This is a genomic window from Amycolatopsis sp. NPDC004747 (assembly GCF_053601335.1).
On sequence record NZ_JBSGBQ010000031.1, the window covers coordinates 1 to 56,694 of the forward strand.

The 56,694-nt window shown below is 72.1% G+C and carries 53 protein-coding genes and 1 pseudogene (1 of these 54 only partly in view); 38 read left to right on the forward strand and 16 right to left on the reverse strand.

The genetic code is table 11. The features are described 5' to 3' along the window. Positions 1-197 (forward strand): hypothetical protein (locus ACWEGE_RS36415; RefSeq protein ID WP_449665030.1); only part of this gene is annotated, 197 nt, incomplete at its 5' end. Here the strand turns inward: ACWEGE_RS36415 and ACWEGE_RS36420 are convergent. Further along, positions 154-1,119 carry a helix-turn-helix domain-containing protein gene (locus tag ACWEGE_RS36420; protein WP_449665031.1) on the reverse strand — a complete coding sequence of 322 codons (966 nt, stop codon included), beginning with the start codon at positions 1,117-1,119 and terminating at the stop codon, positions 154-156. The genes ACWEGE_RS36415 and ACWEGE_RS36420 overlap by 44 nt on opposite strands. A gap of 52 nt (positions 1,120-1,171) precedes the next feature. Here ACWEGE_RS36420 and ACWEGE_RS36425 point away from each other — a divergent pair, with 52 nt between their 5' ends. From ACWEGE_RS36425 to ACWEGE_RS36460, 8 genes are all read left to right on the forward strand, one after another. After that, positions 1,172-1,552 (forward strand): cupin domain-containing protein, encoded by a 381-nt coding sequence (locus ACWEGE_RS36425; RefSeq protein WP_449665032.1) that lies wholly within the window; start codon positions 1,172-1,174, stop codon positions 1,550-1,552. Between the two features lie 9 nt (positions 1,553-1,561). Continuing rightward, positions 1,562-2,137: a GNAT family N-acetyltransferase gene (locus ACWEGE_RS36430; RefSeq protein WP_449665033.1), complete on the forward strand. Its 576-nt coding sequence runs from the start codon at positions 1,562-1,564 to the stop codon at positions 2,135-2,137. A 32-nt stretch (positions 2,138-2,169) separates the two neighbouring features. After that, positions 2,170-2,673: a winged helix-turn-helix transcriptional regulator gene (locus ACWEGE_RS36435; RefSeq protein WP_449665034.1), complete on the forward strand. Its 504-nt coding sequence runs from the start codon at positions 2,170-2,172 to the stop codon at positions 2,671-2,673. A 61-nt stretch (positions 2,674-2,734) separates the two neighbouring features. Further along, the gene (locus tag ACWEGE_RS36440) at positions 2,735-3,226 is read left to right on the forward strand and encodes an SRPBCC family protein (RefSeq protein ID WP_449665035.1); all 492 of its coding nucleotides are present in this window, start codon (positions 2,735-2,737) and stop codon (positions 3,224-3,226) included. After that, a complete protein-coding gene (locus ACWEGE_RS36445; protein WP_449665036.1) occupies positions 3,223-4,248 on the forward strand; it encodes an LLM class flavin-dependent oxidoreductase in 1,026 nt (341 codons plus the stop codon). Before ACWEGE_RS36440 ends, ACWEGE_RS36445 begins: the two co-directional genes overlap by 4 nt. Then, the gene (locus ACWEGE_RS36450) at positions 4,245-6,566 is read left to right on the forward strand and encodes a molybdopterin-dependent oxidoreductase (protein WP_449665037.1); all 2,322 of its coding nucleotides are present in this window, start codon (positions 4,245-4,247) and stop codon (positions 6,564-6,566) included. The genes ACWEGE_RS36445 and ACWEGE_RS36450 overlap by 4 nt, the downstream gene beginning before the upstream one ends. A 7-nt stretch (positions 6,567-6,573) precedes the next feature. Further along, positions 6,574-7,119 carry a dihydrofolate reductase family protein gene (locus tag ACWEGE_RS36455; protein WP_449665038.1) on the forward strand — a complete coding sequence of 182 codons (546 nt, stop codon included), beginning with the start codon at positions 6,574-6,576 and terminating at the stop codon, positions 7,117-7,119. Further along, on the forward strand, positions 7,116-8,222 hold the full coding sequence (locus tag ACWEGE_RS36460; protein WP_449665039.1) for an epoxide hydrolase family protein: 1,107 nt from the start codon (positions 7,116-7,118) through the stop codon (positions 8,220-8,222). Before ACWEGE_RS36455 ends, ACWEGE_RS36460 begins: the two co-directional genes overlap by 4 nt. On the opposite strand, the gene ACWEGE_RS36465 is transcribed toward ACWEGE_RS36460, so the two are convergent. Next, complete coding sequence (locus tag ACWEGE_RS36465; protein WP_449665040.1) at positions 8,219-9,742, reverse strand: AMP-binding protein; 1,524 nt, start codon at positions 9,740-9,742, stop codon at positions 8,219-8,221. The genes ACWEGE_RS36460 and ACWEGE_RS36465 overlap by 4 nt on opposite strands. Before the next feature lie 61 nt (positions 9,743-9,803). Between ACWEGE_RS36465 and ACWEGE_RS36470 the strand changes: the two genes are divergently transcribed. Next, positions 9,804-10,631 (forward strand): hypothetical protein, encoded by an 828-nt coding sequence (locus ACWEGE_RS36470; protein WP_449665041.1) that lies wholly within the window; start codon positions 9,804-9,806, stop codon positions 10,629-10,631. A gap of 200 nt (positions 10,632-10,831) precedes the next feature. After that, complete coding sequence (locus ACWEGE_RS36475; RefSeq protein ID WP_449665042.1) at positions 10,832-11,560, forward strand: nitroreductase/quinone reductase family protein; 729 nt, start codon at positions 10,832-10,834, stop codon at positions 11,558-11,560. On the opposite strand, the gene ACWEGE_RS36480 is transcribed toward ACWEGE_RS36475, so the two are convergent. Genes ACWEGE_RS36480 through ACWEGE_RS36500 form a run of 5 tightly spaced genes read right to left on the reverse strand, consistent with a single transcriptional unit; the run spans position 11,561 to position 15,178 of the window. After that, positions 11,561-12,409: an LLM class F420-dependent oxidoreductase gene (locus ACWEGE_RS36480; protein ID WP_449665043.1), complete on the reverse strand. Its 849-nt coding sequence runs from the start codon at positions 12,407-12,409 to the stop codon at positions 11,561-11,563. It lies immediately after the preceding gene. Positions 12,410-12,441: 32 nt separating this feature from the next. Continuing rightward, positions 12,442-13,131, reverse strand: coding sequence for a TetR/AcrR family transcriptional regulator (locus tag ACWEGE_RS36485; RefSeq protein WP_449665044.1), 690 nt, complete (start codon positions 13,129-13,131; stop codon positions 12,442-12,444). Positions 13,132-13,160: 29 nt separating this feature from the next. Continuing rightward, positions 13,161-14,087 carry a phosphotransferase enzyme family protein gene (locus ACWEGE_RS36490; RefSeq protein ID WP_449665045.1) on the reverse strand — a complete coding sequence of 309 codons (927 nt, stop codon included), beginning with the start codon at positions 14,085-14,087 and terminating at the stop codon, positions 13,161-13,163. Between the two features lie 11 nt (positions 14,088-14,098). Continuing rightward, positions 14,099-14,239 (reverse strand): hypothetical protein, encoded by a 141-nt coding sequence (locus ACWEGE_RS36495; protein WP_449665046.1) that lies wholly within the window; start codon positions 14,237-14,239, stop codon positions 14,099-14,101. 33 nt (positions 14,240-14,272) lie between these two features. After that, positions 14,273-15,178, reverse strand: a complete 906-nt coding sequence (locus tag ACWEGE_RS36500; RefSeq protein ID WP_449665047.1) for a hypothetical protein — start codon at positions 15,176-15,178, stop codon at positions 14,273-14,275. 211 nt (positions 15,179-15,389) lie between these two features. Here ACWEGE_RS36500 and ACWEGE_RS36505 point away from each other — a divergent pair, with 211 nt between their 5' ends. From ACWEGE_RS36505 to ACWEGE_RS36515, 3 genes are all read left to right on the forward strand, one after another. Further along, a complete protein-coding gene (locus ACWEGE_RS36505; protein WP_310967195.1) occupies positions 15,390-15,689 on the forward strand; it encodes a YciI family protein in 300 nt (99 codons plus the stop codon). Between the two features lie 149 nt (positions 15,690-15,838). After that, a complete protein-coding gene (locus ACWEGE_RS36510; RefSeq protein ID WP_449665048.1) occupies positions 15,839-16,399 on the forward strand; it encodes a dihydropteroate synthase in 561 nt (186 codons plus the stop codon). Continuing rightward, positions 16,396-17,136 (forward strand): dihydrofolate reductase family protein, encoded by a 741-nt coding sequence (locus ACWEGE_RS36515; protein WP_449665118.1) that lies wholly within the window; start codon positions 16,396-16,398, stop codon positions 17,134-17,136. The genes ACWEGE_RS36510 and ACWEGE_RS36515 overlap by 4 nt, the downstream gene beginning before the upstream one ends. 306 nt (positions 17,137-17,442) lie before the next feature. On the opposite strand, the gene ACWEGE_RS36520 is transcribed toward ACWEGE_RS36515, so the two are convergent. The 3 genes from ACWEGE_RS36520 to ACWEGE_RS36530 all read right to left on the reverse strand — a co-directional run bounded on the left by ACWEGE_RS36520 (position 17,443) and on the right by ACWEGE_RS36530 (position 19,972). Then, positions 17,443-17,844, reverse strand: coding sequence for an NUDIX hydrolase (locus ACWEGE_RS36520; protein WP_449665049.1), 402 nt, complete (start codon positions 17,842-17,844; stop codon positions 17,443-17,445). 15 nt (positions 17,845-17,859) lie between these two features. Next, entirely contained in the window at positions 17,860-19,530 is a 1,671-nt protein-coding gene (locus ACWEGE_RS36525) for a hypothetical protein (protein WP_449665050.1), read from the reverse strand. A gap of 76 nt (positions 19,531-19,606) precedes the next feature. After that, entirely contained in the window at positions 19,607-19,972 is a 366-nt protein-coding gene (locus ACWEGE_RS36530; RefSeq protein WP_360179219.1) for a VOC family protein, read from the reverse strand. 251 nt (positions 19,973-20,223) lie between these two features. On the opposite strand from ACWEGE_RS36530, the pseudogene ACWEGE_RS36535 reads away from it, so the two are divergent. The 4 genes and pseudogenes from ACWEGE_RS36535 to ACWEGE_RS36550 form a co-directional block, all read left to right on the forward strand. Beyond that, positions 20,224-21,270, forward strand: a pseudogene (locus tag ACWEGE_RS36535) (IS110 family transposase); the annotation flags it as partial. A 287-nt stretch (positions 21,271-21,557) separates the two neighbouring features. Beyond that, complete coding sequence (locus tag ACWEGE_RS36540; protein ID WP_449665051.1) at positions 21,558-22,694, forward strand: serine hydrolase domain-containing protein; 1,137 nt, start codon at positions 21,558-21,560, stop codon at positions 22,692-22,694. A gap of 328 nt (positions 22,695-23,022) precedes the next feature. Then, on the forward strand, positions 23,023-23,208 hold the full coding sequence (locus tag ACWEGE_RS36545) for a hypothetical protein (protein WP_449665052.1): 186 nt from the start codon (positions 23,023-23,025) through the stop codon (positions 23,206-23,208). 92 nt (positions 23,209-23,300) lie between these two features. Then, positions 23,301-25,910, forward strand: coding sequence for a CHAT domain-containing protein (locus ACWEGE_RS36550; protein WP_449665053.1), 2,610 nt, complete (start codon positions 23,301-23,303; stop codon positions 25,908-25,910). On the opposite strand, the gene ACWEGE_RS36555 is transcribed toward ACWEGE_RS36550, so the two are convergent. Then, positions 25,907-26,875 carry an aldo/keto reductase gene (locus ACWEGE_RS36555; RefSeq protein WP_449665054.1) on the reverse strand — a complete coding sequence of 323 codons (969 nt, stop codon included), beginning with the start codon at positions 26,873-26,875 and terminating at the stop codon, positions 25,907-25,909. The two genes, ACWEGE_RS36550 and ACWEGE_RS36555, sit on opposite strands and share 4 nt — an antisense overlap. Before the next feature lies 1 nt (position 26,876). Continuing rightward, positions 26,877-27,662, reverse strand: coding sequence for an SDR family oxidoreductase (locus ACWEGE_RS36560; protein ID WP_449665055.1), 786 nt, complete (start codon positions 27,660-27,662; stop codon positions 26,877-26,879). Positions 27,663-27,867: 205 nt separating this feature from the next. On the opposite strand from ACWEGE_RS36560, the gene ACWEGE_RS36565 reads away from it, so the two are divergent. Genes ACWEGE_RS36565 through ACWEGE_RS36585 form a run of 5 tightly spaced genes read left to right on the forward strand, consistent with a single transcriptional unit; the run spans position 27,868 to position 39,917 of the window. Then, positions 27,868-33,951, forward strand: coding sequence for a beta-ketoacyl synthase N-terminal-like domain-containing protein (locus ACWEGE_RS36565; RefSeq protein WP_449665056.1), 6,084 nt, complete (start codon positions 27,868-27,870; stop codon positions 33,949-33,951). After that, positions 33,945-37,763 (forward strand): beta-ketoacyl synthase N-terminal-like domain-containing protein, encoded by a 3,819-nt coding sequence (locus tag ACWEGE_RS36570; protein WP_449665057.1) that lies wholly within the window; start codon positions 33,945-33,947, stop codon positions 37,761-37,763. Before ACWEGE_RS36565 ends, ACWEGE_RS36570 begins: the two co-directional genes overlap by 7 nt. Further along, entirely contained in the window at positions 37,760-38,050 is a 291-nt protein-coding gene (locus ACWEGE_RS36575; protein WP_449665058.1) for an acyl carrier protein, read from the forward strand. Before ACWEGE_RS36570 ends, ACWEGE_RS36575 begins: the two co-directional genes overlap by 4 nt. Beyond that, complete coding sequence (locus ACWEGE_RS36580) at positions 38,038-38,814, forward strand: alpha/beta fold hydrolase (protein WP_449665059.1); 777 nt, start codon at positions 38,038-38,040, stop codon at positions 38,812-38,814. The genes ACWEGE_RS36575 and ACWEGE_RS36580 overlap by 13 nt, the downstream gene beginning before the upstream one ends. Next, entirely contained in the window at positions 38,811-39,917 is a 1,107-nt protein-coding gene (locus ACWEGE_RS36585) for a glycosyltransferase (RefSeq protein ID WP_449665060.1), read from the forward strand. Before ACWEGE_RS36580 ends, ACWEGE_RS36585 begins: the two co-directional genes overlap by 4 nt. Before the next feature lie 161 nt (positions 39,918-40,078). Here the strand turns inward: ACWEGE_RS36585 and ACWEGE_RS36590 are convergent, their stop codons facing one another. Next, positions 40,079-40,819: a response regulator transcription factor gene (locus ACWEGE_RS36590; protein ID WP_449665061.1), complete on the reverse strand. Its 741-nt coding sequence runs from the start codon at positions 40,817-40,819 to the stop codon at positions 40,079-40,081. Positions 40,820-41,084: 265 nt separating this feature from the next. Here ACWEGE_RS36590 and ACWEGE_RS36595 point away from each other — a divergent pair, with 265 nt between their 5' ends. Together ACWEGE_RS36595 and ACWEGE_RS36600 are read left to right on the forward strand one after the other, a co-directional pair. Continuing rightward, complete coding sequence (locus tag ACWEGE_RS36595; protein WP_449665062.1) at positions 41,085-41,354, forward strand: hypothetical protein; 270 nt, start codon at positions 41,085-41,087, stop codon at positions 41,352-41,354. Beyond that, the gene (locus ACWEGE_RS36600) at positions 41,347-41,727 is read left to right on the forward strand and encodes a hypothetical protein (protein ID WP_449665063.1); all 381 of its coding nucleotides are present in this window, start codon (positions 41,347-41,349) and stop codon (positions 41,725-41,727) included. Before ACWEGE_RS36595 ends, ACWEGE_RS36600 begins: the two co-directional genes overlap by 8 nt. Here ACWEGE_RS36600 and ACWEGE_RS36605 read toward each other — a convergent pair. Both ACWEGE_RS36605 and ACWEGE_RS36610 read right to left on the reverse strand, forming a co-directional pair. Further along, positions 41,724-42,557, reverse strand: coding sequence for an ABC transporter permease (locus tag ACWEGE_RS36605; protein WP_449665064.1), 834 nt, complete (start codon positions 42,555-42,557; stop codon positions 41,724-41,726). The genes ACWEGE_RS36600 and ACWEGE_RS36605 overlap by 4 nt on opposite strands. After that, positions 42,554-43,483 carry an ATP-binding cassette domain-containing protein gene (locus tag ACWEGE_RS36610; RefSeq protein ID WP_449665065.1) on the reverse strand — a complete coding sequence of 310 codons (930 nt, stop codon included), beginning with the start codon at positions 43,481-43,483 and terminating at the stop codon, positions 42,554-42,556. Before ACWEGE_RS36610 ends, ACWEGE_RS36605 begins: the two co-directional genes overlap by 4 nt. 251 nt (positions 43,484-43,734) lie before the next feature. Here ACWEGE_RS36610 and ACWEGE_RS36615 point away from each other — a divergent pair, with 251 nt between their 5' ends. Genes ACWEGE_RS36615 through ACWEGE_RS36675 form a run of 13 tightly spaced genes read left to right on the forward strand, consistent with a single transcriptional unit; the run spans position 43,735 to position 56,134 of the window. Then, positions 43,735-45,300, forward strand: coding sequence for a DUF6801 domain-containing protein (locus ACWEGE_RS36615; RefSeq protein ID WP_449665066.1), 1,566 nt, complete (start codon positions 43,735-43,737; stop codon positions 45,298-45,300). Positions 45,301-45,305: 5 nt separating this feature from the next. Further along, positions 45,306-46,028 (forward strand): hypothetical protein, encoded by a 723-nt coding sequence (locus ACWEGE_RS36620; protein WP_449665067.1) that lies wholly within the window; start codon positions 45,306-45,308, stop codon positions 46,026-46,028. Continuing rightward, entirely contained in the window at positions 46,025-46,819 is a 795-nt protein-coding gene (locus ACWEGE_RS36625; protein ID WP_176175339.1) for an MlaE family ABC transporter permease, read from the forward strand. The genes ACWEGE_RS36620 and ACWEGE_RS36625 overlap by 4 nt, the downstream gene beginning before the upstream one ends. Then, positions 46,820-47,635 (forward strand): MlaE family ABC transporter permease, encoded by an 816-nt coding sequence (locus ACWEGE_RS36630; RefSeq protein ID WP_449665068.1) that lies wholly within the window; start codon positions 46,820-46,822, stop codon positions 47,633-47,635. It abuts the gene before it with no gap. Beyond that, positions 47,632-48,828, forward strand: a complete 1,197-nt coding sequence (locus tag ACWEGE_RS36635) for an MCE family protein (protein ID WP_449665069.1) — start codon at positions 47,632-47,634, stop codon at positions 48,826-48,828. Before ACWEGE_RS36630 ends, ACWEGE_RS36635 begins: the two co-directional genes overlap by 4 nt. Further along, positions 48,825-49,841 carry an MCE family protein gene (locus ACWEGE_RS36640; protein ID WP_449665070.1) on the forward strand — a complete coding sequence of 339 codons (1,017 nt, stop codon included), beginning with the start codon at positions 48,825-48,827 and terminating at the stop codon, positions 49,839-49,841. Before ACWEGE_RS36635 ends, ACWEGE_RS36640 begins: the two co-directional genes overlap by 4 nt. Then, complete coding sequence (locus ACWEGE_RS36645; protein WP_449665071.1) at positions 49,838-50,833, forward strand: MCE family protein; 996 nt, start codon at positions 49,838-49,840, stop codon at positions 50,831-50,833. Before ACWEGE_RS36640 ends, ACWEGE_RS36645 begins: the two co-directional genes overlap by 4 nt. Then, entirely contained in the window at positions 50,833-51,831 is a 999-nt protein-coding gene (locus tag ACWEGE_RS36650) for an MCE family protein (RefSeq protein WP_449665072.1), read from the forward strand. The genes ACWEGE_RS36645 and ACWEGE_RS36650 overlap by 1 nt, the downstream gene beginning before the upstream one ends. Beyond that, positions 51,828-52,799 carry an MCE family protein gene (locus tag ACWEGE_RS36655; protein ID WP_449665073.1) on the forward strand — a complete coding sequence of 324 codons (972 nt, stop codon included), beginning with the start codon at positions 51,828-51,830 and terminating at the stop codon, positions 52,797-52,799. Before ACWEGE_RS36650 ends, ACWEGE_RS36655 begins: the two co-directional genes overlap by 4 nt. Next, a complete protein-coding gene (locus ACWEGE_RS36660) occupies positions 52,799-53,905 on the forward strand; it encodes an MlaD family protein (RefSeq protein ID WP_449665074.1) in 1,107 nt (368 codons plus the stop codon). Before ACWEGE_RS36655 ends, ACWEGE_RS36660 begins: the two co-directional genes overlap by 1 nt. Continuing rightward, positions 53,902-54,399, forward strand: coding sequence for a hypothetical protein (locus tag ACWEGE_RS36665; RefSeq protein ID WP_449665075.1), 498 nt, complete (start codon positions 53,902-53,904; stop codon positions 54,397-54,399). The genes ACWEGE_RS36660 and ACWEGE_RS36665 overlap by 4 nt, the downstream gene beginning before the upstream one ends. Positions 54,400-54,404: 5 nt before the next feature. Continuing rightward, positions 54,405-55,001 (forward strand): hypothetical protein, encoded by a 597-nt coding sequence (locus ACWEGE_RS36670; RefSeq protein WP_449665076.1) that lies wholly within the window; start codon positions 54,405-54,407, stop codon positions 54,999-55,001. After that, positions 55,001-56,134, forward strand: coding sequence for a KR domain-containing protein (locus tag ACWEGE_RS36675; RefSeq protein ID WP_449665077.1), 1,134 nt, complete (start codon positions 55,001-55,003; stop codon positions 56,132-56,134). The genes ACWEGE_RS36670 and ACWEGE_RS36675 overlap by 1 nt, the downstream gene beginning before the upstream one ends. Positions 56,135-56,241: 107 nt before the next feature. Here the strand turns inward: ACWEGE_RS36675 and ACWEGE_RS36680 are convergent, their stop codons facing one another. Beyond that, positions 56,242-56,694, reverse strand: the final stretch of a protein-coding gene (locus ACWEGE_RS36680) for a PucR family transcriptional regulator (protein WP_449665078.1). The gene runs 744 nt beyond the window's last position; the window shows 453 of its 1,197 coding nt (coding positions 745-1,197); its start codon lies beyond the right edge, outside the window; the stop codon is at positions 56,242-56,244.

The following is a 56,694-nucleotide window of genomic DNA, read 5'->3' on the forward strand; positions in this document are numbered from 1 at the left end:
TGCACCGCGGCCACCGGGAAGCCGCCGCGGTCGTCGCGCGGGAGATCGCCCACGACGACCAGGCCCCGCGTCACATCCGCGTCTCCGCCGCCCGGTTGCTGGCCCTCACCAGCGACCTCTGCCGCCCGGAGGCGCGCGAGCTGATCACGCGCCTCAGGCCGCCGGGCCGAAGCGGCGGCGATAAGCACTCGGGCTGAGGCCGGTGTGACGCCGCAACTGGGCCCGCAGGTTCGCCGCCGTTCCGAAGCCGCTCAACGCCGCCACCCGGTCCAGTCGCAGCTCGCCCCGCTCGATCAAGCGGCACGCCAACGTCACGCGTTCCGTTGTCAGCCAAGCCAATGGGGTGGTCCCCAGCTCCGCCCGGAACTTCCGGTGCAGCGTCGCCGGGCTGGTCGCTGCGCGGGTGGCCAGGTCCGGGACCGTTAGCGGCTGGTCCAGGCGCTCCAGCGCCCACGCCAGCACCGGGGCCAGCGACGTCTCCGGCACCGACGGCACCGGGCGCGCGATGAACTGCCGCTGGCCGCCGTCGCGGTGGCCGGTGAAGACCAGCCGGCGGCTGACCGCGTTGACGACTTCGGCGCCGTGGTCGCGGTGGATGATGTGCAGGCCGAGGTCGAGCGAGGCCGCGCTGCCCGCCGCCGTCAGGACGTTGCCCTCGTCGATGAACAGCACGTCCGGTTCCCACCGCACCCTGGGGAACCGTTTGGCCAGCGAAGCCGCCCACTGCCAGTGCGTCGTCGCGCGGCGGCCGTCCAGCACGCCCGCTTCGGCGAGGGCGAACGCTCCCGTGCAGAAGCTCACCAAGCGGGCACCGCGGCCGGCCGCCCGGCGGATCGCCGCGGTGATCGCCGGGTCCGTCGGGACGCCGGTGTTCGGGCGGGCCGGGACGATCAGGGTGTCCGCCGTGTCGGCGGCCTCGAGCCCGGCGACGCCCGAGAGCGTGAACATGCCGAGGTTCATCCGCACCTCCGGCGTCGCCGCGCAGAGCGTGAAGTCGTACCAGGGCCGGTCCAGCTCGGGGCGGCGGAGGCCGAACAGCTCGGTCGCCACGCCCATCTCGAACGGGTTCGACTCCTCGGTGACGATCGCGACGACCCGGTGCGAGAATTCTTGCGGCATGTGCGATTCCTAGCACTCGCGCCGGCGAAACGCCAGGACGAGCATCACCCGCATGAACCCGATCGACCTCAACGAAGTCCTCGCGAGCTTCGACGCCGCCTGGAGCCCGCGGATCGTCACCCGCGTCAACGACTACGACATCCGCCTCGCCCGGTTCGACGGCGAGCACGTCTGGCACGTCCACGAAAACACCGACGAGTTCTTCCTCGTCCTGGACGGCGAGATCGAGATCGGCCTGCGCGATCCGGACGAACGGGTGGTCACGCTCGGGCGCGGGCAGGTCTTCGTGGTCCCGAAGGGCACGTTCCACAAGCCGTCGTCGAAGGCCGGCGCGAGCGTGCTGCTCGTCGAGCCTGCCGGGACGTTGAGCGTCGGCGACGAACACGACGAAGTGCCCGACCACGTCGACGTGACCACCGGCCACCTCGTCTAACGTCGGGGAATGTTGACTGTCGTACCCGTCGACCAGGTGTCCTGGGAAGACCTGCAGGCGATCTTCGGCGACCGCGGCGATCCCGCCCGCTGCCGGTGCCAGTACTTCAAGGACACGCCCGCCGAGTGGCGGTCGGGCACCGCCGAAGACCGGGCCGAGCGGTTGCGCGCGCAGACAGCCGACCACGCGACCGGGCTCGTCGCCTACCTCGACGGCGAGCCCGCCGGCTGGTGCGCGGTCGAGCCTCGCACGGCTTACCGCCGCCTGCTCAACAGCCGGCTGGTCTGGGCCGGTCGTGACGAGGACAAGGCGGACGACGGCGTCTGGGCCGTCACCTGCTTCGTCACGCGCAAGGGCTTCCGGCGCCAAGGGGTGAGCGCGGCCCTGGCCAAGGCGGCAGCGGACTTCGCCCGCGAGCAGGGCGCGCGGGCGGTCGAGGGCTACCCGCTGGTCGTCAAGCCCGGGGAGAAGCTCGCCTGGCCCGGCGAACTGTTCGTCGGCACGACCGGGATCTTCGCCGACGCGGGCTTCGCCGAAGTCAGCCGTCCGACCGCGCGGCGGGTCGTCATGCGGCTGACCTGCTGAGTCCTTCCTGAGAACGGCGTACCCTCGCCCACATGAAACGGACATCGTTCGCGCAGTGGCCGTGCTCGATCGCGCGCACCATGGACCTGCTCGGCGACTGGTGGACGCCCCTGGTGCTTCGGGACGCCTTCTACGGCGTGCGCCGCTTCGACGAGTTCCAGCAGGCGCTCGGCATCGCGCGCAACACCCTCGCCGACCGGCTCAAGCGGCTGGTCGACGAGGGGCTCCTGGAAAAGGTGCCCTACCAGACCGAGCCCGTCCGCTACGACTACGTGCTCACCGAAAAGGGCCGCGACTTCTACCCGGTGCTGCTCGCGATGACCCGCTGGGGCGACAAGTGGCTCGCGACCGAAGCCGGCCCGCCGATCACCGTGCACCACCTCGCCTGCGGACACGACACGCACGCCGAAACCGTCTGCGCCGAGTGCCGGGAGCCGATGACCCCGGACGACACCCGGATGCGCCGCGGCCCCGGCTTCCCGCCCCGGCTGGCCCGGCGGCCGGACGTCGAGGAGCGCTTCGCCCGGCAGGAGTAGCCGTTGACAGGCTAGGTCTATCTACGCAACTATCGTGGTCAGGCGAGGAGAAGGGACCACGATGGAGTGGACGGGTGCGCGGTACGCCGACCTGCCGACGGCCGAGGTTTCGACCTGGATCGACGCCGCGCCCGAGGTCGTCTGGCCGGTGGTCTCGGACATCTCGCTGATGCCCGAGCTGAGCCCGGAGCTCCAGTCCGTCGAGTGGTGCGAAGAAGGCCGCAAGTTCCGCGGCCGCAGCAAGCACGACGCGTTCGGCGAGTGGGAGACGACGTCGTACGTCGTGGAGTGCGAAGCGCCGCGGGTGTTCGCGTGGGCCGTGCAGGACCCCGAGGAACCCAGCGCCGTCTGGAAGTTCACCCTCGAGCCCGACGCCGGCGGCACGCGCCTGAGCCAGTGGATGCGGATGGGCCCGGGCCGGTCCGGGCTGTCGTTCGCCATCGACCGGATGCCGGAGAAGGAGCAGAAGATCGTCTTCGTCCGGATGCGGGAGTTCGAGACGGCGATGCAGGGCAACCTCGCCGCGATCAAAGCCCGGATCGAAAGCCGATGAAGACCGCGACCACCGTCGAGTTCTCCACGGACACCCGCACGACGCTGGACTTCGTGCTGGAGGCGGAGAAGCTCGGCCTCGACGTCTGCTGGGTGGCCGAGGCCTGGGGCTCGGACGCGCCGTCCGCGCTCGGCTACCTCGCCGCCCGCACCGACCGGATCCGGCTCGGCTCGGGCATCATCCAGCTGGGCACGCGCACGCCGGTCGCCATCGCGCAGGCCGCGCTGACCCTGGCCGACCTCTCCGGCGGCCGGTTCGCGCTCGGGCTCGGCCCGTCCGGTCCGCAGGTGATCGAGGGCCTGCACGGCGTCCCGTTCGCCAAGCCGCTGACGCGCATGCGCGAAACCGTCGAGATCATCCGCCAGGCGTTCGCGGGCGAGAAGATCGCGTTCGAAGGCCGGGCTTTCGAGATTCCGCTGCCCGGCGAAGCGCGCCCGATGCGGCTGTCCACGGCGCCGAACCCGGACATCCCGATCTACCTCGCGACGCTGTCGCCGAAGCTCCTGGAGCTCACCGGCGAGGTCGCGGACGGCTGGCTCGGCACCAGCTTCGTGCCCGAAGGCGCCGACGCGTACTTCGCCCACCTCGACGCCGGACTCGCGAAGGCGGGCCGCAAGCGCGAGGACATCGACGTCTGCCAGGGCGCCGAAGTCGCCTTCGCGGACAACGAAGACGAGCTGCGCACCCTCGTCGGCAGCCGCAAGAAAGAACTCGCCTTCAGCCTCGGCGGGATGGGTTCGGCCACCACGAACTTCTACAACAACGCCTACAGCCGCCAGGGCTGGGCCGAGGTCGCCGCCGAGGTTCGCGAGCGCTGGCAGGCCGGTGACCGCGAGGGCGCAACCGCGCTCGTCACCGACGAAATGGTGCTGGCCACGACGCTGATCGGCACCGAAGAGATGGTCCGCGAACGCCTGCGCGTCTGGCGCGACGCCGGCATCGACACCGTCCGGCTCTACCCGGCCGGCGAAACACTCGAAGCGCGTCTCACGACGCTCGGTCGCGCATTGGAGCTGACATGACCGGCGACTGGCAGCGCACCGCGTGCAGCCTCTGCTACCTCAACTGCGGGCTGGAGGTGCAGCTCGACGGCCGGAAGATCACCCGCGTCCGCGGCGACAAGGCCCACCCGCGCTCGGCGGGCTACCTGTGCCAGAAGGCGCAGCGCCTGACCTGGTACGGCGACCACGAAGACCGCCTGACGACGCCGCTGCGCCGGCGTCCCGACGGCACGCACGAGCCGGTCGATTGGGAGACCGCGCTCACCGAGATCGCCGCGAAGCTGCACACGATCCGGGACGCCGACACCGCGGCCGGGCGGCCCGGCTCGTTCGCCTACGTCGGCGGAGGTGGGCAGGGCAACCACTCCGGCGGCGCGTACGGCACGTCGCTGCTGAAGTGGATGAACTCCACGCGGCACTTCAACGCGCTCTCGCAGGAGAAGACCGGCGACTTCTGGGTCAACGGGCACCTGTTCGGCTCGACGATCGTGCACACCGCTGAGGACGTCGAGCACTGCGACCTGCTGGTCGTGCTCGGCTGCAACCCCTGGCAGGCACACGGCTTCAGCAACGCCCGGCACGCGCTCAACACGCTCAAGAACGACCCGGACCGCCGGATGATCGTGATCGACCCGCGGCGCACCGAGACCGCGGAACTGGCCGATCTGCACCTGCCGCTGCGTCCGGGCACCGACGCCTACCTGCTGGGCGCCATCCTGGCGCTGCTGCTCGAACGGGGTGGCGCCGACGAGCGGTTCCTCGCCGAGCGCACCGAAGGCTTCGACGAGGTGGCCGCCGTGCTGGCGAAGGTGCCGGTGGACGAGTGGATCGCGCACGCCGAAGTGTCCCGTGTGGACGTCGAGCGCGCGGTCGAGCTGATCCTCGCGGCCGAGGCGATGACCGTGCGCGTCGAGCTGGGCATCCAGCAGGGGCGGCATTCGACGCTCAACAGCTACCTCGAGAAGCTGCTGTACCTGCTCACCGGGCACTTCGGCCGGCGCGGCACGAACAACCTGCACTCGTGGCTGCTGCCGCTGTGGGGCGCGACGACGGGGCAGCGCTCGGAGATCACCGGCTTCGAGTACATCGGCGGCCTGCTGCCGGCGAACACCCTCGCCGAGGAGGTCCTCGCCGACCACCCGAACCACGTCCGCGCGGTGTGGGTGGAGTCGTCGAACCCGGCCAACACCTTCGCCGGGACGCGGGACGTCGAACGCGCGCTGGAGGCCGCGGAGCTGACCGTCGTCGTCGACGTCGCCTACACCGAGACGGCCGCGCTGGCCGACTACGTGCTGCCCGCGGCGTCCCAGCACGAGAAGTGGGAGTTCACGCTCTTCACCTTCGAATGGCCGACGAACTACTTCCAGCTGCGGCGGCCGTTGCTGGATCCGCTGCCGGGCACGCTCGTCGAAGCCGAGATCTACGCGCGGCTCTTCGACGCGCTCGGCGTGCTGCCGCCGTCCGACGTCCTCGGCGAGCTGGCCGCGGGGCCGCGGGCGCAGCTGCAGGCGGGTCTCGGCGCGCTGGTCCAGGCGATGCCGGAGCGCGCGGCGATCCTGCCCGTGCTGCTCTACCGCACGTTGGGCGCGTCGCTGCCCGACGGCGCGGCGTCGATCGCGCCGCTGTGGGCGGGCTGCCACCGCGCGGCGAAGACGATGACCGTGCCGGTGCAGCGCGCGCTGGGCAGCTCGGCCACCGGCCCGCGGCTCGGGGAAGAGCTCTTCGAGCGCGTCCTGGCCGGTCCGACGCCGTTTTCCGCGCACGAGCAGGACGAAGTGTGGAGCCTGCTGCGCCGCGAGCGCGTCCGGCTGGCCGTGCCGGAACTGCTCGACTGGCTGGCCGCGCTGGACCCGGCCGCCGAACGGCCCGATCCGGCGTTCCCGTTTTCGCTGCTCAACGGGCAGCGGCGGGCGCACAACGCGAACCAGATCCTGCGCGACCCGCGCTGGCGCCGCACGGATCCGGACGGCGCCCTGCGCGCGCGGCCCGAAGAACTGGCGTCGATCGGCGCCGCGCCGGGCGACTGGGTGGCCGTCGTGACACCGGCGGGCCGGGTGGTCGTCCGCGCCGAGGCCGACCCCGCGTTGCGGCCGGGCCAGCTCGCGCTGCCGCACGGCTACGGCATGGCCTACCCGGCCGCGGACGGCCGCCGGGTGGTCAGCGGCCCGCGGATCAACCTCCTGACCGACGCGCTGGACCGCGACCCGATCGCGGGGACGCCGCACCACAAGGACGTCCCGGCGCGCCTGGAACCGGCGACCGAGCGGGAGCGGGCCCGGGCCGAGGCGGACAGCCGGACCGTCGCGAGTGGACGAACGGGCCCTTCCGCCGGTTTATAGTGGGACCATGCGCAAGATCGTCGCGAACCTGTTCATTTCGCTGGACGGCGTGGTCGAGGCGCCCGACAAGTGGTCGTTGCGGTACTGGAGCGACGAAATCGGCCAGGCGGTCGGCAGCGGGATGGCCGCCGCCGACGCGATGCTGCTCGGGCGCGTCACCTACGAAGGGTTCGCCGATGCGTGGCCCGGCCGGACCGTCGAGGACGACGAGGGCGCCGAGTTCATGAACAACGTGCGCAAGTACGTGCTCTCGTCGACGCTGCGGGAAGTGACCTGGAACAATTCGACGCTGCTGACCGGCGACCCGGTCGAAGCGGTCCGGGCGCTGAAGGCCGAGCCCGGCGGCGACATCATGACCAGCGGCAGCCCGACGGCGGTGCGGTGGCTGCTGGCCGAGGGTCTGGCCGACGAGCTGAACCTGCTGCTGTACCCGGTCGTCGTGGGCCGCGGGAAGCGCCTGTTCCCCGCGGACGGGCCGTCGTTCCCGCTGGAGCTGAAGAAGTCGGCGACGTTCGGCAACGGCGTCGTGCAGCTGACCTACGTGCCCGCGTGATCTCACCGTTCCGGATCGAGGTCCCCGAGGCGGACCTCGAAGACCTGCGCGCGCGGCTGCGGCGGACGCGCTGGCCCGAAGCCGAGGCCGTGGCCGATTGGAGCCAGGGCACGCCGCTGGAGTACCTGCGCTCGCTGTGCGAATACTGGGCCGGTTCCTACGATTGGCGCCGGGTCGAAGCCCGGTTCAACCGGTTTCCGCAGTACCGCACCGAAATCGACGGGCTGGGCATCCACTTCCTGCACGTGCGCGCGCCGGATCCGGACGCCCTGCCGCTGATCCTCACCCACGGCTGGCCCGGCTCGTTCCTCGAGTTCTCGAAGGTCATCGAGCCGCTTTCGGCGGAGTTCCACCTGGTGATCCCGTCGCTGCCGGGTTACGGCTTCAGCGACAAGCCGTCGTCGCCGGGCTGGGGCATCGAGCGGATCGCGGCCGCCTGGGCCTCGCTGATGGCCCGGCTGGGGTACTCGCGCTACGGCGCCCAGGGCGGCGACTGGGGGACATCGGTGACGACGTCGCTGGCCCAGCAGGACGCGGCGCACCTGGCGGGCATCCACCTCAACCCGCCGATCGCGGCGCCGGACCCGGCGACGTTCGACGACCTCACGCCGTCCGAGCGGGCCGCTCTGGAGGCGTTGGAGCACGCGCAGCGCTGGGAAGACGGGTATTCGGTGCTGCAGTCGACCCGCCCGCAGACGATCGGCTACGGCCTGCTCGACTCCCCGGCGGGGCTGTGCGGCTGGCTGGTGGAGAAGTTCCACGCCTGGTCCGACGGCTTCCCGTTCACCCGCGACGAGCTGCTGGACGACGTCACGCTGTACTGGCTCACCGGCACGGCGGCGTCCTCGGCGCGGCTGTACTGGGAGAGCATCCGCAAGGTCCAGAAGTGGTTCTCGGAGGCGACGGACGACACGGTGGACGTGCCGGCGGGCTGTTCGATCTTCCCCGCGGAGATGCCCCGGCCGTCGCGCCGCTGGGCCGAAAAGCGGTACACCGACATCCGGCACTGGAACGAGCTGGACCGCGGCGGCCACTTCGCGGCGTACGAGCAGCCCGAGCTGTTCGCCGACGAGGTGCGGACCTTCTTCCGGCTGGTCCGCTAGTTGACCTGGCGGGACTGCCCCTGCCAGAACGGCTCCCGTAGCTTGAACTTCTGGATCTTCCCGGTGGCCGTCCGGGGCAGCTCGGCCAGGAACTCGATCCGCTTCGGGCACTTGTACCCGGCCAGGTACCCCCGGCAGTGCCGGATGAGCTCCTCGGCCGTGACGTCGCCCTCGACCACGACCAGCGCCGTCACCAGCTCGCCCCACTTCTCGTCCGGGATGCCGATGACCGCGGCCTCGCGGATCGCCGGGTGCGAGTTGAGCGCGTCCTCCACCTCGATCGACGACACGTTCTCACCGCCCGAGATGATGACGTCCTTCTTGCGGTCGGCGATCGTCAGGTAGCCGTCCTCGAACGTGCCGCCGTCGCCCGTGTGGAACCAGCCACCGTCGGTGACCCGGGCGGTCTCAGCCGGGTTCTCCCAGTAGCCGTCGAGGTTGTGGTTCGACTGGGCGAGCACCTCGCCGTCGGTGTCGACGGCGATCCGGACGCCCAGCGCCGGCGTGCCCGCGCGGCCCAGCAGCCGCGCCTGCTCGTGCGGGTCGAGGTCCGCCCACTCGCTGCGCATCCGGTTGACCGTCAGCAGCGGCGCGGTCTCGGTGAGCCCGTAGATCTGGATGAACTCCCAGCCCAGCTCCGCCCGGACGCGCTCGATCGTGCGCGTCGGCGGCGGCGCACCGGCCACGACGATCCGGACGCGGTTACGGCCGGGGATCTCGCCGTCCCACTTCGCCGCGCCGTCCAGCGCCGCCGTGACCACCGCGGGCGCCGCGCAGAGGATGGTGACGCCGTGTTCCTCGATGCGCCGGAGGATTTCGGTGCCGTCGACCTTGCGCAGCACGATGTGCCGCCCGCCCAGGCCGGTCACCGCGTACGGCATGCCCCAGCCGTTGCAGTGGAACATCGGCAGCGTGTGCAGCAGGACGTCGTTGTCGCTCAACGTCGTGTGCAGGCCGAAGACCGCGGCGTTCAGCCAGATGTTGCGGTGGGTGAGCTGCACGCCCTTCGGCCGGGCGGTCGTGCCCGAGGTGTAGTTGATGGTGGCGGTGGCCGACTCGTCGCCGTCCCACGGCCGGGGCGTGCCGTCGCCGCCCCAGATGGCGTCGTCGTCGCGGCCGAGGACGAACACGTGCTTCGCCGTCACCGTGTCGAGCAGGTGCTCGAGCTCCGGGTCGACGATCAGCACCTCCGCCCCGGAGTGCTCCACTATGTACTTGACCTCGGCGGGAGCCAGCCGGAAGTTCACCGGCACCAGGATCCGGCCCCAGCCGGACACGCCGAAGAACGACACGAGCAGCCGGGCGGCGTTGTGCGAGACCATCGCGACGCGCCCGCCGGACGGCACCCCCAGCGCGTCGAGGTTGGCGGCCTGCGCGCGGGCGCGGCGCGCCACCTCGCGGTAGGTGAGCGAACCCCAGCTCGGCGCCGGCTGGTCCGGCTCGTCGACCACCGCGACGCGGTCCGGGTACACCGTTTCCGCGCGGTCGAGGAAGTCCCGGACACCCAGATCGAAGAACATCCCCCGATGATGACCCTTCACCGGGTGCTCGCACCAGTCCGATGTGGTTCGCTGGACCACGATGGACTTCGACACGGTGGCCGGCGAGCTCTACGGGGGCGACCTCGCGGAGTTCGTCAGCGCGCGCAACGCGGCGGCCAAGGAGGCGAAGGCCGGAGGAGACGCCGAGCTCGCGAAGCGGATCCAGCAGCTTCGCAAGCCGACCACGGCCGCGGCGATCGTCAACGGCCTGGCCAGGGACGACTCCGACCAGCTGCGGGAGCTGGCCGAGCTCGGCGCCGAGCTGCGGGACGCGCACACTCGCCTGGCCGGCGACGAGCTGCGCGCGCTGACCCGGCGCCGTGGCGAGCTCGTGCGGCGGATCCTCCACGAGCTGCCGTCGATGAGCGACGCGGTGACCCGCGAGGTGGAGGCGACCCTGGAGGCCGTCGCGGCCGAGCCGGACACCGCCGCGCTGGCGCTCGCCGGCCGGTTGACGTCGGTCGCGCACCAGGACACCGACCAGTGGTTCAGCCTGGCCGCGAGCGCCCCGCCCGCCACCGGGAAGCGCCCGGCGAAGCTGGTGGACAAGGCCGAACCGGCGCGGCCGAAGCGGGACCACCGGCGCGAAGAGCAGGAGCGGGCGCGGGTCCGCGCCGAACGCGAGCGCCTGCGCAAGGAAGCCGCCGAGCGGGACAAGGAGCGCGCGGTGGCCGAGCGTGACCTCGTCCGCACCGAGCGCGCGGCCGAGCAGGCCACCGCCCGCGTCGACGACCTGCGCGAGCGCCTGGCGGAAGCCGAGGAACGCGCCGAGCGGGCGGCGGCGGAGTTCGAGACGGCGAAAGCGGCCTTCGACGAAGCCGACGCGGCCGCCACCGCCGCGCGGAAAGCCGCCGACGCCACCCGCTGAGCTACGCGGTTAAGGGATGGCCGGCCGCCGGTCCGGTTGGTAACGTGCGGTTTGCGCCCCGGATGGGCCGACACACGGAGGTAGTGGCTACTCAAGCCCCCTTGAGATCGACACGTTCTGCCCGGCCTGGGCGGAGCCGTGCCTTTCGTGTCGGCCTCTCGGCCTCCGGTGAACTCCGTCATCGGAAAGGACCACCCAGTTTGATCAAGCTCACCACGACCGGCGCCCGGACGGGCCGGAAGCACCGGGTTCCCTTGGGCGCCTTGGACATCGACGGCAGGCTGGTCGTCGTCGCCTCCGCGATGGGCGCGCCGAAGCACCCGGCCTGGTACCACAACATCCGGCACAACCCGCTCGTCCTGGTGGAAACGGACACCGAAACGTTCGAGGCGATGGCGGCGCTCCCGCCGGACCGCGACAAGCTGTTCGCCGAGGTGATCGAGCGGGCGCCGGGGTTCGCGGACTACCAGGCGCGCACGACCCGGATCCTGCCCGTCGTCGAGCTGCACCGGGTCGACACCGCGCGCCGCATGGGCGACTGGCTGGTCGAGATGCACGACTGGTTGCGCGGCGAGCTGAAGGAAATTCGAGCCGAGCTGGACTGCGGCACCCCACGCGAGCTGCGGCTGCGCTGCGCCGGGTTCTGTACGGCCCTCACCCGGCACCACACCGGGGAGGCCAGGAACATCTTCCCGTTGCTGGCCGAGCGGTTCCCCGCCTTGGCACCCACGTTGGCGAAGCTCGACGAAGAGCACGTCGTCGTCGCGCGGCTGCAGGAGGAGGTCCGGCAGCTCGTCGAGCGGGAAGCCGACCCGGTGCGGCTGCGCGCGGAGTTCGACCGGCTCAAGTCCGAACTGGACAGTCACTTCGCCTACGAGGAGCGCACGCTCGTCGCCGCGCTGAACGCCCTGCTGCCCGCGCCCGGCTGATCAGAGCAGCACTTCGGCCAGCCGCCGCTGGTGCGCCAGCTCCGCCTCGGGTGACGGGCCGAGCACCTGCACCGCCACGTGGTCGGCGCCGGCGTCCACATGGGACAGCAGTCCTTTGGCGATCGTTTCCGGCGTGCCGTGCAGGACGAGGTCGTCGATCAGGCGGTCGCTGCCGCCGCCGGCGACGTCGGCCTCGGTGTACCCGTGGCGCAGCAGGTTGCTCACGTAGTTGCGCAAGCCCAGGTAGGGGATCCGGACGTACGGCCGTCCGATGGCGCGCGCGGCCACCGGGTCGTCGTCCACGACCACCTTGTGCTCCGGCGCCAGCAGCTTGCCCGGGCCGAGGATCGCCCGCGCGTGCCGGGTGTGCGCGGCCGGCACGAGGTACGGGTGGGCGCCCGCGGTGCGCTCGGCGGCCAGCTCCAGCACGCGGTCGCCGAGCGCGGCGAGGATCCGGGCTTCGGCCGGGACGCCGGCCGCGTCGAGGCGGTCGAGGTAGTCGACGATCTTGGCGTACGGGCTGTGGTATCCGGTGACCGACTCGGGGTGGCCGACGCCGACGCCGAGCAGCAAGCGCTTTCCGTACCGGCCCGCGAGCCGGTGGTAGGACGCGGCGAGCGTCTCCGGCTCGTCGACCCACACGTTGACGATCGCCGTCGCCACGGTGATCCGCTCGGTGGCGGCGAGGATGGCTTCGACCAGCGCGAGGTCGCCGACCGAGTGGCGGCCGGTGCCCAGCCAGACCGCGCCGAAGCCCAGGCCGTCCGCCGCGATCGCCTGCTCCTTGCGGACCACGTCGTCGCGGTGCGGGGCCAGGAACACGCCGAACCTGCTCGATACATTTGCCATATCGAGCAATGTAGCAAATGTAGCGAGCGCTGTCAGGAAGCCAGCCGGTGCAGCCACTCCCGCAGCATCAGGCGTTCGGTCGGGGTCAAGGCGCGGTCGTCGTCCTCGAGTGCGGTCGACAAAGCGACAGCGAGGGCGCTCACGGAGGTGCTCCCGGTGGGGCGGTCGGCGAGCAGCCCGGCCAGCACCGACTCCCTGACCTGCGCGGACATCGCCAGGTCCCGGCTCTCCTCGGGCTGGGCGATCAGGCTGAGCGTCACGCCGCTGTTGGCCGCCGCGAACTGCCGCGCGGCCTCCGCCGCCTCGACGCGCAGGCGGCCGTCGCGCGCCAGCGGCGTGAAGAGCTCCAGCAGCATCGCTTCGGCGCTGGAGGTGAGGTTGCACGGCACGCCCGGCTCGATCTGGCCGTAGAGCAGCACGTAGAACGCCGGGTGCGCCAAGCCGTACTCGACGTGCCGGTCCCAGCCCGCGCGGATCCGGTCCACCGGGTCGCCGCCCGGCTCCGGAGCCTGGACGTACTGGGTGAAGCCGTAGTTGACGACCGCGTCGAGCAGCCCCTGCTTGCTGCCGAAGTGGTGGTACAGCGTGGGGGCCTGGACGCCGGCGCGTTCGCAGATCGCCCGGGTCGACACCGGCCCGTCGCCCGCTTCGTGCAGGAGCTGGCCGGCGGCCATGAGCAGGCGGTCGCGGGTGCTGCTGGCGTTGCTCGATCGTCCGGCCATGTAGCAATTGTAACGTCGTTCTGTAGCGGTCAGCGCAGCCGCAGCTGGACCCGCCGGAGCCCGGCGAAGGCGGCCAGCACGCCCGCGTCCGTCGTGGCCGCGTCCGGGCGGACCGACCGGTAGCCGTCCAGGAGCGCCTCTCTCAGCTCTTCGCGCTGGGGCAGGTGCCGGAGTGCGTCGAGCGCCACGGCGAGGTCGTAGGCGTAGTGCCCGTACCCGCAGTCGTCGAAGTCGATCACGCGCACCCGGCCGCGGTGCAGCAGGTAGTTGTCCTGGTGCAGGTCGCCGTGCACCAGGCCGAACGCGTCGGAGCCGTACCCCAGCTCCGTTCGCACCGCGCGGACGCGGGCCACCGCCCCGCGGATCCGCTCGTCGCCGCCGGCCGCCGCGACGGCCCGGTCGACGACCGCGGCGGAGAAGCCGTCCACCTGCGTGCGGCCGAACTCGGTCAGGTCGTCGACGCGGCGGCGGTCGAGGCCGTTCATCCGCGCGCCGTGCAGGTGCAGCCGCGCGGTGACCTCGCCCACCGCGTAGAGCTGCGGCGCGCTGAGCCGCTCGTCGAGGAACCGGCCCTCGACCCAGTGGGCGAGCACGCAGGTGCGCGGTTCGGGCACGGCCGGGTCGGCGACCACGGTGACCAGGTCCCGCGCTCGCGTCGGCACCGGCTGAGGCACCACGAGATCGGTTTCGCGGCACAGCGTGGCCAGCCAGGCCATCTCGGCCCGCACCTGCGCGACGCCGGGGCCGTCCGGCCGCTGCACCCGCAGCGCGTACCGGTGGCCGTCGGCGCCGTCGACCCGGAACACCGTGTTGTGCCCGTTGGCCAGCGGGGTCAGGCGAGCCACCGGCACGGCGTAGGACGTCAACGCCGCTTCTGCGAGCCGGCGCAGGCGGCGGGTCCGCCCGGCGCGGTCGAGCTCGGCGAACGGCCGTGAGTTCGCCTGGAAGTCGGCCATCGCCCAGGTGCTCAGCTGATCGACCGTTCCGGCTCGCGGGCGGCCGGCAGCGTGCGCGCCAGCGCGGGATTCGAGACGTGGCAGCCGAACCGGATCCCGGGCAGCCCGGTCGCGGCGGCGTTGTCCTCTGGGAAAAGGCCTGGTGGGGTCATACCGTGCCGCACGCGTGTTCTCCGTCCGCCGCTTTACCGGCCCCTCGCCTTCCCGTTGAGGACACGTGCGAATCGGACGGCCGGTTCAATGCCGGACACCGCGTGGATTCCGGTGCCCGCCAATACGGCGGCCGGCGCGGACAGGAGCAGCAGCGGCAGCGGGGCGGCCAGCGGGTCGATGCCGGCGAAGGATTCGACGCCGATCACCGCGGTGAGCACGGCGTCGGCGGCGACGGCCGTCTGGACGACGCGCAGCCGGTGCGCTTCGGAATGACCGGTGAACCGCAGGATCCAGGCCAGTGCGGGCAGCACCAGGATCGCGTGCATGGCGACCGCGTGCAGCGGCTTGAGGGCGCCGGCGGTGGTGTAGGCCAGCTGCGGGTCGCCACCACGGGCCGCGACCACCCCGCGCCCGATCATCACCGCCCCGGTGGCCAGCGCGACCAGCAGCACGGCCAGGCCGGCGCGGATCGCCAGCCGCAGGCTCGGCGCGGCCGGGCCGGGCTCGACGAGCGCGGTCGCCGTGAAGCCGATGGTGGTCAGGACGAGCACGCCACCGCCCGCGGCGAGGGTCATCGAGACGAAGGTGTCGAAGGGCGTCTCGAAGTTGAAGTGCGACGGAACCCCGCGCCACACCTGCATGCTGACCAGGACGACTTCGGCGACGCTCGCCACGGTGAACGCGCCGAGCAGGACGCTGCGCAGCCGCGGGCGCATGGTGAGGAACGACGTCGCCCAGGCGACCGAGGCGAGCGTCAGCCCGAACGACAGGCCGAAGGTGACGGCCTTGCGCATGGACAGCGGGCCCAGCCACGAGCCGCCGGTGGCGACGAGCACGAGAGCGTGCGCGACGCCGCTGAGGAACAGGGCCGCGCCGACGGCGTAGGCGATCCGCTCGGCTCGCCGTCCGCCGGTCCAGATCCGGGTCACTGCGTTCATACCGGTGAGTCTCGCGCCGCGGCCGGGCCCCCGCATCGGCCCGGCGGCGACACCGCGACGTACGACGAGGCGCGTACGGCAATCGGCGAGTATGTCGAAAAAGGGCCGGTAAAGGAATTCCGTTGTTCTTGACGGAATATTAACGATAGGGGTGCCGAGGGCCACTCGCCAGGCGGATGCGGTGTGCGGAAAAGCGTCCTATCCTGCAGACATGTACATCGCACTGCTGACCTATACAGCGCCCGAAACAGAAGTCGACTACGCGCTTCCGGACCATTCGGACTGGGTGCGCAAACAATTCACGAAAGGACTGTTCCTGGTTTGCGGAAAGGGTAACGGCTCGGCCGACCACGTGATCCTGGTCCGTTCGGTGCTGCGCGGCAAGCTCGACGCCGTGCTCGCCAGCGACCCGTTCGTGGTCCAGCGGCTCGCCCGGTACGACGTCATCGAGTTCACCGCCACGCGCACCGCCCAGGAGCTGCTGGCGATCAACGAGGCCATCGCCTCCTGACGAACCGCTTTCGGGGTCGCGGAGCCCCGGATGCAACAGCCCGTCGAGTCGGGTGGCCCGGCGACGAAGCCCCGCCACCTGACGGCGAAGAACGCTCGCCCGCTGCGTCTCGCTTATGATCGCGAAGGACGTCCAGCAGGGAGAGTGCGATGAAAACCCCCGACCTCGTGTTCCGGGGCCGCCGGTTGTGCAGTGACCGCGCGCTGGTGCTGGCCGTGGCCGAGTCGCTCCCCGAGGCCCGCTCCGCTGTCGCCGACGGCGCGGATCTCGTGAGCTTTCCCGGATCCGGGCCCCTCGTCGAGGCGGCGCGCGCGGCTTTCCCCGACCTCGTCATCGGGGTGGACACCGCGGACCCCTCCGTCGCCGCGGCCTGCTGCGAAGCGGGCGCCGACCTGATCTTGACGCGCGCAGACCTGGCCGAAGTCGCGGCCCGGTACGACGCGGGCTACGCAGCTCCTGCCTTCGTAGCCGGTTTGTCCGTTGTCGTGGACATCGGGGAGTTCCGGTCCATGCCTTCCGAAGACGTGCCGGTGCTGGCTTCGGTGGCCGGAGACGGCACCCCGGCCGGCTTGGCCCGCGCGGCTCTCGCCGCCTCGGCGGGGGTGGCGATCATCCGCACGAAGCACGTCCGGGGAGTGCGTCACGCGGCGGAGATGGCGGCGAGCATCGCGGGCACCCGCCCGCCGGCGAAGGCGGTCCGATGGGAGTGATCCGCGAGGTCTGGCCGTCCGCGCGCGACCTGGCCGACGACGACCTCGAGCAGCTCTACCGCTACCCGGCGGACCCCCGCTGGCTGGTGGTGAACTTCGTGTCCAGCACGGACGGCGCGATCACGGTCGAGGGCCGTTCGGGCGGCTTGTCGACGCCGGCGGACAGGATCGTCTACCGCCTCGGCAACGACCTCGCGGACGTCGTGCTGGTGGGCGCGGGAACGGCCGTGGCGGAGGGCTTCGAGGGCATGCGCCCCGACGCGGCCACGGCCGAACGCCGCCGCCGGTTCGGCCTGGCCCCGATCGCACCGGTGGCGGTGGTGACGACGGGCCGGTCCCTGCCCGCGGACGCCCCGGTGATCACGAAGGCGGCGGTCCCCACGCTGGTGTTCACCTCCTCGGCGGCACCTGCGGCGTTGCGTTCGGCCTGGGCGGCGAACGGTGCCCGCGTGTTCGTGGTGGGGGAGCTGGAGGTGTCGGCCGAGCGGGTGGTGTCGACGCTGGTGGCGGAGGGCCTTGGCCGCATCGACTGTGAGGGCGGGCCCCGGTTGTTCGGGTCGTTGATCGAGGCGGGGCTGGTCGACGAGTTCCGGTTGACGGTGGCGCCGTTCCTGGTGGCGGGCACCTCCGGCCGCGCGTCCCTCGGCGCGCCGGTCGACCCGGCGGAGCTGGAGCTGGCTTCGGTGCTCACCGACGGGGCGAGTGTGCTGTTGCGGTACCTGGCACCGCGCGGTTGAGGTGCTCGGCACTGTGTGGTTGCGGTGCCTGGTATCGCGCGGTCGAGGTACTTGGTGCCGTGCGGTTGAGCCTGTTCCGCCGAGTGACCGGCCGGGTTTTGTCGGTCCCTTCCGGTAGTGTGGAACTCGGGGGCTCCCTCGCGCGGTACCCGTTGTGCCACAAGGGAAATCGCCGTTCTCACCCCTGCCGCGGTTCACCCGTTCCAGCGATGATGCTCGCACATTTGTTCGGGTACCGTCGAAGACGTGACCACGACCCGAAGACGTCGGCAGCACCGCAATCCGGTGCTGCACAACGGAAAACCCCTACCGATCGAGCAGTCGCCGGAAATGGTCCGGCAGCGGGAGTTCCCGAGCCTCCGCCCGCGTAAGCCACGCGAAGTCGTCGTGCTCCTCGGGATTGAGCACCACCTCACCCGCGCCTTCTTCGTCCACCGTGTAAACGAAAGCGTGGATGCGCAGGGCCCGTCCCGCCACATCCGGCCAGGCATCGCGCGCGAGCTCGCCGGTGACCCGCACCGTCAACCCGGTCTCCTCCGCCGCTTCGCGCGTCGCGGTGTCCTCGAAGCGCTCGCCTGGCTCCGCCGTGCCGCCGGGCAGCTCCCACCGGCCCGCGAGGAACACCCCGGGCCCGCGGCGGAGGAACAGCACCCGGTCGCCGCGGGCGATCCAGCAGTAGGCCAGGTGCTTGTGCGCCAGGTCCGTCATGCGCGCGATTCTCGCTCAGTTGGTCTTCGACGTCGGCAGGTGGGCGCCCAGGTACCCGACGTACACCGTGCCGGTGCGGTCGGTGTCGTCGAGGAAGTGCAGGCGCGGGGCCGGCGACTTGAAGCGCTCCAGGGCGATGTGGGCGCCGAAGTAGTCGCGGCCCGCCGGGTTCGTCCGCGGGTCGACGCGGAACGTGCGGGCCTGGCGGAGCCGCTCGTTCGTGGTCACGGTGTCCGACTCGGCCAGCGCGATGATGTTCGCGCTGATCAGCGAACCCGGCTGGCCGGTGCGGGCGAACGCGAGCACGTCCGACAGCTCCGGGCCCGGGTCCTGGCCCGCGTCGAGCAAGGACGTCCGGGCGCCCGCGTAGGCGTCGAGGGTGCGCAGCGCGTCCCACGCCTTGCGGCGCCAGGCGGCGGCCTTGGGGTGGTGGTCGAGGATCGCGGCCGGCGCCGGTTCGGCCGTGATCACGAGGTGCTTGAGCGAGGCCGAGGCGGCGCCGATCAGTTCGGCGAAGCTGGGGAAGTCCTCCGGCGGGCGTTCGGCGGCGGCCACCTCGTCGTCGGCGTCGTGGTGGCGGGCGAGCCGGCCGGCCAGCAGCCCGTTGACGCGTCTGAGCTCGTCGCGCTCGGTCTCGGTCTCCTCGAACGCCCGCGCGTAGTCGTCCACCTCCGCCTGCAGCCGCGCGAGCTGGTCGCGCAGGCAGGCCACGTCGGTCGCGCACGCGTCCTCGAGGCGGCGGCGCAGCGCCTTCACCTCGCAGGCGTGCCGGTCCCGTTCCTCGGCGTGGGCCTTGGCCTTCTTCCGCAGGATGGTGATCACGCCGCGCGCCTCGGCCAGCTCCCGCTCGGCGCGGGTGAGCTTCTCCACCAGCTCGGCGTCGGGCTCGCGCTCCGGCGAAGCGAAGGGATCTGTCTCGTACCAGGCCCGCACGCTCGGCACGTCGGCCCATTCCTCGGGCAGGGGCGTCCGGCCGCGGGTCTGGATGAGCCGGGTGATCGCACCCTGCAGTGCCTCACCGGACACCGGGCTTTCGCTGACCACGAAATCGGGGAGCTGGTCGCACGGCGGCACGTAGAGCCGCGCGCCCTGCGGCACCGCGCAGCCGAGGGGCAGGTGCCGGTTGAGGGTGTGGCGGAAGCGGTCGTCGACGTCGAAGACGTTGACCAGCCCCGGCCAGCCCTCGACAGGCACCGTCGGCGGCTCGGTCAGCACCAGCACCGCCGAGGAGCGCCACGGCGCCACCAGCGCCTCGCCCAGCAGGTCGGCCAGGTGGTCGCATTCCTTGCGCGACCAGCCGCGCATCGCCAGCACCGGCGTTTCGATCGGGATTTCGTCGCTGCCGCTGGCGCCCAGCTCCTCCAGCCCGATCCGCTGGGCCGGTGCGTCGTGGCAGCTGCGCCACGGCCGCGTGCAGGCCGCGGTCAGCAGCCACGTCACCCGGTCTTCGCCGGCGCGGTAGCACAGCGAAAGCAATACCTGAACGGAGTAGCGGCCTTCGCTGCCCTCGTAGGCGAACTTGAGGTCGCACCGGCGCGAACCACCGTCGTCGGACGAGCCGAGATCGATCACCGTGTAGTCGTCGTGCTGCCTTTCGCGGCTGATCAGCCTGCTGCGCAACGCGTCCAGGGGGCGTTTCCCCTCGGTGGGGACCAGTCCGTGGTGCCAGATCCGGTGCACCCCCACAGGACTCAACTCCGTTCGCCGGGAACAGGACCTCAGCCGAACATAGCGGATCCTGTGACCGTTCGAACGCGGGGCGTCACCCCGTGCGGGTCCAGAGGCAGAACGGGTGCCCGGCCGGATCGAAGCAGACGCGCACGTCGTCCTGCGGCTGGAACTCCGCGACCACCGCACCCGCCGCGGTCGCCGCCGCCGTCGCTTCCTGGAGGTCGTCGACCTCGATGTCGAGGTGCAGCTGCATCTGCTGCGCGCCATCGGCCGGCGGCCACACCGGGGGAACGTGCCCGGTCTCCAGCTGGAACGACAGCCCCGCGCTGCCGTCGTCCGGGCGCAGGGTCACCCACTCCGGTTCGTCGGTGCGGATCGGCCAGCCGAGGAGCTTCGAATAGAACTCGGCGAGCGCGCGGGGTTCCGGCGTACCGAGCACGGTGGAGGTCAGCTTCATGATCGGACTGGTACCCGCGCGGCGGGTTCTCTACCGCGGTCCGGAGGTCCCGTTGCCGAAGTAGGCGCCAGGCTCGGCATGATTCGCGCCCCAGTCGAACCCATGATCCGGGGGTGTCACCGGGTCTGGTGGCATCGACCGACCGCTGAATAGGGACACGGCCACCAGCTTGGTAGGTCTCCTCGTAACGTGGGCGCCGGCGCTCGATGCCTGACCGGTGACCACTCGCGACGAGCGAAACGGCATGGTGGATGAGCAGCAGTTTCAGCGTGTTCCTCGGCCTGGACGTCGGCAAAGACGCCACCACGCCGTCGGCCTGGACTCCGGCGGCAAGCGGCTGCACGACGGGCCGCTGCCCAACACCGAACTCAAGCTGAAGGCCCTGTTCGACAAGCTCGCCGGGCATGGGCCGCTGCTGGTCGTGGTGGTCGACCAGCCGGCCACGATCGGGGCGTTGCCGGTCGCGGTCGCCCGTGCAGCGGGCCATCAGGTGGCGTATTTGCCTGGTCTGGCGATGCGCCGCATCGCCGACCTCTATCCGGAGCGCGCGAAGACCGATGCCCGGGATGCGTTCGTCATCGCCGATGCGGCCCGCTCCCTGCCCCACACCCTGCGGCCGGTGGATGTCGGCGACGAGGTGCTGGCCGAGCTGGAGGTGCTGGTCGGGTTCGACGACGACCTGGCCGGCGAAGCCACCCGCATCACCAAACCGCATCCGTGGGCTGCTCACCGGCATCCACCCCGCCCTCGAACACGCCCTCGGCCCGCGGATCAGCCATCCCGCGGTGCTGGAGATCCTCTCCCGCTGCGGCGGCCCGGCCGGCATCGCCAAAGCCGGCCGCCGCAAACTCACTGCGATCGCCAAGGTCCACGCCCCCCGCATGGGCGAGCGGCTGGTCGAGGCGATCATGACCCGCGCTGGCCGAGCAGACCGTCACCGTCCCCGGCACCGCAGCCGCCGACATCGTCTTGCCACGGCTGGCCGACAGCTTGAAAACCGTGCTCCTGCAGCGGAAACAGGTTGCCGAGCAGGTTGAGGGGATACTTGTGCGCACCCTCTTGCCGGGATCCTGACCTCGATGCCCGGCATCGGGGTCAGGACCGCCGCTCGCATCCTGGTCGAGGTTGGCGACGCCTCCCACTTCGCCAGCTCGGGGCACCTGGCCGCCTACGCCGGCATCGCCCCGGTCACCCGCAGCTCCAGCACCAGCATCAAGGGCGAGTACCCGGCCCGCACCGGCAACCGCCAGCTCAAACGGGCGTTCTTCCTCGCCGCCCTGTCGGATCCGACCAGTCGCGTAGCCCCGCCGCGGCTTGACAACCAGATAGGGCCGCCCGGGAGCAGCCACGCGGAGACGTTGCCCCGACAGTCAGCCAGGCCGCCCAGGTCGTGACCGGCGGTGTGAGGCCGGATGCGGCGGTCGCGATCGCCGGGCCCGCGGCCGGTCCGGGCCGTGGTCGCCTCGGCCTCGAGCTTCCCCCAAGCCGGGAACATCCCGCCGGAGTGGTCGCGGGTTACCGGAATACCTCGGCTTCCCGTGGGTTGGTTCCTGGCGCAGGCGTTGTGATCACTGAGGGAGCTGCCATGTCCGAGCACATCCAGGGAACCGTCGCCGACGGGTTCGAGGCCGTCCGGGAGGAGTTCGCCGCCGTCGCGGCCGGGGAAGGTGGCGACTACGCCGCCCAGCTCGTCGCGCACGTCGACGGGGAGCGGGTCGTCGACCTGTGGACCGGGCCCGCCATCACCGGGGACTCGCTGACCGGTGTGTTCTCCTCGACCAAGGGGGCCGCGCACCTGGTGGTCGCGCTGCTCGTGCAGGACGGCGTGCTCGACCTCGACGAGCGGGTCGCGCACTACTGGCCGGAGTTCGGCGCGGCCGGCAAGGACGGGATCACGCTGCGGGAGCTGCTGGCGCACCGCGCCGGTGTCGTGGGCGCCGACGCCGGGTTCACCGGCGAAGAGCTGGCGGACGACCGCGTCATCGCCGAGCGGCTCGCGCCGCAGCGGCCGTACTGGCGGCCCGGCACCGCGTTCGGCTACCACGCGCTGGTGATCGGCGCGCTGACCGGCGAGGTCGTCCGGCGCGTCACCGGCCGCAGCATCCAGGAACACTACGAGGAGCGCGTCCGGAAGCCGTTCGGCCTGGACTTCTACCTCGGCCTGCCCGAGGAGCTGGAGCCCCGCTTCCTGACCACCCAGCCGATGCTGCCGACGCCGGAGCAGCTGGCCGAGCTGGAGGCGAACGCGACCGGGCCGGACAGCATCACGGGCATCGCCTTCAACCGCAACCACCCGAAGGCCCCCGAGCTCTGGGACCTGCCGAACATCAAGCTCGTCCGGCAGCTGAGCCCGGCCTCGGTGGGTGGCGTCGCGTCGGCGCGGGGGCTGGCCGGCATGTACGCGGCGGCGATCAGCGGCCCGGAGCCGCTCCTGCGCCCGGAGACGGCGGCCGAATTCGCGCAGATCCACTCGATCGGCGACGACCTCGCCACCCGCAACCACAACGCGTTCGGCCTCGGCTTCGCGATCGTCTCGGACGACTACCCGGTGCTGGGCCAGGGGGCGTTCGGGCACAGCGGCGCGGCCGGGTCCCAGGCGTTCGCCGACCCGCGCAGCGGCCTCGCGTACGGCTACAACCGGCGCCGGTTCGCCTTCCCGGGCGGGGCGGCCCCGGAGAACGCCCGCCTGGTCCGCGCGGTCCACGCGGCGGCGACCGCCTGACAGTCCAAAAAGGACGTTTGAGCCCCGGCCGCCGGGCCGGCTGTCACGTTCCGTGCCCGGAGCGACACGTGCCGCCCGGCGGCCTCGGCGGGGCGATCGTGCACGTCCGGAGTGGACGTCGTTACAGAGTTCACTCGTTAGGACGTTCCGATCGAGACATCTACCCTGCTCACGCGCTTCGGACTGACTTTCCGTAGCGAAAACTCTCCCGATCACTGCTCCGATGTGAAACTATTGGGCCGTTCGCGGGGAGAGGGCCCCGCGACATGGGGGACTCACCGTCACGGCCGCGTCCCCGTGAAGATCCCCAGGGGAGAGGAGATCGACCATGTCGACGCCCACGGATGTCAAGCCCGAGGAAGTTCCGGAGCCGATCGAGCAGGCCGGCCCGGTGGTTCCGCACCCGGAGCCCGACAAGTTCGGCTGGGTGCACATCGACCACGAGTACCCGAAGGGCGACGAGCCGGTCGTGACGCCGAACTGCGCGCCGCCCTGCTACCAGAAGGTCAACTGAGCTTGACCAAGCTGTGACCGCCCGCCTGCCGATCTTTGACCGGTAGGCGGGCTCCGTTCTGCTTTCGCCTGTGCTGTCATAGGAGAGTGCCTGTGACAAAGCTGGACCCGTCCGAGACCATCGACAGGGTCCGCAAACTCCAGCAGACCGCTTCGGACGTCTCGTGCTTCGGGCGTTTTCACGAAGGTGTCCGTCTCCTCCGCAAGGGGATGGGCCTGCTGGACGCGATGTATCCGGTCGACCCCGAGCACCACACCGACTGGATGGTCACGCGGATCCGGCTCTCCAGCACGCTCGTGGCACTCACGTCGGAGATCACCGGGGACTTCAAAGCCGGCCTGGCCGGGCTGAACGACGTCCGCCTGCTGATCAACGGGGTGGTCGACCCCGTCGTGCGCGCCGAGCTGAGCGCGGCGCTGGAGCACAACTACGGGGCCCGGCTGATGAGTGTCGGCCGGAACGAGGAAAGCCTCGCGTACTTCGCGGCGTCGATGGAGCACCGGCGCTACTGGCTCGAACACACCTCCGAACCCGAGCCCCGGATGGTCGGCCTGGTCCAGACCCTGGCGGCCACCGGGTGGGTCCACACGAAGCTCGGCAACGTCGCTCAGGCCCGCGAGGACCTGAACCGGGCGATCGAGCTCGCGGAGAAGTTCGAGCTGCGCGCCGACGCGGCGGACGGCCGCCGGTTCCTCGGCACGCTGGCCCTGCGGACCGGTGACGTGCCCGAGGCGCTCCGCCTGTACGAGGTCAGCGAGCGCTCGTACCGGGCGCTCGATCTCGTCGTGCCGTCGCAGCTCAGGCTGGAGCAGGCCGAGGCGCTGCTGGCCGCGGGCCTCGCCGGTGAGGCGGGCGAGCACCTCGACGACCTCATGACGTCGATGCAGTCGCAGCCGAGCGTCACCCGCGAGCTGGCCTACATCGAGCTGCACCGCGCGGAGGCCGCGCTGATGGCCGACGACCTCGGGCTCGCCCGGCAGATGGCGGGGTCGGCCCGGCGCCGGATGCTCAAGGTGGGCTGCCAGACCTGCGTCGCGAACGCGAAGATCATCGGCCTGCAGGCGGACGTCCGGGAAGCCCTGCGGTCCGGGGAGATCCCCGCGGCGTTGCCCCACCGGGCGATCCGGACGGCCGAGACGCTGCCCGTTCCCCGCCTGGCCGAGCAGGCCGCCACCGCCCGCATGCTCGCCGTGCGGCTCGACATCCGGCGCGGGAACCTCAAGCGGGCCGTCGAAACCCTCCAGAAGGTGCCCCGGCCCGGGCAGCTGACCCCCATCGACTACCGGATGCTCCGGCGGCTTTGCCGGGCCGAGCTCGCCGTCGCCCAGGGGGACCGGGCCAAGGCGCTCACCGAGATCCGCTCCGGGCTCACCGAGCTCGACGCCGTTCGCGACCGGATGGGTGGGCTGGACCTCGTCTCCGGCACCGCCCTGCACGGGCAGGAACTCGCCGATCTCGCCGTCAAGCTCGTGCTCGAGCGCAATGACGCCCGGCGCCTCTTCGTCTGGCTCGAACGGACCCGCGCTCAGACCTACCGCTACGAACCCCTCTCCGCCGGGACCGATCCGGAGCTCGCCGCGCGCGTGGCCGAGGTGCGGGGGCTCGGGCAGGCCATCCAGGAAGCCCAGCACGACGGGCACCCCATCGCCGGGCTGCGGGCCAAGTACAACGAACGGCTGCGGGAAGCCCAGCGGCTCGGCTGGCACACCGGGCGGTGGGGGCGGCCCCGGCCGGTGGCCGGGCTCGCGGAGGTCGTCGCGCGGCTCGGTGAACGGGCCATGGTGAGCTTCGCCGCGTCCGGGGACGAGCTCGTCGCCGTCGTCGTCGCCGGAGGTGAGTGCCGGCTCGTGCGGCTCGGGTCCGCCGAGGCCGCCGCCGAGTCCGCGCGCGTGCTCAACGTCGACCTCGACGCCCTGGCGCCCGACAACCTGCCCGAACGGCTCGCCGAGGTCGTCATGGCGTCCGCGCACAAGCAGGCCGACAAGCTCGACACCCAGCTCATCCAGCCACTGGCCGAGGTCATCGGCGACCGCGAGCTGGTCATCGTCCCGACCGGGCCGCTCTACGCCGTGCCGTGGGGCGTGCTGCCCGGCCTGCGGGGGCGCCCCACCGTCGTCGCGCCTTCGGCGACCGCCTGGCTCGCCGCCGAGCTGACGAAGTCGTCGCGCGCCCGCAAGATCGTGCTCGTCCGCGGGCCCGGGCTGGCCGGCGCCCGCGGCGAGCTCGAGAAGCTGACCACGCACTACCGCACCGCGACGACGATGACCGGTGCCAAGGCCACCGTGAAGTCCGTGCTGCGCGCGATGGACGGCGCCAAGCTCGCGCACTTCGCCGCGCACGGTGCCCACGAGCCGGAGAACGCGCTGTTCTCCCGGCTCGAACTCGCCGACGGCGCGCTGTTCGGCCACGAGATGGCCGGGCTGCGGCAACCGCCGCGGCAGGTCGTGTTCGCGGCCTGCGAGCTGGCGATGAACCGGATCCGGCCCGGCGACGAGGCCCTCGGTTTCGCCAGCGCGCTGCTGGCCAGCGGCTCCCGGACGGTGATCGCGCCGCTGTCCCGCGTCGGCGACCTCGCGTCGGCGGCCGCGATGGACGACTACTACCGCGCGCTGGCCGTCCGGGAGAGCCCGGCGCTCGCGCTGGCCGACGCCATCGCGGTCGACCCGTTCCGGCGCCCCTTCGTCTGCCTCGGCGCCGGTTAAGCGGGCAGCTGGGCCGGCGGTGACCACACCAGCCGCGGGTCGGTCTGGACGAAGCTGCCGAGCAGCTGGTCGATCCGGGTCAGCACGTCGAGGTCGAGCCGGACGCCGGCGGCCTTGGCGTTCTCCGTGACCTGCTCCGGCGTGCTCGCGCCGGTCACCGCCGCCGCGACGCTCTCGTGCTGCAACGTCCACGCCAGCGCCAGCTGGGCCATCGTCAGGCCCGCGTCGTCCGCGACGCCGCGCAGCAGCTCCACCCGCTCCAGCAGCTCCGGCATCAGCAACGGCCGGGCGTACGACGGTCCGGTCGCGCGGGACCCCGCCGGGATCCGCCCGCCCCGGTACTTGCCGGTCAGCACGCCCTGGGCGAGTGGCACCGAAGCGAACTGGCCGACGCCGATCCGCGCGCCCACCGGCATCACCTGCGCTTCGGGCACCCGCCACAGCATCGAGTAGTGCGGCTGGTTGGCGATCAGCGGCACGGCGTACCGCACGGCGGCCTCGTGCGCCTGCAGCAGCTGCTCGGCCGTCCACTCCGACGTGCCGACGTACCGGATCTTCCCCTGCCGCACCAGGTCCGAGAGCGCGAGGAACGTCTCGGCGACCGGCGTGCGGTAGTCGAAGCGCAGCAGCTGGTAGACGTCGACGTAGTCGGTGCGCAGCCGCCGCAGCGAGCCCTCCAGCGACGCGATCACGTGCTTGCGGCTCAGGCCGGCGTCGTTCGGGCCCGGGCCCTCCGGCCAGAACACGCCCGTGCACAGCACCAGGTCGTCGCGGCGGACACCGGCGAACGCCGTCCCGAACGCGGCCTCCGCGGTGCCGCCGTCCCAGGCCGCCGCGGTGTGGAACGTCGTGACGCCGGCGTCCAGCGCCGCGGCGACGCAGCCCGGCGAGCCGTGCGTCAGCCAGTTGCCGTAGGCGATCTCGCTGACGGCGAGCCCGCTCGCGCCGACCCTGCGGTACTCCACGTCAGCCTCCCACGGCCATCTCGTCGATCCACGCGTCGACCGCGCCGGCCTTGCGCGCGAACGACTCCCGCACCGATTCGTGCGGCAGGATCAGGAATTCCTCTTCGCCGAGCCCGCGGACGACCGCTTCGGCGACGTCCTCGGGGTCGATCAGCGGGGCCGCCGCGGCGATGGCCAGCGCGGCCGGGTGCCCCGCGGCGATGCCGGGCTCCAGCAGTGCCGTCCGGACGCCGAGCGGGCACAGCGCGCTGACCCGCACCCCACGCGGCCGGTAGGTGATCGCCAGCCACTCGGCGAGGCCGACGGCCGCGTGCTTGGTGACCGAATAGGGCGCGTCGCCGGGGATGCCGAGCAGACCGGCGCCCGACGCCGTGATCAGCAGGTAGCCTTCGCCGCGCGCCAGCATCGCCGGCAGCACGACCTGCGCGGCGTGGACGTGCTGCATGACGTTGATCTCCCACGACTTCTGCCACTGCTCGTCGGCCGCGTGCACACCGGTGCCGAACGCCGCTCCGGCGTTCGCGCAGAACACGTCGAGGCCGCCGAACTCGGTGCGGGCCGCCGCGACCAGCGCCTTCAAGTCCTTTTTGGACGTCGCGTCCGCGGCCACCGCGACGGCCCGGCCGCCCGCCGCCGTGATCTCGGCCGCCACCCGGGCGGCGCCCGCCGCGTCCACGTCGGACACGACGACCCCGGCCGCGCCTTCCGCGGCGAAGCGGCGCGCCATGGCGGCTCCGATTCCGTGTGCCGCGCCGGTCAGCGCGACCACGCGTCCAGTCAGTTCCACGCGAGCTCCAGGTATTTCAGTGTCGAATTGTCACGCGGGTGCGGAAAAGGTAATTCCCGATTGCGATGCGGGTGATAAAAGTGCTGGTCAGTGCCATGATCCTGCCTTGTTCCACGGTTTTGCACGTTAGCACGAGTATTGCGTTTCCGGTGCCTGGTGCGTTATTCCTGAAGATCGCAACGCCCCGCGCACAGGAGGTCCGCCGATGGCCGAGCTCGTCCCGCCGTCGCACGCTCGTCGCCTGCGGTGCCTGGGGGTCGGCGATCCCGACGTGGTCGCGGCGGTCGCGCGCGGCGGCGGCCTCGGCGTCCTCGACGGCGCCGATCCGGCGGACCTGCGGCTCGTCGCGGCCCGGCTCCGGGTGCCGTATGCGGTGCGCACGGACGGTCCATTGCCCGCCGGCGCGGCCTTCGCCGTCCGCACGAGGGCGCCGTGGGCCGGGGCGCTCGCCGAGGTCGCGGACGCGGCCACGGCCGCCGAGGCCGTCCGCGGCGGTGCGCTGGGACTCGTCACCGGCCGCGGCGACCTGAGTGACTTCGTTCTGCTGCAACAGCTTTTGACCGCCTTCGACGTGCCCGTCTGGGGCCGGGTGGCCGGCCCGCGAACGGCCGTGGGTGCGCTCGCCGGCGGTGCGGCGGGCGTCGTCGTCGATTCCACTGTGGACGTGGGCCGGATCGTCGGCGCGCAGGTGCCCACCGCCGGGCTGGGTACCGGGTTGTGCCGGACGCTGGGCAGCCCGCTGCCGGTCGTCCAAGGGCCGATGACGCGGGTGAGCGATCAGCCGGGCTTCGCGGCCGCGGTCGCCGACGCGGGCGGGTTCCCGTTCGTCGCGGTCGCCACGGCGAACGGCGCGCGCACCACCGAACTGCTCGCCCGGACCGCCGAGCGCCTCGGCGACCGGCCGTGGGGCGCGGGCATCCTCGGCTTCGTGCCCGACGACCTGCGCGTCGCCCAGCTCGCCGCGATCCGGGCAGCGCGTCCGCGGTGCGTGCTGGTCGCGGGCGGGAAACCGGGACAGGCCAAGGCATTGGAGGCCGAGGGGATCGCGACGTTCCTGCACGTGCCGTCGCCGGTGCTGCTCCGGCAGTACCTCGACGCCGGGGTCCGCCGGTTCGTGTTCGAGGGCGCCGAGTGCGGTGGGCACGTCGGCCCGCGGGCGAGTTTCGAGCTGTGGGAGGAACAACTGGCCGTCCTCGGCGCCGCGAAGGACGTCGAGGTGCTCTTCGCGGGCGGGATCCACGACGCCCGCTCGGCCGCCGTGGTCGCCGCGATGGCCGATCCGCTCGACGCCGCCGGTGTTCTGATGGGCACCGCGTACCTGTTCACCGAGGAGGCCGTGGCGCACGGCGCGATCACCAGCCTGTTCCAGGAACGCGCGCTCGCCGCGGACGCCACCGTGACCCTCGAAACCGCGCCGGGCCACCGCACACGGTGCCTGCCCAGCCCGTACGCGGCGGAGTTCGCGCAGGTCAAGGCCGGTCTGGCGGACACGCCCGAAGCGTGGCAGCGGTTGGAGGAGCTGAACACCGGACGGCTGCGCGTCGCCAGCAAGGGCGTCCGCCGCGACGGCGAGCCGCTCGACGCCGCCACCCAGCTGGCCGAGGGGATGTTCATGGCCGGCGAGGTGGCCGTGCTGCGGGACCGCCGGACGACGATCGCCGAGCTGCACCGCGAGGTCGCCGCCGGGAAGACCTTCGTCCGCCCGGAAGAACCGGCGGCGGACTCCAGGGACATCGCGATCATCGGCATCGCCTGCACGTTCCCCGGCGCCCGCGACCTGCCGGCGTTCTGGTCGAACATCCTCCGCGGCGAAGACGCCGTCACCGAAGTCCCCCGCGAGCGCTGGGACCCGAACGTCTACTTCGGACAGTCGACGTCGAAGTGGGGCGGGTTCCTGCCCGCGCTCGACGTCGATCCGCTGGAATTCGGTATCCCGCCGTCGGCGATGGGCAGCATCGACCCGGCGCAGCTGGTGTCGCTGGAAACGGCGCGCCGCGCGCTGGCCGACGCCGGGTACGCGAACCGGGACTTCGACCGCGAGCACACGAGCGTCGTGTTCGGCGCGGAGGCGGGCGGCGACCTGGCGAACGCGGGCACGCTGCGGTCCCTGCTCGACGGCTACCTCGACGAAGTGCCGCCCGAACTGCTCGCCCAGCTGCCCGAGCCGACCGAGGACACGTTCCCGGGCACGCTGGCCAACGTCATTTCCGGCCGGATCGCGAACCGGCTCGACCTCGGCGGCGCGAACTACACGGTGGACGCGGCGTGTGGTTCGTCGCTGGCCGCGCTCGACCTCGCGGCGAAGGAACTGCGCGCGAGCACGAGCTCGCTGGTCCTGTGCGGCGCGGTCGACCTGCACAACGGCATCCACGACTACCTGATGTTCACGTCGGCGGGTGCGCTGTCCCCGACGGGCCGCTGCCGCCCGTTCGACGCGGCGGCCGACGGGATCGCGCTGGGTGAGGGCGTGGCGTGCTTGGTGCTCAAGCGCCGGACGGACGCCGAGCGCGACGGCGACCGGATCTACGCCGTGGTCAAGGGAGTCGGCGCGGCCAGCGACGGCAAGGCCCTCGGCTTGACGGCGCCGCGGCCGGAGGGCCAGCGACGCGCGTTGGAACGCGCCTACCGCGACGCCGGGGTGTCGCCGGCGGAGGTGGGGCTGGTCGAGGCCCACGGAACGGGAACGGTGGTGGGCGACGCAACGGAGCTGAGGACGCTGACCGGCTTCTTCGCGGAGGCGGGCGCCGAGGTGGGTTCGTGCGTGCTGGGGTCGGTGAAGAGCCAGATCGGCCACACGAAGTGCGCGGCGGGCTTGGCGGGCCTGATCAAGGCGGCGCTGGCGTTGTGGCACGAGGTCGTCCCGCCGACACTGCACCTGAGCAGCCCGAACGCAGCCTGGGCCGAGACGCCCGGCCCGTTCACGTTCACGACGGCGGCCCGCCCGTGGGCGAACCCGGCCCGGCTGGCGGGGGTGAGCGCGTTCGGCTTCGGCGGGACGAACTTCCACGCGGTGCTGGGAGCGGCCCCGGTGGCTCCGGACCGCAGGCACGGCTTGCGCGACTGGGCGCCCGAGGCGGAAAAGGCGCTGGCCGAGCTGGAACGCACGGTGGCAGCGCGGGGCGGCACGCCGGGCGAGGTTCGCGGGGACGGGCTTGCTGTGGGGGCGGCGGAGGCCGGTTTGGGGAGCGCCGCTGGGTCGGGCGAGGTTCGCGGGGGCGGGCTTGCTGTGGGGGCGGCCGAGGCCAGCTTGGGGAGCGCCGCTGGGCTTGCTGAGGCTCGCGGGGGCGGGCTTGCTGTGGAAGCGGCGGAAGCCGGTTTGGGGAGCGCCGCTGGGTCGGGCGAGGTTCGCGGGGGCGGGCTCGCTGCGCGAGCGGCGGAAGCCGGCGCGGGCGACGCCGGTGCCACTCGGGCCGGCTTGGGTGCGGCTGATCCCAGCGCGCTTGCGCAGCCGACGGCCGCGGCAGCCGGCAGCTCAACCGGGCCCGGCAAGATCGCCTTCCTCTTCCCCGGCCAGGGCAGCCAGCGCACCGGCATGCTCGCCGAGCTCTTCGTGCACTTCCCCGAGCTCGCCGAACTCCTCCGCCTCGCGCCCGACATCGCCGCCACCGCCTTCCCTCCCCAGGCCTTCACCGCCGAGGCCGTCGAGGCGCAGGAACAAGCCCTCACCGACACCCGGGTCGCGCAGCCCGCGCTCGGGCTCGTCGAAACCGCCGTGGCGAAACTGCTCGCCCAGCTCAACGTCCACCCCGACTTCCTCGCCGGGCACAGCTACGGCGAGCTCGTCGCCCTCTCCGTCGCCGGGGCCTTCGACACCGAGACCCTCCTGCGGCTGAGCCGGGCCCGGGCGCAGGCCATCGCCCAGGTCGCCCGGCCCGGGACGATGGCCGCGGTCAAGGCGCCGCGGGATGCCCTCACCGCCACCCTCATCGGCCCGGATGTCGTCGTCGCCAACCACAACGCCCCCGAACAGGTCGTCCTCTCCGGGCCCGTCGCCGCCGTCGAACGGGCCGTCCGGCGGCTCCAGGAAAGCGGCATCAGCGCCCAGCGGATCCCCGTCGCCTGTGCCTTCCACAGCCCGCTCGTCGCCGGCGCCGGCGAGGTTTTCGCCCGGGAACTCGGCAACGCCACGATGCACCCCCCACGGAAGCCCGTCTGGGCGAACCGGACCGCGATGCCGTACCAGGACGACGTCCGCGGCGAGCTCGCCGCGCAGATCGGTGCCCCGGTGCGCTTCCTCGACCAGATCGAGGCCATGTACGCGGCCGGGGCGCGCATCTTCGTCGAGGCCGGGCCCGGGAGGGTGCTGACCCGCCTGGTGAAGGACATCCTCGGCGACCGGCCGCACACCGTCGTCGCCTGCGGGCCCGACCTCAAGAGCTTCCTGGCCGCGCTCAACACCCTCGCCGAAGCCGGGGTCGACGTCCGGCCCGGACGGCTCGCCCGGCCGAAGCCGCCCGAACCGTCCCCGGCTGCCTGGGCCGTCGACGGGCGGTCCGTCCGTGCGCCCGGCTCCGAAGTCCCCGCCCTGCCCCCGGCCCGACGAATCCGGAGTACCGCCATGACCCAGCCCGCGCCCGGCCGCGACCAGGCGATCGTGGACTTCCTGCGCACCACCCGCGAGCTCGTCGCCGCCCAGCGGGAGGTCATGCTCGGCTACCTCGGCAGCGCGCCCGCACCCCGGCCCGCCCCGGCTCCGGCTCCGGTGGTGCTCGCAGAGCCGCAGCCGGAACCCGAGCCGGTGGCCGAAACCCCGGCCGACGTCATGGGCACGGTGATCGGCGTCATCAGCGAGCGCACCGGCTACCCGGCCGAGATGATCGCCGCCGACCTCGACCTCGAAGCCGACCTCTCCATCGACTCCATCAAGCGGACCGAGATCGCCGGCACCCTGCTGGCCCGCCTCGGCCTGCCCGCCGACGACCGCACCGACCAGCTCAGCCGCGACCGCACGGCGAACGCCCTCGCCACCCACCTCGAGAGCTGGCTGACGCCCACCCCGCCGGCCGCCCCGCCGCGCCGGTACCGGCTCGAACGGATCCCGGTGCCGCTGGACCCGGACCCCGGGCGGCTGCGCGGGAAGACGGTGGCCGCGCCGGACGACGACGCCGTGCGGGCCGCCTTCGCCGCGGCCGGGGCCGAGGTCGTGACCGGGGACGCCGACATCACCGTGCTGTTCGCCCGCGACCTCACCGAGGTGTTCACCCGGCTCAAGGCGCTGCGGGGGACCGTCCTCGTGACGGCGGAGCCGGAGACCGTACCCGGGCTCCGGGGCCTGGTGCGCTCGGCCGCGCTGGAGCGCGACGGCGTGACGCGGCTCGTCGAGGTCACCCAGGACGTGGCCAAGACGCTGGTGGACGAGGCCCTCAGCGACGGCCCTCCGGTCGTCGGCCACGACGACGCCGGCCGCTTCACGATCGAGCCGCGACCGGCGGACCTCCCGTCGATCGCCTACTCCGGCGCCGGTCCCGGTGGCGGTGAGCTCGCCGCGCTGGGCCTCGGCCCGGACTCCGTCGTCCTGCTGGTCGGCGGGGCCCGCGGGATCACCGCCCGCGCGGCGGTCGCGTTCGCCGCCTCCGGGTGCCGGCTCGAACTCGCCGGGCGGACCCCGTGGCCGGGCGAGCCGGACGACCTGCCCCAAGACCCCGCGGCGATGCGCGCGGTGCTGGCCGGCCGCGGGGGCTCGGTCGCCGGCATCGAACGCCGGGTGCGGACCGTCCTGGCCCAGCGCGAGATCGGCCGGACCCTCGACGAGATCCGCGCCGCGGGCGGGAGCGCGAACTACACCGCGCTCGACGTGCGCGACCCGGACGCCGCGCGGCGCCTCGTCAAGAACCTGCCCAGCCGGCTCGGCGGGGTCGTCTTCGCCGCCGGGGTCATCGACGACAAGCTCATGGCGGACAAGGACGAGCAGTCGTTCCGGGCCGTCTACGAGACCAAGGCGGACGGAGCGCGGAACCTGCTCGACGCGCTCGACGTCGAGCCGGGGTTCGTCGCGTTCTTCGGCAGCATCGCCGCGGTGCTCGGCAACCGCGGCCAGACCGACTACGCGGCCGCGAACGACGCGCTCGAAGCGCTCGGGACGACCTGGCCGGGGCGTGCCGTGACCGTCCACTGGGGACCCTGGGCGCCGGACGGTGACCACGCCGGCATGGTGTCCCCGGAGCTGGCCCGCGAGTACGAACGCCGTGACGTCGCCCTGCTCGACCCGGGCGAGGCCACCGCGGCCCTGCTGCGCGAGCTGGCCTACGGCACGGACCGCTCGGTGCTGTACACGGCGTCGCTGTGGTGATCCCGGTCGCGATCGTCGGCATGGGCGTGTTCCTGCCCGGAGCGTCCACAGTGGACCAGTACTGGCGGAACCTGGTGGCGGGCACCGACGCCGTCACCGACGTCCCGCCGCACCGCCGTGACCCGGAGTTCCACGGCCGCGACGGCAGCGCGCCGGACCGCACCCACGGCCGCCGCGGCGGCTTCACGCCGGAAACCCTGGACTTCGACCCGGTCGCCCACGGTGTCCCGCCGACGTCCCTCGACGGCACCGAGCCGGACCAGCTGACCGCGCTGGCCGTCGCCGTCGGCGCGGTGGCCGACGCCGGTGGCCTCGGCCGGCTCGGCGACCCCGAGCGCATCGGTGTCGTGCTCGGCCGCGGTGGGTACCTCTCGCCCGGGCTGCAGGGCTTCGACCAGCGGGTCCGCACCGTCCGGCAGATCACCCGCACGGTCGGCGAGCTGATGCCGTCGGCCGGGCCGGCCGTCCTGGAGCGGCTGCGGGCGGCGCTGCTCGAGCCGCTCGGCGAGTTCCGGCCGGAGACCGCCGCCGGGCTGGTGCCGAACCTCGCGGCCGCCCGCGTGGCGAACCGGCTCGACCTCGGCGGTCCCGCGTACACAGTGGACGCGGCCTGCGCGTCTTCGCTGGTCGCGGTCGACCAGGCGATCGGCGAGCTGATCCGCGGCCGCTGCGACGTCGTCCTCGCCGGCGGCGCGCACCAGACGCAGGACGACACGCTGTGGGCGCTGTTCACCCAGCTCGGCGCGCTGTCGCCGAGCCAGCGGATCAGCCCGCTGTCCCGCGAGGCGGACGGCATGCTCATCGGCGAAGGCACCGCGATCGTCGTGCTCAAGCGGCTCGCCGACGCCCGCCGCGACGGCGACCGCGTGTACGCCGTGATCCGCGGCAGCGGGACGTCGAGCGACGGGCGGGGCGCGAGCCTGCTCAGCCCGTCCGTCGCCGGGCAGACCCTCGCCCTGCGGCGGGCCTGGGCCGGGCGCGACCCCGCGGAGATCGGCCTGCTGGAAGCGCACGGCACCGCCACGCCCGCCGGGGACGCCGCCGAGCTGACCACGGTCGCCGACGTCTTCGGCCCGGCAGGCGGCCCGCGCGCGGTGATCGGCTCGGTCAAGTCGATGATCGGGCACACCCTGCCGACCGCCGGGGTCGCCGGGCTGGTCAAGGTGGCCCTCGCCCTGCACCACGGCGTCCTGCCGCCGACGCTGCACTGCGCCGACCCGAACCCGCTGCTCGACAAGACGCGCTTCCGGGTGCTGGCCGAGGCCGAGCCGTGGGGCGCGCTGCCGCGGGTGGCGGCGGTCAACGCGTTCGGCTTCGGCGGGGTGAACGCCCACGTCGTGCTCGAAGCCGGCGACCCGGCGCCGAAGCGGCGGGCGCGCGTCGAGGAGCCGGAACGCGTGCTGCGCCTGGCCGCGCGCACGCCGGCGGAACTCCTGGACGCACTCGACCGGCCCGGCGAGGGGGCCGGCCCGTGCCGGATCGGGATCGTCGGCCCGGACCAGCGCAAGCTGGCCACGGCCCGCCGGGTGCTCGCCAAGGTGGCGGCCGAGGGCCGGTCCTGGCACGGTGCCGGCGACGTCTGGTGCAGCGTCGACCCGCTCCTGCCGGGCGGGAAGACCGTGTTCGTCCACCCGGGACTGGAGGCCGGCGGCGAACCGCGCCTCGACGACGTGGCAACGCACTTCGGCCTCGACCGGCCACGGTGGTCGACGGCGAGCGTGCTCGACCGCGCGGCGAGCGTGTCGGCGGCCGGGCTGCTGCTCGACGACGTCCTGCGGCGGCTGGCGGTCCGGCCGGACGCGCTGGCCGGGCACAGCGTCGGGGAGTGGACCGCGATGCAGGCCGCCGGGATGTACACCGCGGCGCCGGACGCGCCGGCGCGCTACTGGCCGGACGGCTTCGAGCTGCCCGAAGCGGACTACCTCGTACTGGGCGCCCCGGCGGCGCGCGTGGCCGGGCTGCTGCCCGGCGACCTCGTCGTTTCCCACGAGAACGCGGTGCGGCAGACCATCGTGTGCGGTCCGCCGGACGCCGTCGCGGCCTTCGCGGAGACCTGCCGCGGCCAAGGGATCGTGGCCACGACCCTGCCGTTCCGGTCCGGGTTCCACACCCCGCTGATGGAACCGCACCTCGCGCCCTTCGCCCGGCTCGCCGCGGACCTGGACCTGCGTGCCCCGAGGCTGCCGGTGTGGTCGGCGACGACCGCACGGCCGTACCCGGCGGCCCCGGACGACGTCCGCCGGCTCTACCTGGACCACCTGCTGCGCCCGGTCCGGTTCCGGGCGCTGACCGAGGCGCTGCACGACGCCGGGTTCCGGGTGTTCGTGCAGGTCGGCGCGGGTCAGCTCGGCTCGTTCGTCACCGACACGCTCGGCGAGCGACGGCACCTGGTCGTCGCGGCGGCGTCGGGAACCCGGCCGGGGCTCGCGCAGCTGCGGCGCCTCGCCACCGCGCTGTGGGCCGAGGGCGGCGACCCGGACTTCGGTGCGCTGGAACCGCGGCGGATCCGGCTCACCACCGGGAATTCCCTGCTCTCGCTGGGGGAAGCCGCCCACGGCCTGCTGGCCGAGCCGCACTTGCCCGCCGGGGTGCCGGACCCGATCGTCGCCGAGTTCACCGCGTTGCTCACCGAGACCCGGCAGGCCGCGGTGGACGTGGTCACGGCCGCACGCCGGCGCTTCGAGTCCACTGTGGACGTCTCGATGGCGGCGATGCCGTACCTGCGCGACCACCGGTTCTTCCGGCAGCGCGAAGACTGGCCCGACGAATCGGACTTCCGGCCGGTGGTGCCCGCGACGACCCTGGTCGACCTGGCCTGCCGGGCGGTCGAGCGCACCTGGCCGGGCACCACGGCGGTCGCGGTGCGGGATGCGGTGTTTTCGCGCTGGCTCATCGCCGCCCCGGCCCAGCGGGTGCCGCTGTCGATGTCCCGCGACGGCGACCACGTGACCGTCGAAATCGGCCCGTACGCGCTGATGACCGTCGAGCTGGGGACGTACGCGCGACCGCCGTCACCGGCGCAGGTGCCCGGGCCGGAGACCACGCCGCCGCTGACCGCGGCCGAGATCTACGCGCGGCGCGAGATGTTCCACGGTCCGGCCTACCAGGGCCTGGCCCGGCTGACCGGCCTCGGCGAGCAGCACATCCGCGGCGAACTGGTCGTCCCGGACGCGCCCGGCGGGCTGCTCGACAACGTCGGCCAGCTGCTCGGCTGCTGGCTGATGGCCACCCGGACCGACGACCTGCTGGCGTTCCCGCGCTCGATCGGCAAGCTCACCTGGTACGGCCCCGAACCGGCGCCGGGAACCCGCGTGACCTGCCAGGTGCGGGTCCGGCTGCCGCGGCCCGACGTCCTCGAAATGGCCGCCGAGCTGGTGCGCGACGGCCGGGTGCTGGCCACCATCGAGGGGTGGCGGGACGTCCGGTTCCCGTGCGACCGCGCGGCCCACCGCGTCTACGCGTTCCCGGCGGAGCACCTGCTCGGCGAACGGCGGGACGACGGCTCGGTCGCCGTCACCGACCGCTGGCCGACGGTCGCCGCGCGGGACATCTACGCCGGGATCTACCTCGGCGCGGCCGAACGCGCGGAGTTCGCCGCCGTCCCGCCGCGGGAGCAGCGCGGCTGGCTGCTGCGGCGGATCGCCGTCAAGGACGCCGTCCGCGCCCGGCTCGGCGAACCCGTCTACCCGGCGGAAATCCGCGTCCACGACGACGGCACGGTGTCCGGGCGGCACCGGGAGCTGCCGGGCTTCGCCGTCTCGACCGAACTGGTCGGTGACACCGCCATCGCACGATTCAGGAGCACGCCATGACCATCGACCACGCGTCCGCCACCTTCGACGTCGTCGCCGAGCTGCTCGCCGGGCTCGTCGGCGACGTCGAGGTGCTCGGCATCGAAATCACGCCGGACACGACGTTCCACGAAGACCTGCAGCTGGAGAGCATCGACCTGGTGACCTTCGCGAGTATCCTGTCCGAGCACTTCGGCGCGGACGTCAACCTCGCCGAGCACCTGGCGGAGAAGGACCTCGACGACGTCATCGGGCTGACCGTCGGCGACATCGCCCGGTTCGTGGGGGAGCGCACGTGCCCACGATGACCGTCAACGGGCTGCGCACGAACGTGCAGCTCGTGCCCGCCGGCGGCACCGAGACCGTGGTGTTCCTGCACGGCATGGGCACCGACAGCCTGGCGAGCTTCTACCTCACGCTGGCGCCGCCGGTCGCGGCCGCGGGCATCGACGTGATCAGCTACGACCTGCGCGGGCACGGCAAGACCGAGCGGCCCGAGCGCGGGTACACCCTCGGTGACTTCGTCGCCGACCTGGACGACCTGCTGCGGCAGCTCGGCGTCGACCGGCCGGTGCACCTGGTGGGCAACAGCTTCGGCGGGACCCTGGCCTACAGCTACGCCGTGGCGTGCCCGGAGCGCGTCCGCAGCATCGTGTGCATCGAATCCGAGCCGGCGACCGAGGTGTGGGCGGAGAAGATGAGCGCGATCCTGGCGCACACCGTCCGGTTCCTGCAGGTGGAGGAGAGCTTCGACTGGATCGAAGCGAACTTCAGCGCGCACCACCGGCGGCTCGCGCGGATGGCGGCCGAGCGGATCACGTCGACGAAGATGGCCGAGGAGGTCCCGCTCGGGCCGTTGCTCACCTGGGAGCAGGTGGCGGCGATCGGCTGCCCGGTGCTGTCCATCCTGGGCAGCCACGGCTACCAGGCCGACGACCTCGAGGCGCTGACGTCGCTGTTGCCGAACGGCGAGCTGCACGTGTTCGAGGGGCAGGGGCATTCGGTGCTGGTGGAGCAGCACCGGGAGGTCCGCGAGCTGGTGCTGCGCTGGATCGGGCGGCACGCGGCGTGAGGTTCCTGCTCGTCGTACCGCCGCTGGCCGGGCACGTGGCGCCGTTGCGGGGGGTGGCGGCGGTGCTCGCCGCGCGGGGGCACTCCGTCGCCTGGTGCGGTCCCGACCCGGATCTGTCCACTTTGGTTTCCGGCAAGGTGTTCCCGGCCGGGGATTCCGGGCCGTTCGCGCTGTCCCTGCGGCCACCGGGGTTGCGTGGGTTCGCCGCGCTGAAGTACCTGTGGGAGTCGTACCTGGTGCCGCTGGCGGATGCGATGGTGCCGGGCGTGGCCGCGGCGGTCTCCGCGTTCGCGCCCGACGTGGTCGTGGTGGACCAGCAGGCGATGGCCGGAGCGCTGGTGGCCGCGCGGTGCGGGCTGCCGTGGGCGACGTCGGCTTCGACGTCGACCGAGCTGGCCGACCCGCTGGGGTCGTTGCCGAAGATCGCGTCCTGGGTTTCGCAGCTGCAGGCCGGGCTGCGCGCTCGCCACGGCGTACTGCTGGGCGACCTGCGGTTCTCGCCGCACCTGGTGCTGGCGTTCACGACCCGCGCACTGGCCGGGGACTCGCGGCTGGCGGTGCCGGTGGCCTACGTCGGGCCGGTGCTGCCTCCTTCGCCGGCCGCGTGGTCCGTTGTGGACGATCGGCCGCTGGTGGTGGTGACGCTGGGGACGTCGAACGATTCGGCGGGCGCGCGGTTCCTGGCGGAGAGCGTGGATGCACTGGCGGGCATGCCTTCTTTCCAGGGACTGGTGGTGGACCCGACGGGTTCTCTGGTGAGCGAGAGCGTGCGGCTGGCTCGCCGGATCCCGCAGGTGGCAGCGTTCGCCCGGGCATCGGTGGTGGTCTGCCACGGCGGCCACAACACGGTGTGCGAAGCCCTGGCGGCCGGGGTGCCACTGGCGGTGGCCCCGATCCGCGACGACCAGTCGATGCTGGCCCAGCAGGTGGTGACGGCCTCGGCCGGGGTACGCCTGCGCTTCGACCGAGCGAAGGCGGCGGACATCCGTTCGGCGATCGAGGCGGCGGAGGAGTACCGGCCGGGGGCGGAGAAGATCCGCGAGTCGTTCGAGGCCGCGGGCGGGGCGGAAGAAGCGGCGACGCACCTGGAGTCCCTGGGTTGAACTGCCACGAATCCCGGTCAGCGGTCACGCATGACAGCGTCGGCTCGAAGCAGCGCAATGACTCCCAATACTCGGGAGCCTTCCGGCGGTCGGCTCGTCGCGGCGGCCTTCCTCGACCACGGTCATGAGCAGGCGTAGTTCGGCTTCGGGCAGCGATTCGCTCATCGGCTCGGATCGCCATCCCCTCCGGTTGCCGGGTCGAGGACCAGGTGCGGCAGGACAAGCGCGACCGCCTTGGCTCGGGTGCGGACGCCGGTCCGATCGAAGATGTGCTCGATGTGCTTGCGCACGGTCCCGACCGAGACGAACAGCCGTTGCGCGATGTCGGCGTTGCTCCGGCCTTCGGCGACGAGCCGGAGCACGTCCAGTTCTCGTGGGGTGAGCCGGGGGACACCCGCGCGGCGTCGGCGGGCATGGAGGTGGATCTCGTGCAGGTGTGGTCTGAGCAACTGCAGGACGAGCCGATCTCGCTCGTCGAAGTCGCGTCCGCCGTCACGCCAGATCTGCATCCGCCGGGTGTGGCCGAAGGGGGCGGGCAGGGAAACGAGCAGGCTGAAGCGGTGGCCCTGAGGACCGTAGAGCTCCGCGTACATCGGAGCGTTCCGCAGTTCCCGAGCGGAGTAGAAATCGGACCACAACGTGATGCTGGTGAGATCCCCGGTGCGGTCGGGATATGCGCACGGCAGGAACGTCCTGCGCAGCTGCCAGAACCCGTCGTTCGTCCGGCTGTCTCCGGCACCATCGAGTTCCAGCCGCCGGTCGCCGTCGGCGAGCGTCTGGAACACCGGCACCTGCCTGTCGGTGACGACGAGTTCCTTGAACACCAGAGAATCCCCGGGGACCAGCGCGAGCAACGCCTCCAGCGCGGCCCAGGGCATGGCGTCGGTGGGATCGTCACGCATGCCGGCTTCCGCCACATGCACCAGCGCACGGAGATCACGCTCGGACAGATTCGTGGCCATCGGTGACCACCCCCTCGTCGAAACCATCGTACGCTTCGGGGGCGGAAAATACGCCTTGAGGCGAATATCTTCTTAGCTCTGCCTGCCGCATCCTCGAGGGGCAACACGAGGAGGAGGCCATGTCATCGATTGTCGAACTGGAAGTGTCGGGTGACGAGGATCCCCGGACTGTGCTCACCACCCGGATCCGGCCAAAAGTGGAAAGTTGGAAACATATCTGGCGCAAGCCACATCTCGCCGGCGCCGATTGCTGAACCTGGCCGTCGTCACGGGATCGCTGGCCGCGACCCTCACTGCCGCGCCGGCCTTGGGCGGAAAACCGGTTGCGGACTGGTTGACGGCGACGTTGGGGCTGTCATCTCCGGCCTGGCGGCTGCTTTGCGCGGCCGCGATGATCTGCTCGCTCACCGCCACGATCACGATCCAGTTGCTGTGCGGGCTCCTGGCAAAGAGAACCGAGGGTAATCATGGCTGAAGTTGCCGATTTTGTCGTCATCGACCGGAACGAAGTCGAGCAGTCGGTCGGTGGCAAGTGGAAGTCGCCGAAGTTCGCGACGAGGAACGTTCTCAGGGTCAACGGTGTCGAGCGGAACGATGCTTGCATCACACTCACTTTCAGCGTGCACAAGGACGCGCCGCATGGCTTCAGCGCCATCCGTATCATTGTGAACGATCATCCACTTCCACAGCTGGTGCAGGGCAAGGCTGACTCCTACAACACGATCGCGTCCGCGTTCCCCGCATCGTACCTGAAGAGCGGGGGTGGAAACGTGGTCGAACTGCATGCGCAGAACGAGAACCCGTTCATAGTCCGGCATGTCATCGTTCAGTTCCGCAAGAACGGCTAAGCGCGGGCGCGGAAGGTGCGGGCCGCCAGTAGCGAGCCCGCCACCGCCGCCGTCGCGGCGATCACCAAGGCCGTGAAAACCGACCAGCCCAGCGGGCGGCCCAACGCCAGCGCCCGGGTCGCATCGATCGCGTACGTCAGCGGGTTCACCGCCGAGACCGCACGGACCCACGCCGGCATCGTGTCCAGGGGCATGTACGCGCTCGACGAGAACATCAGCGGGAACATCACCACGAACGACGCCGCCTGGAGGGTCTCCGCCTTGCGCAGCCACGTGGTGATCGCCACGAACACCCAGCTCAAGCACCAGCCGACCACCAACGTCAGGAGCAGGGCCAAGCCCAGGCCCAGCACCCCGCCGGCCGGGCGGAAGCCCAGGAACACCACGCTCGCCAGGGCCGTCACCACCAGCTGCACACCCAGCCGCGCGGAATCCGCCAACGTCCGCGCCACCAGGACCGAAAACAGCGAGATCGGCAGGCAACGCAGCCGTCCGGTGAAGCCGCCGTAGATCTCCGCCAGCAGGCCCGCTCCCGAGCTCATCGCCGTCGTCATGGCGATGTTGACCAGCGTGGCCGGCACCAGGAAGTTCACGTAACCCTGGTACGCCGCGACCCCCGGCAGCGCACCGACGCCGCTGAACACCTGGCTGAACAACAACAGCAGCACCACCGGTTGCAGCAGGCCGAAGAAGACCAGCCGCCGGTCGGCGAACGCCGTTCGCAGCGAACGGGCCGTCAGGACCCGGACCTGCGTCCAGAAGCCCGATTCGGGCCAGGCCGTGGGATCACCGAGCGCGGCGACGACCGCGTGGTGCCGGGCGCGCGTCACGATGCCGTCCGGTGCAGGGAAAGGTAGACGTCGTCGAGCGTCGGCTCGGTCACCGTCAGGTCCCGCAGCGGTGCGCCCGCCGCGTCGAGCGCGCGGACCACCACCGGGATGTCGCCCGGGCCGGCCAGCGGCACGGTGAGCACCAGCCCGGCGCGTCCGGCCGCGAGCCCCAGGCGCGACAACGCGTCCACCGCGCGCCGCAACGCCAGCTCGGTGCCGAACGTGCACGTCGCCGACCGGGTGCCGAGCCGGGCCTTCAGCTGCGCCGGCGTCCCCGACACGGTGATGTGCCCGAGGCCGAGGACGACGACGTGGTCGGCCAGCCGGTCCGCCTCCTCGAGGTACTGGGTGGTGAGCACGACCGTGGTGCCGCGGGCCGCGAGGCCCTCGACGATCGTCCACAACCCGGCCCGGCTCACCGGGTCGAGGCCGGTGGTCGGCTCGTCGAGGAAGAGCACCTGCGGGGCGCCGACCAGGCTCGCGGCCAGGTCCAGGCGCCGCCGCATGCCGCCGGAGTAGGTCCCGGCCGGGCGGTCGGCCGCGTCTTCGAGGCCGAAGGCCGCGATCAGCTCGGTGGCCCGCGCGAGCGCCTGCCGCGGCCGGGCACCCAGCAACCGGGCGATCAGCACCAGGTTCCCGCGGCCGGACAGGGCGTCGTCGACCGCGGCGAACTGCCCGGTGACGCCGATCCGCCGCCGCACCGCGCGGCCGCGCTGCACCACGTCGTAGCCGCAGACGCGGGCGGTGCCCGCGCTCGGCCGGACGCGCGTGCTGAGGATGTCGATCAGGGTGGTCTTCCCGGCGCCGTTGTGGCCGAGGACCGCCAGCACCGTGCCGCGGGCGACGCTGAGGCTGATCCCGGCGAGCGCGGTGACTTCGCCGTACTGTTTCGCGAGGTCCGTCACGGCGATGACCGGCTGGGGCATGGCCGCTCCTTTCCTGCCTGGCGAAAAGGTATCGGGACCGCTCGTGCCGATCAAGAAGAACACCGCCATTCGCCGGGCGCGTGACAAATTTCGCGGAATCGGATCGCACCCGCGTGACAAGCGCTGACCTGCGTGACCCTTCCGGGCCGGGGCGATCTCCTGTGCGTGACAAAGAATCGGCGGTCGCTTGTTCGCCTGGAAACACGGAGGTAGCTTTGCCGAAATTCCCCCATTTCCCGAGGTGACGACCCGTGAAGTTTTCGTGGAAGTCGAGAAAGCCCGCCTTCGGCCTGGCCGCCGCGACCGCCGCGGCGGTCGCGGCGACCGTCGCGCTCGTCGGGGCGGGCCCGAGCCAGGCCGCCCCGGTGAGCCTGACGCTCAACTACAACTGCCCGTTCCCGCTGATCGGCGACCAGGTGCTGTCGGTGAAGATCGACACCAACCTGCCCGACAACGCCGTCGCGGGCGCCGCGTCGACCCCGATCACCTTCGACGTCGACGTCACCGTGCCGGAGACCGCCACCGAGGGGCTCGCCCTGGTCGGCGCCACTTCGCTGGACGGCTCGGCGAAGGCCGCGGCGACGCTCAAGTACCCGGTCGACAAGACGCTGAACCTGAACCTGCCGCTGACGATCGCCTCGACGCCGGTGCCGCCGTCGGGCGCCTTCCACGTCAAGAGCAGCGGCAAGGCGCCCGCGGTGACGTTTCCCAGCCCCGGCACCGCGTCGGTGACGGTCGGGAACTTCAGCACCACGATGACCCCGCGCACCGCGGACGGCCAGCCGACCGACCTCGGCACGTTCACCTCCGACTGCGTCGCGGTCCCGGGCCAGAACCAGCAGCTGGGCACGTTCGAGATCAAGCCGGCGGGCGGCACCACGACGCCGACCACGCCCACCACCCCGACCACGCCCACGACGCCGACGACGGAACCCACCACGCCGACGACCGAGCCGACGACGCCGACCACCCCGACGACGCCGACCACCCCGACGACGCCGACCACCCCCACGACGGAACCGACGACGCCGACCACGGAACCCACGACTCCGACGACCGAGCCGACCACGCCGACCACGGAGCCCACGACTCCCACGACCGAGCCGACGACTCCCACCACGGAACCCACGACTCCGACGACCGAGCCGACCACGCCGACCACGGAACCGACGACTCCCACGACCGAGCCGACGACCCCGACGACGGAACCCACGACGCCGACCACGGAACCGAGCACGCCGACGACCGAGCCCACGACCCCGACCACCCAGCCGACGACCCCGACTACCACCCCGACGAACCCGCCGGGCGGCATCGAGGTCAAGTACTCCGTGCAGGGCAAGTCGGTTCTCAAGCAGCTGCACGCCACGCTGCCCCTCGGCCCGGGCACCCTCGACGCGAAGCTCGACGCGGCCTCCGGCAAGTTCGGCGCCCAGCTCGCGCTGCCGAAGTCCGACGTGAACTTCCGGGTCCTCGGCTTCATCCCGGCGTCGGCGACGGTGAAGCTGAACCAGGTCGGCGCGATCACCGGCACGCTCACCGCGGGCGCGGTCAAGGCGAACGCCCGGATCGACGTCCAGCTCACCAAGGTCCGCGTGTTCGGCTTCCCGATCCTGTCGTCGAAGTCGTGCCACACGGTCGACCCCGCGGACGTGCCGCTCGTCTCGGCGCCCGGGTTCGACCCGCTCAAGGGCGGCAGGCTCAGCGCGACCTACGGCATCCCGCAGTTCACCGGCTGCGGCTTCCTGACCGGCCTGATCACCGGCATCACCTCCGGTCCCGGCAACAAGCTGGACGTCACCCTCGCCAAGAAGTGAACTCGATGACCCTGACCCGATTTTCACTGCCGCTCGTGCTGGCAGTGGCCGCGATCTCGCTCGGCGCCGCGGAGGCGGCGCCGGGCGAGACCGCCCCGGCACCCCAAGCGGCCACGCAGATCCCGTTCGGTTTCACCCTCGGGGACGCGCAGCAGCCGACCACGAGCCACGTGGCCAAGCTCGGGTCCGACATCGTCTTCCCGCCGGGCGCCTTCGACGGCTTCCTGGGCGGCCTCACGAACACCGTGCCGATCTCCGGCAAGCTGACCATCCCGCCGGCGAACGGCTACTTCGTCGCGTTCCGGTTCATGCCCACCACCGGCCGGGTCGAGATCGTCCCGGACGGTGACGCCACCGGAACGGCCACCGTGCACACGGGCAAGGACAAGGACTGCAAGGCCACGCAGACCAACATCTGCGCCGACACGGACGTCACCGCCAAGGTGTTCATCAAGCTCTCCGACGTGCAGGTGGACGGCAAACCCCTCGACGTCGGCCCGGACTGCCGGACGGCCCAGCCAGCGGCGGTCACCATCAAGGCGCTGGTGCCGATTTCCCCGCCCGCCCCGCCGGTGAAGGTGACGTCGACCTTCACCACACCGCCGTTCGCCGGGTGCGTCGGGCACGAGGACGTCAGCCGGCTGCTCACCGGCCTGGTTTCCGGGCCGGGCAACACCTTCGTCTCCAACCTCCAGCTCCGCTGCTTCAGCACCGGGTGCAAGCCATGACGACGTTCCTGAGCGAAGCGCCGCAGAAGGCCGCGAACGGCCTGCGCGAGTTCGGCCGGATGTGCGCGATGGGCCTCGACGTCCTGGTCGCCATGCTCCGCCGCCCGTATCAGGTACGGGAGTTCGTCCAGCAGTTCTGGTTCATCGCCAGCGTGTCCATCACGCCGGCGATCCTGGTGTCGATCCCGTTCGGCGCGGTCATCTCGCTGCAGCTCGGCTCGCTCACCAGCCAGATCGGCGCCCAGCAGTTCAACGGCGCGGCGAGCGTGCTGGCCGTCGTGCAGCAGGCCAGCCCGATCGTGACCACGCTGATCATCGCCGGCGCGGGCGGCAGCGCCATCTGCGCCGACCTCGGCGCGCGCAGCATTCGCGAGGAGATCGCCGCGATGGAGGTGCTCGGCGTCTCGCCGATCCACCGGCTGGTGGTGCCGCGCGTGCAGGCCGCCGTCGGGGTGTCCGTGCTGCTGAACGGCCTGGTCAGCGTGGTCGGCGTACTGGGCGGCTACTTCTTCAACGTGATCGTCCAGGGCGGCACCCCCGGCGCCTACCTGGCCAGCTTCAACGCCCTCGCCCAGCTGCCCGACCTGGTCGTCAGCTCGATCAAGGCGGTGATCTTCGGTTACCTCGCCGGGGTCGTCGCGGCCTACCGCGGCCTGAACCCGAAGGGCGGCCCCAAGGGCGTCGGCGACGTCGTCAACCAGTCCGTCGTCATCACGTTCCTGCTGCTGTTCTTCGTCAACACCGTGCTCACCGCGCTGTACCTGCAGCTGGTCCCGGCGAAGGGAACCTGAGTGGCCATCCTCGGCAAACCCGGCGACCGGCTGTTCGACCTCGGCGACCAGCTGCTGTTCTACGCCCGCGCGCTCGCCGCCATCCCGCTCGCCGTCACCCGCTACTTCCGCGAGGTCGTCCGGCTGCTGGCCGAAGTGACGTTCGGCAGCGGCGCGCTCGCGGTGATCGGCGGCACGATCGGCGTGATGGTCGGGCTGTGCGTGTTCACCGGCGTGACGGTGGGCCTGCAGGGGTTCAGCGCGCTGAACCAGATCAACATCTCCGCGATGACCGGGTTCCTGACCGCGTACTTCAACACGCGCGAGATCGCGCCGCTGGTCGCCGGGCTCGCCCTCTCGTCCACTGTGGGCAGTGGGTTCACCGCGCAGCTCGGCGCGATGCGGATTTCCGAGGAGATCGACGCGCTGGAGGTGATGGCCGTGCGGAGCATGCCGTACCTGGTCACCACCCGGATCGTCGCCGGGTTCATCGCCATCATCCCGCTGTACGTGATCGGGCTGCTGATCTCCTACCTCGGCTCGCGGCTGACCACGGTCGTCTTCTTCGGACAGTCCGGCGGCACCTACGACCACTACTTCACGCTGTTCCTGCCGCCCGGCGACGTCCTGTGGTCGTTCGGCAAGGTGCTCGTCTTCAGCGTCGGCGTGATCCTGACGCACTGCTTCTACGGCTACCGCGCCGGCGGCGGCCCGGCCGGGGTCGGCGTCGCGGTCGGCCGGGCCGTGCGGACGTCGATCGTGCTGATCAGCGTGCTCGACCTGTTCCTCTCCCTGGCCATCTGGGGTGCGACGACCACGGTGAAGGTGTCCGGATGAGCCGGTTCCGCACGCAGCTCGCCGGGGTGGCCTTCCTCGGCGTGCTCGTCCTGCTCGGCTGGCTCGCGGTGGCGATCTACGACAAGGACTTCGACGACGCCGAGCTGGTGACGCTGCGGGCGGACCGCCTCGGCAACCAGCTCGCGCCGACCGCGGAGGTCAAGGTCAGGGGCGTCCCGTTCGGAGAGGTCCGGGCCGTGCGCAGCACGCGCACGGGCGCCGAGATCGACCTCGCCCTCGACCCGGCGAAGATCGGCCTGCTGCCCGGGAACGTCTCCGCGCGGCTGCTGCCGAAGACGGTGTTCGGCGAGCGGTACGTCAACCTCGTGCTGCCGGACAGTCCACAAGGGAAGCTCGAGGCCGGTGCGGTGATCGCGCAGGACCGCTCCTCCAACGCCATCGAGCTGGAACGCGTGCTCGGCGACCTGCTGCCGCTGCTGCGCGCGGTCCAGCCGCAGAAGCTGAACAGCTCGCTCGGCGCGATCTCCCAGGCGCTCGACCACCGCGGGAAACCCCTCGGCGACAGCATCGTCAAGCTGCAGGACCTCCTCGGGCAGGTGAACCCGCTGATGCCGCAGTTCAAGGCCGACATCACCGGGCTGGCGAACGCCGCCGACGTCTACACGAAGGCCGCGCCGGACATCCTCCAGGCGCTGAGCGACCTCTCGACCACCGCGAAGACCATCGTGGACACCCGGGCCGACCTCGACAACCTCTACGCGAGCGTCACCAGCGCCACCGGGCACCTCAACGAATTCCTGCGCAAGAACAAGGACAACCTGATCGGCGTCTCGGCGGCGAGCCGGCCGACGCTGGAGCTGCTGTCGCGCTACTCCCCGGAGTTCCCGTGCTTGTTCGACGCGGTCAACCGGCTCAAGCCGCTGATGGAGAAGGCACTCGGCAAGGGCACGAACGAGCCCGGCCTGCACGTGACGCTCACCGTGCAGGACCCGCGCGAGAAGTACGTCCCCGGCCGGGACACCCCGCGGTTCGACGCCACCGGCGGCCCGAAGTGCTACGGCGGCGGCGCGGCGGCCGCGGGCCCGGCCGACGGCGACCTCGGCCCGGCCAACTCGCCCGGTGAGCGGAAACTGGTCGCGGAGCTCCTGAAGCCAGCGCTGGGTGACGTGCCCGACTGGAGCAGTGTCCTCATCGGACCGGCGCTGCGCGGGACGGAGGTGACCGTCCGATGAGGAGCGTGGCGGGGCCCGCCGTCAAGGGGCTCATCTTCTTCCTGGTCACCGCGGCCGCAACGGCCGTGCTGGCGATCACCATCGCCAACTCGAACGTCGGTGAGACCATCGGCTACACCGCCCGCTTCACCGACGCGACCTCGGTCAACCCCGGCGACGAAGTGCGGATGGCCGGGGTCCGGATCGGCCAGGTCGACTCGGTGCGGGTCGTCGAACACCGGCTCGCCGACGTGGAGTTCTCGGTCGGCCGCGCGCACCGGCTCACCGCGTCGGCCTCGGTCACCGTCCGCTACCGGAACCTGGTCGGGCAGCGGTACCTGTCGATCGACCCTGGCGCCACCGACACCTCGCCGACGCTCGCCGAAGGCGCGCAGATCCCCTTGGAGCGGACCAAGCCGGCGCTCGACCTCACCGCGCTGTTCAACGGCTTCAAGCCGCTCTTCCAGGCGCTGTCGCCCAACGACGTCAACCAGCTCTCGTTCGAGATCATCCAGGTCCTGCAGGGGGAGGGCAGCACGATCGACAGCCTGCTGCGGCACACCGCGTCGCTGACTTCGACCCTGGCCGGGAAGGACGCGCTGATCGGCCAGGTGATCGGCAACCTCAACACCGTGCTCGACACGCTGAACGCCCAGGGCGACCAGTTCGACACGCTCGTCGACACCACCGCCCGGCTGGTCACCGGCCTGGCCGCGGACGCCAAGCCGATCGGGCAGGCCATCGGCGGCCTCGGCGAGCTGACCACGGCGACCGCCGGGCTGCTGGAGCAGGGCCGTCAGCCGCTCAAGGGCAGCATCACCGCACTCGGTGACCTGTCGAAGAACCTGGCCGACAACACCCCGGTGTTCCAGCAGTTCCTCGACAACCTGCCGAAGAAGCTCGACCGGATCGGCACGCTGTTCTCCTACGGCTCGTGGGCGAACTTCTACCTCTGCTCGGTGCAGACGGACGCGAAACCGGCGCCGGGCGGCCCGCCCCCGGGCATCCCGGTGACGGCTGCGAGGTGCCGGTGAAACCCTTCCGCAGCCGCAACCCGATCGCCGTCGGCGCGGTGACCGCACTGGTCATGGCCCTGATCGGGAGTGCCACCTTCTTCTCCGACGACCTGCCGCTCATCGGCGGCGGTACCACGTACCGGGCCGAGTTCCACGAGGCCGCCGGGCTGAAGCCGAACGACGAGGTCCGCGTCGCCGGGGTGAAGGTCGGCGAGGTCACCGACGTGCGGCTGGCCGGCGACCACGTCGAGGTACTGTTCCGGGTCCGCGACACCTGGGTCGGCAACCGGACCACGGCGGCGATCAAGATCAAGACGCTGCTCGGCCAGAAGAACCTCGTCCTCGACCCGGTCGGCAACGCCGAGCTGAACCCGGACCAGCCGATCCCGGCCGAGCGGACGAGCTCGCCCTACGACGTCACCGCGGTCTTCAACGACCTGGCGAGCACGGTCGGCGCGATCGACACCGACCAGCTCGCCCAGGCGTTCCGGACGCTGTCCGACACGCTCGGCGCGTCCGCCCCCAGCGACGTCAAAACGGCGTTCAACGGGATCGCCGCCCTGTCGCAGACGCTGGCCTCACGCGACGAAGAGCTGGTCAAGCTGTTCCAGAACACCAACCAGGTGTCGAAGACGCTCGGCGGGCGCTCCGACCAGATCCAGGCGCTGGTCCGCGACGGCAACACCCTCCTCACCGAGCTGAACGCCCGCAAGGACGCCATCGCGAAGCTGTTCACCGGCATCAAGAACCTCTCGATCCAGCTGCGCGGGCTGGTCGCGGAGAACCAGAAGACGCTCGGCCCGGCGCTCGACCAGCTCGACCGCGTGGCGACCGTGCTGCAGCGGAACCAGGGAAAGCTCGAGGACAGCCTGCGCCTGGCCGGGCCGTTCTACCGGCTGCTCGGCAACGCCGTCGGCAACGGCCGGTGGATCGACACCTACATCTGCGGACTGATCCCGACCGGCAGCACGCCGGGCAGCTGCCGGCCGCCGAAGAACGGGGGACGCTGATGGCCCACCAGCTCATCGACCTGGGTGCCGAGGCGCGACGGCGGACGCGGTTGCGGGCCCTCACGCTCGGCGTTCTGCTCGCCCTCGTCGTCTCGGCCGCGTGGCCCGTGGTCACCGCCCCTGCCGAGCGGACGCTGACCGCGTACTTCACCGCCGCCGTCGGCATCTACCCGAACTCGGACGTCCGCGTCCTCGGCGTCGCCATCGGCTCGGTGTCCAAAGTGGAACCGAACGGCACCGACGTCAAGGTCACCATGACGCTGCGGCCGGGCGTGCCGCTGCCCGCGGACGCCGGGGCCGTCGTCATCACGCCGAGCCTGGTCGCCGACCGGTACGTCCAGCTCATGCCGGTCTACCGCGGCGGCCCGCAGCTGCCCGACGGTGCGTCGATCCCACGGGAGCGCACCGCGACGCCGGTCGAGGTGGACGACCTGCTGCACAGCCTCAACCAGCTGATGTCCGCGCTTGGGCCGCAGGGCGCCAACAAGGACGGCGCGGTCAGCGAGGTCCTGACCCGGTCGGCGGACTACCTGAACGGCACCGGGCAGACGATCGGCACCGCGATCAAGAACCTCGGCGAGTTCGCGCGCACGGCGAGCGATTCCAAGGACGACCTGTTCAGCTCCGTGGACAACATCAGCAGGTTCACCGCGATGCTCGCCGCCAACGACGGCCAGGTGAAGCAGGCCATCTCGCAGATCGCCTCGCTCAGCAAGGTGCTGGCCGACCAGCGTGACCAGTTCTCCGGCGCGTTGACCGAGCTGACCCAGGCGCTGAGCGTCGTGCAGGGGTTCATCAAGGACAACCGCGGTCGCGTGCAGTCCGATGTGGACAAGCTGGCCGACATCACGAAGGTACTGGTGAACCAGAAGGACTCCCTCGCCGAAGCGCTGCAGGCGGCCCCGAACGCCCTGACGAACCTGCTGGGTGCCTACGACCAGGCCAACGGGACGATCGACGGCCGCGGCAACCTCCTCGAATACGCGGAGCCGAAATGAAGTCACTGGTCAAGCTGGCCGCGGTGGTCACCCTCGCGCTGGTCACCACCGGTTGCGGCAGCGGGGTGAGCGTCTACGACATCCCGCTGCCGGGCGGCGCCGCGCTCGGCGACCACCCGATCCACGTCACCGCGAGCTTCACGAACGTGCTGGACCTGGTGCCGCAGTCCGGGGTCAAGGTCAACGACGTCCCGGTCGGCCAGGTCGTCAAGGTCGAGCTGGCGCCGGATGGGCACAGCGCGGTCGTCGAGCTGCTGCTCAACGGCGACGTCGACCTGCCGGGCAACGCCGTCGCCCGGCTGCGGCAGGCGAGCATCCTCGGCGAGAAGTTCGTCGAACTCGCCCCGCCCGACGACGCGACGCCGTCGGGCCGGCTGCTCGACGGCGCGGACATCCCGCTGGACCGGTCGACGCTGACGCCCGAGATCGAGGAGGTCTTCGGAGCGCTGTCGTTGCTGCTCAACGGGGGCGGCGTCGCGCAGGTGCAGAACATCAGCCACGAGCTGAACGACGCACTCGGCGGCAAGGAGACCGCGGCGCGGTCCCTGCTGTCCGATCTGGACACCTTCGTGCGGGGGCTCGACGAGCACCGCAACGAGATCACCCGGGCCATCGAGAGCGTCAACAAGCTCTCGGCGACGCTGAACGCGCACACCGACCGGATCACCACCACGCTGAACGGGCTCACGCCGGGCATCGGCGTCCTCAACCAGCAGCGGGAGGCGCTGGTCGGGATGCTCAAGTCCCTGGACGGGCTGACCTCGGTCGCCGTCGACACGGTCAACCGCAGCAAGGACGACCTGGTCGCCGACCTCCGCGCGCTGGAGCCGCTGCTGCGGCGGCTGGCCGACTCCGGCGACAAGCTCCCGAAGGCCATGGAGATGGTCTTCACCTTCCCGTTCCCGGACGCCGCGCTGGACACCATCCGCGGCGACTACCTCAACGGGTTCCTGAAGGCAGGCCACTGATGCTGACCCGGTTCGTGCGCGTGCAGGTGACGCTCTTCGTGGTCATCGCCGTCGTCGGCGTCGCCTACGTCGGGGCCACCTACGCGGGCCTCGACAAGGTGTTCTTCGACCGCGGCTACACCGTGACCGCGCAGTTCCCGACCGGCGGCGGCATCTTCACGAACGCCGAGGTCACCTACCGCGGCGTCCCGATCGGCCGCGTCGGCGAGCTGCGGCTCACCCCGGCCGGGATGGAAGCCGACCTCGAGATCGACTCCGGTACCGCACCCGTCCCGGCCGACACCGAAGCCGTCGTCGCGGACCGGTCGGCCGTCGGCGAGCAGTACGTCGACCTGCGGCCGCGCACCGACGGCGGCCCGAAGCTGCACGACGGCTCGGTGCTCACCCAGGCCGATACGAAGATCCCGCTGCCGGTCGACGTCGTCCTGTCGACAGTGGACTCGTTCGCGAACTCGGTGCCCAAGCCCGCGCTGCGCACGGTCGTCGACGAGCTGTACAACGCGACCTCGGACGCCGGCCCGGCGCTGGACCAGCTGGTCGGCCGCGGCATCGAGTTCGTGCAGGCGGCGAGCGCCCACGTCGCGCCGCTGACCCGGTTCGTCACCGACGCGCACACGGTGCTCGACACCCAGGTGCAGCAGGCCGGGGCGATCCGCGACTTCGGTGCCAACGCGAAGCTGCTGGCCTCGACCTTGAAGGCGTCCGACGGCGACCTGCGCACCCTGATCCCGGCGGTGCCCGCGGCCGCGAACGAGGTCAGCGCCCTGATCCGCGACTCCGGTCCGGACCTCGGCGTGCTGCTTGCCAACCTGCTGACCACCGCGGACGTCCTCGAAGCCCGGCAGGACGGGATCCGGCAGCTGCTGATCACCGCGCCGCAGGCGGTCGCCGCGGCCGGCACGATCGTGCGGCCGGACGGAGTCCACATCGGGCTTTCGCTGACCTTCTTCGACCCGCCGCCGTGCACGACGGGGTACTCGACGCCGTACCGCGACGGCCTCGACACGTCGGTGCGGCCGCTGAACACGGCCGCGCGCTGCGCGCTGCCGAAGGGCGACCCGACGAACGTCCGGGGTTCGCAGAACGCACCAGGAGGACGACCGTGAGAATTGTCGTGTGGCCGGCCGCGGTCCTGGCGACCGTCGCGGCCGGGTGGTCGGGGTTCACCTGGTGGCAGGCCGCGCACGACGACGGCGTCGCGCGCGCGGTCGTCCGGGAAGAGGCGTTGCGGGCGGGGCGGACGGCGGTCGCCGGGCTGACCACTTTGGACTACCGGCAGGCCGCGCCCGGGTACCAGCACTGGCTGGACCTCTCCGGTGGCGCGCTGCACGACGAACTGGCGGCCGACCGGCCGGGCAGCCTCGACCGGATCGCCCAGGCGAAGACCGTCACCACCGGGAAGGTGACCGACGCGGCGGTGACCGAAGTGGACGCCGGCGCCGGGACGGCGAAGCTGATCGCCTCGGTCGAGCTGCTCGTGGCACCCGACGGCGGGGACGCCGTGACCAAGCGCAACCGGTTCCAGGCCGACCTGACCCGCGGGCCGGGCGGCTGGCGCGTCACCGGCCTCGGCCAGGTTCCCGTGGGGGAGGCACCGTGAAGACCGTGACCAGGAAGCGCCCGGTGAAGGTCGCCGGCCGCCACCACGACTCTCCTGAGAGCTCCGACGGGTTGGCACCCGCTGTGCCACCCCCGACCTCCGGGCCGCGGCGGCGGGCGGGGGTGGTGCTCGCGGCGGTGGCCGTGGTCATGGCCGGGCTCGCGGTGTGGTTCACGTTCGAAGCGCGGGCCACGAACGACGTCGTCGCGCACAACAGCGCGCTTTCCGACGTCGCCGGCACCGGGGAGGCCGCTAAGCAGATCAGTGCGGCGCTCGGCACGGTCTTCTCCTACCGCTACGACGATCCGGCCAAGAGCGAGCAGGCCGCGAAGGACGTCCTGACCGGACCCGCGCTCGCGCAGTACGAACAGCTCTTCGGCCAGGTCCGGAAGCTGGCGGCGGAGCAGAAGCTCGTGGTCACCTCGACCGCCGTCGCTTCGGGCGTGAAGCTCCTCGACGGCGACCGCGCGGCGTTGCTGGTGTTCCTCGACCAGACCGGCACGAGAGGCGACGGGCAGCGCAGTACCGGCGCCGCCCAGCTGAGCGTCAGGGCCGAGCGCGTCGCCGGGAAGTGGCGCGTCACCGGGATGGCCGCCGCCTGATGTCCACGACCGGGCCGGCCGGGCGGGCGCTGTCACCGGGCGTCCCGTTCGCCACGTCGTCGTACGAGGTGACGTGGCCGGAAGTGCCGTTGCCGCCGGTTGTGCCGTACGGGCCGGGCGCGTGGCTGCTGCTCACCGACGAGCACCCGGCGGCGCTCGGCCGGGCCGTCGCGCTGGCGCTGGCGCTGGCCGCGGCGGGGGACGACGCGCTGTCGCTGCCGCGCGACGACCTCGACGAGCTGCCCGGGTTCCTGGCCGGACGGCCGGTGCGCGGCGTCGTCTACCTCACCGGATCGCCGTACGCCTACCACGACCCGGAGGCCGCGCAGGAGCTGCTGCTCTCGGTGCTGTCGGTGGTCGCGCGGCTCGGCGCCGGCGTCCGGTTCCACCTGGTCACGCAGGCGGGCGGCGAGCCGGGGCTGGAGTTCCTGCGCGGGCTGGTGCGGGTGCTCGCCCTCGAGCGGCCGCAGCTGCGGGCGAGCCTGGTCGACTTCGACGCGCGGTCCGATGTGGACGTCCTGGTGCGCGAGCTGCGGTCGGACGCGCCGGACGACGAAGTCCGCTGGCGGCACGACGTCCGGTACGCGGCGCGGCTGGCCCGCGCGCCGTTCACCGCCGAGGTCGCGACCGGCCCCGGCGCGTACGTGGTCACGGGCGGCCTCGGGGCGGCGACCGCGCGGTGGCTGGCGGACACGGGCGCCACCCGGATCGTCCTTTGTGGACTGGCTTTGGCGGGCCCACCCGGCGTCCTGGTGGTCCCCGGTGACGTCGCCGAGCCCGGCGTCGCGGAGCGGCTGGTCGCGGCGGCGACGGCGGACGGCCTGCCGCTGCGGGGGATCGTCCACGCGGCGGGCATCCTCACCGACGACCCGTCGGCCGGCTGGCGCCTCGGCGTGCTGGGCGCGCGACGGCTGCACGAGGCGACCGCGGACACCCCGCCGGACTGGTGGCTGCTGGGCACCTCGGCCACGGCGCTGGTCGGCGCCCCGGGCGGCACGTCCCGCGCGACCGCGGACGCCTGGCTGGAGGCGTTCGCCGCCTGGCGCCGGTCCCGCGGCCTCCCGGCCACCACCGTCCAGCTCGGCCCGGCCCGCCTGCCCGACCTCCCCCGCCCCTACTTCTCCACCCTCTGACCCGTGTCGTCCATCGGCGTACGCGTGTCGTCCGCCTGAGTACGCGTGTCGTCCATCCCGGTACCGACCGGAGCGGACGACACGCGTACCCGGACGGACGACACGAGCTAGGTGAGGGTGGCGCGGAGGGCGAGGATCATCTCGAAGCGGTCGTCCGGGTTGCGGAGGTGGTCGCCGAAGAGGGCCTCCAGCTCCTGGGCGCGGGCACGGACGGTCTGGGGGTGGATCGCGAGGCGGTCGGCGACCTCGCGGACGTTGCCGCACGTTTCCAGCCACGCGAGCAGCGTGTGGGCCAGGCGGCTGTACTGCTTCGGGGTCAACGCCGTCAGCGGGGCCAGCCGCCGGCGGGCCACCTCCGTCACCAGGAACGGCTCCTTGCGCAGCCACAGCGTCGCGAGGTGGTCTTCGCACCAGGTCAGCGGCTCGTCCGGGAGGACTTCCGCGGTCACCAGCCGCAGGGCCTCCTGGGCCGTCGCCAGCGACCGGGCGGCCTGGCGCGGCGGGACCGGCGGCCCGACCGCCGCCCGGTGCCCGGCCAGGGCCGTCGTCAGCGCACACCG

Coding starts and splice junctions, on each gene's coding strand:
- ACWEGE_RS36420 (WP_449665031.1), bottom strand. CDS start 1,119: ATGCCGCAAGAATTCTCGCACCGGGTCGTCGCGATCGTCACCGAGGAG.
- ACWEGE_RS36425 (WP_449665032.1), top strand. CDS start 1,172: ATGAACCCGATCGACCTCAACGAAGTCCTCGCGAGCTTCGACGCCGCC.
- ACWEGE_RS36430 (WP_449665033.1), top strand. CDS start 1,562: ATGTTGACTGTCGTACCCGTCGACCAGGTGTCCTGGGAAGACCTGCAG.
- ACWEGE_RS36435 (WP_449665034.1), top strand. CDS start 2,170: ATGAAACGGACATCGTTCGCGCAGTGGCCGTGCTCGATCGCGCGCACC.
- ACWEGE_RS36440 (WP_449665035.1), top strand. CDS start 2,735: ATGGAGTGGACGGGTGCGCGGTACGCCGACCTGCCGACGGCCGAGGTT.
- ACWEGE_RS36445 (WP_449665036.1), top strand. CDS start 3,223: ATGAAGACCGCGACCACCGTCGAGTTCTCCACGGACACCCGCACGACG.
- ACWEGE_RS36450 (WP_449665037.1), top strand. CDS start 4,245: ATGACCGGCGACTGGCAGCGCACCGCGTGCAGCCTCTGCTACCTCAAC.
- ACWEGE_RS36455 (WP_449665038.1), top strand. CDS start 6,574: ATGCGCAAGATCGTCGCGAACCTGTTCATTTCGCTGGACGGCGTGGTC.
- ACWEGE_RS36465 (WP_449665040.1), bottom strand. CDS start 9,742: ATGTTCTTCGATCTGGGTGTCCGGGACTTCCTCGACCGCGCGGAAACG.
- ACWEGE_RS36470 (WP_449665041.1), top strand. CDS start 9,804: ATGGACTTCGACACGGTGGCCGGCGAGCTCTACGGGGGCGACCTCGCG.
- ACWEGE_RS36480 (WP_449665043.1), bottom strand. CDS start 12,409: ATGGCAAATGTATCGAGCAGGTTCGGCGTGTTCCTGGCCCCGCACCGC.
- ACWEGE_RS36485 (WP_449665044.1), bottom strand. CDS start 13,131: ATGGCCGGACGATCGAGCAACGCCAGCAGCACCCGCGACCGCCTGCTC.
- ACWEGE_RS36490 (WP_449665045.1), bottom strand. CDS start 14,087: ATGGCCGACTTCCAGGCGAACTCACGGCCGTTCGCCGAGCTCGACCGC.
- ACWEGE_RS36495 (WP_449665046.1), bottom strand. CDS start 14,239: ATGACCCCACCAGGCCTTTTCCCAGAGGACAACGCCGCCGCGACCGGG.
- ACWEGE_RS36500 (WP_449665047.1), bottom strand. CDS start 15,178: ATGAACGCAGTGACCCGGATCTGGACCGGCGGACGGCGAGCCGAGCGG.
- ACWEGE_RS36505 (WP_310967195.1), top strand. CDS start 15,390: ATGTACATCGCACTGCTGACCTATACAGCGCCCGAAACAGAAGTCGAC.
- ACWEGE_RS36510 (WP_449665048.1), top strand. CDS start 15,839: ATGAAAACCCCCGACCTCGTGTTCCGGGGCCGCCGGTTGTGCAGTGAC.
- ACWEGE_RS36520 (WP_449665049.1), bottom strand. CDS start 17,844: ATGACGGACCTGGCGCACAAGCACCTGGCCTACTGCTGGATCGCCCGC.
- ACWEGE_RS36530 (WP_360179219.1), bottom strand. CDS start 19,972: ATGAAGCTGACCTCCACCGTGCTCGGTACGCCGGAACCCCGCGCGCTC.
- ACWEGE_RS36540 (WP_449665051.1), top strand. CDS start 21,558: ATGTCCGAGCACATCCAGGGAACCGTCGCCGACGGGTTCGAGGCCGTC.
- ACWEGE_RS36545 (WP_449665052.1), top strand. CDS start 23,023: ATGTCGACGCCCACGGATGTCAAGCCCGAGGAAGTTCCGGAGCCGATC.
- ACWEGE_RS36565 (WP_449665056.1), top strand. CDS start 27,868: ATGGCCGAGCTCGTCCCGCCGTCGCACGCTCGTCGCCTGCGGTGCCTG.
- ACWEGE_RS36575 (WP_449665058.1), top strand. CDS start 37,760: ATGACCATCGACCACGCGTCCGCCACCTTCGACGTCGTCGCCGAGCTG.
- ACWEGE_RS36590 (WP_449665061.1), bottom strand. CDS start 40,819: ATGCGTGACGATCCCACCGACGCCATGCCCTGGGCCGCGCTGGAGGCG.
- ACWEGE_RS36600 (WP_449665063.1), top strand. CDS start 41,347: ATGGCTGAAGTTGCCGATTTTGTCGTCATCGACCGGAACGAAGTCGAG.
- ACWEGE_RS36610 (WP_449665065.1), bottom strand. CDS start 43,483: ATGCCCCAGCCGGTCATCGCCGTGACGGACCTCGCGAAACAGTACGGC.
- ACWEGE_RS36620 (WP_449665067.1), top strand. CDS start 45,306: ATGACCCTGACCCGATTTTCACTGCCGCTCGTGCTGGCAGTGGCCGCG.
- ACWEGE_RS36625 (WP_176175339.1), top strand. CDS start 46,025: ATGACGACGTTCCTGAGCGAAGCGCCGCAGAAGGCCGCGAACGGCCTG.
- ACWEGE_RS36635 (WP_449665069.1), top strand. CDS start 47,632: ATGAGCCGGTTCCGCACGCAGCTCGCCGGGGTGGCCTTCCTCGGCGTG.
- ACWEGE_RS36640 (WP_449665070.1), top strand. CDS start 48,825: ATGAGGAGCGTGGCGGGGCCCGCCGTCAAGGGGCTCATCTTCTTCCTG.
- ACWEGE_RS36650 (WP_449665072.1), top strand. CDS start 50,833: ATGGCCCACCAGCTCATCGACCTGGGTGCCGAGGCGCGACGGCGGACG.
- ACWEGE_RS36655 (WP_449665073.1), top strand. CDS start 51,828: ATGAAGTCACTGGTCAAGCTGGCCGCGGTGGTCACCCTCGCGCTGGTC.
- ACWEGE_RS36660 (WP_449665074.1), top strand. CDS start 52,799: ATGCTGACCCGGTTCGTGCGCGTGCAGGTGACGCTCTTCGTGGTCATC.
- ACWEGE_RS36675 (WP_449665077.1), top strand. CDS start 55,001: ATGTCCACGACCGGGCCGGCCGGGCGGGCGCTGTCACCGGGCGTCCCG.